This window comes from Lacrimispora sphenoides, assembly GCF_900105215.1.
GTDB classification, from domain to species: Bacteria; Bacillota; Clostridia; order Lachnospirales; family Lachnospiraceae; genus Lacrimispora; species Lacrimispora sphenoides_A.
The window spans coordinates 1776715-1833982 of record NZ_FOIP01000001.1; the positions used below are offsets into that span (position 1 = coordinate 1776715).

Sequence of the window (57268 nt, forward strand, 5' to 3'; positions counted from 1 at the left end):
GTCTGCAAAAACCAGTCAAGCTGCCTATGGAGAGATTGCAAAGCTGGAAGCTGCAATGGTAAACGGTGAAACCGGCTTTGGATTCTATCGTTGGAATGGGGAAAATCGGTTCGGTTCCTATACCCCTGTGGGTAACACCAATGGATGGTCCGTAAATGTGACAGCTTCAGAATCTGAATTTATGTCCGGTGTTGCAACCTCTATGTTAAATGCTGTTATTTTAGGAGTTGTCTCTCTGATACTTGCGGTTTTCGTTATGCTTCGGATCACGGACCGGATAACAAAACCCATTGGGCAGGTGGTAAATTCCATTGACCAGTTATCCGCCGGGGATTTGAGCATTGACCTTAATATGGAACGCCGCGATGAAATAGGGGAAATCGGGGAAAAAGTCAATGAAATGGCAGGGAAATACAGAGATATTATCCACGATATATCCCGGTTTTTACATGAGGTTTCTTATGGGAACCTGACGGTTCAAAGTAATTGTGAGTATCCAGGGGAATTTAACGGCATACGAAGCTCCATGGAAATGATCGCTTCCCGTTTAAAAGATACCATATTAAATATCCGTTCCTCCGCCGAAGAGGTCAATTCTGGAGCCGGACAGGTTTCCGGTGCTTCCCAGGCACTAGCATCCGGAGCAGCCGTGCAGGCAGCAACGGTGGAGGAATTAAGTGCCTCCATTGCAGATGTTTCGGAAATGGCAGGTAAGAATTCAGAGCATGTACGGAAGGCTTCCGATTATGTAAAGCAATCTGGATTAAGGGTCAGCGCAGGGAACCGGCATATGCAGAGTCTTCATTCGGCTATGGAAGAGGTAAGCTTATCTTCTGAGAAAATATCCGGTATCACAAAAATAATTGAGGATATTGCATTTCAGACCAACATTCTGGCTTTAAACGCTGCAGTTGAAGCAGCCCGGGCCGGGAGTGCGGGTCAAGGGTTTGCGGTGGTAGCAGGAGAGGTCCGGAACCTCTCAGCCAGGTCTGCTGATGCGGCAAAACAGACTGCCCAGCTGATCGGGAATACGGTAAAAGCGGTTTCAGAGGGAAAAAGGCAGACGGCTGAGACGGCAGGAATCCTTAAGGAGATTGCCGATAAATCCATTCTTGTAGAACAGGTAATGGAGGAAATTGAATCAGCCTCATTGGAACAGGCCAAGGCTATGGAGCAGATCCTGGGAGGACTATCCCAGGTATCTGCCGTGGTGCAGTCCAATGCAGCAGCAGCGGAGGAAAGCTCGGCTTCCAGTGAAGAACTGGAGGCACAGGCCCAGGCTTTAAGGCAGGAGGTTGCAAAGTTCCAACTGTTTGAGGAAACTGTTTCTCACGAAGAAAATGAAAATTAAAAAAAAATAATCCTGGTTAAGGATCCTCCAGTAGGGATGTTTACAAAAAGGATAATTGTTAAGCATTAAAGCCTGACGATTACCGATGAATTGTAAATAATCTTTATTGGAGGATTTGTTTTATAGAAATTAAAACCGAATCACACCATTATCCTACTTGCTTAGTATCATGAGCGTTGTTAAATGATTCAAATCGTTGTATACTAAAGGCAATACATGACTGTAATGGCCATGCTTCATTTACCCGAAGAAGAGACTACGATTGTCAATATTGCCAATAAATTAGGGGCTACGAAGCAAAACGTTACGCAACTGATCGGAAGCCGGGCCGATGTTTTTAATGGATTTGGTAAGAAAGAGAAAAACGAGTTCCGTTGTATGCTTATGGGAAGAATGAGACATAGGAATCGCCGCAGGATTTTTAATCCTGCGGCGATATTGGAAACAGAGTATGCATCTTTCTTGGAGTGTGCTTCAGGGAATACTTTTTTCGTTACGCTTCTGTTTTCCAGAATCCATGAAGATTGCAGTAGGCGAAAGCGGCTTTTGGAGAATCGCCGTCCTCCAGAGTAAAGCAGGCCACCGGTTCACAGTCAGGGCTTAAGCTAACTCTCATGATACTTCCAGCTGTTGTCTGCAAGCAGACCCAGGAAATGCTGTGTTCCTCGGTCATGGGATGGAACGTACTGCCCACCTTTACGGTCACATGATTTCCTTCTGTCTCAATGACCGGAACATGTTTTTCCGTGGCACCGTCCGAAGTATTAGGCTCCAATATTTCAAAAGGCTTCAAGCTGTCCGGAAGCGCGGCATTTGGAGTACCGGAGATGGCTTCCAGAATGACGTTATGATTTTTGTCAGTTAAAAATACAGGTTCATTTTTCATGGGGATCCTCCAGTTGTTGATGATGATAGAAAGCGGCTTCATTTCATATATCAGAATTCCCAGTTAATAGGCAAAACATTATGCCAACTTATTCCAGATAGATGCATATTTGAAGTTCTTATAAAAGTTAAAGAGGTTGAAGAGGGCGCATGGAAGGCTTATAATGGTTTTACTAAGAAAAAACAGGAGAAAGAAATATGATACTCAGTGTCAGCAGGCGGACGGATATCCCACAATTTTATTCGGATTGGTTTTTTAACAGGCTGAAAGAAGGGTATCTTTATGTAAAAAATCCCATGAACAACCATCAGATCAGCCGGATCCATCTCTCTCCGGAGCAGGTGGAGCTTATGGTATTCTGGACGAAAAATCCGGAGCCTATGATGGAACGAATCCGGGAGCTTGGAAGCATCCCATTCTATATCCAGTTTACATTGACGGGATATGGAAATGATGTTGAGCCTGGACTGCCGGATAAAAGGCATTTGATTGATGTTTTCCGGGAAACGGCAGAAAAAGTGGGAAAAAGCCGTATGGTCTGGCGGTATGATCCCATATTCCTTAACGGCCGTTACAAAGAGGAATACCATTTGCGGGCCTTTGAAGAAATCGCCAGAGGTGTATGCGGTTCTGCGGAAAAAGTAGTGATCAGTTTTCTGGACAAGTATGGAAAGACGGAACGTAACATGAAGGGAATCCCGGTAGAAGAATTGGATGAAGAAGGGATGAAAAGGCTGGGCAAAGAACTGGCTGCGATTGCCGGTACTTACGGACTCAGGATTGAAGCATGTGCGGAAAAAGCTGATTTAAGTTCTGCCGGGATTTCACGAGGAAGCTGCATTGACCCTGCGATGGCGGAATACTTAATCGGCGGTCCGGTATGCCGGAGGAAGGATAAAAATCAAAGAACAGAATGTGGATGCATGGAAAGCGTTGAAGTGGGAACTTATGACACCTGCTTGGCCGGTTGTAAGTATTGCTATGCCAATGACAGTGTGGAGGCAGTGAAGAGGAGACGCACATTATACGATAAACATAGCCCGCTGCTTTGCGGAAGAGTGGAAGAAGGAGACAGGATTTCGGAGCGGAAAGGAAGGTCTGTCCGGAAAGATCCGACTCTTCCTTTCCTGTAAGATCATTATCATCATTAAAACTACAGTTTTCAAAGGATTTCTACTATATGGAGGTTTCCCAAATGTATGAGTTAAATCAGGTTAGCACAAATAGTTATTATGTTCAAAGCCCGGCAAAGATTGGCATTGTTAAGCTTAACGATACGGAAGTATGCCTTATTGACAGCGGAAGTGACAAGGATGCCGGGCGGAAAGTCAGGCAGATACTGGATGCCAATGGCTGGCGGCTGACGGCAATTTATAATACCCATTCAAATGCCGATCATATCGGAGGCAATAAGTATTTACAGAATCAAACCGGATGCAAAGTTTATGCTCCTGGCATTGAATGCGACTTTACGAACCATACCATCCTTGAGCCTTCTTTCCTGTATGGCGGGTTTCCTCCAAAGGACTTAAAGCACAAATTCCTGATGGCCCAGGAAAGCAGTGCAGAACACCTTACAGAGGGGGTTCTTCCGAAGGGTATGAGTGTGATTCCTCTTCCCGGTCATTTTTTTGATATGGTGGGTTTTAGAGATATGGATGACGTTGTTTATTTGGCAGACTGCCTGTCGAGCAAAGAAACACTGGAAAAATACCAGATCGGGTTTATTTATGATGTATCCGCTTACCTTGACACCTTGGAAATGGTAAAGACCATGAAAGCAAAGGTTTTCATCCCTGCTCACGCAGAAGCAACCGATGATATCGCCCCGCTCGCTCAGATTAATATTAATAAGGTACATGAAATAGCAGATAAGATACTTGAAATTTGTAAAGAGCCGATTATCTTTGAAAAGGTTTTACAGCAGCTTTTCAATGACTATGGTCTGATAATGAATTTTGAGCAATATGTACTCGTTGGCAGCACGATCCGCTCTTATCTTTCCTGGCTAAAGGATACCGGGCGAATGGAAGTGATTTTCGAAAATGGACAGCTGCTCTGGAAAACAATAGAATAAGGGGGTATTTAAATGGTACTGTTGGTAGTAGATACACAGGATATGATTGTTACAAATGAACTGTTTCAATATGAAACATTTGTAAATAACATGAAGCAATTAATCCATTTAGCAAGAACCAAGGGCATAGAGATTATTTATGTTCGTCACGATGATGGTTTTGAGCTGACTAAGGGCGTAAAAGGATTTGAATTATTTGAACAATTTGCTCCAATGAATGAGGAAAAGATATTTGATAAACATGTTAATAGTGCATTTAGGGATACTGGTTTATTAGAATACCTGCGCTCTAAAAACGAAGATACCATTATGATTACAGGTCTGCAGACCGATTACTGCATAGATGCAACAATAAAGTGCGGTTTTGAACATGGATTTGAAATTGTTGTTCCGGCTTATTGCAATACAACTGTTGATAATGAGTATATGACGGCGGAACAATCCTACAAATATTATAATGAGAAAATGTGGAGCTCCAGATATTCAAGGTGTGTAAGTTTTGACCAGGCATGCGATATGCTTTAAAGATTTTACTGAGAATTATGTTTTTTGACATAATTTAGAAAACTTGTCTTGACAAGATGGGAGAAATCTTGTAGAATTATTCGTGTTGCAGGTGGTTATGCCCAGATAGCTCAGTTGGTAGAGCAGAGGACTGAAAATCCTCGTGTCGCTGGTTCGATTCCGGCTTTGGGCATTGTGCTTTTCAAGGCACTTTTGAAAAACTTCAGAAATTCCGTGCGGGTGTAGTTCAATGGTAGAACACCAGCCTTCCAAGCTGGATACGTGGGTTCGATTCCCATCACCCGCTTTAGCAAAAGAAACCTATTTTTGGCATTAGTCAAGAATGGGTTTCTTTTCATTTCTTGATCGTTTCTTATTCCTTATTCCCTCCGTAATAAAATGACATAAATATTCATATTCGGATTTTTAATGATTTTGCAGTAATTGTATTTTATTTTATCACTTTGGAACATAAAAATGATATTTTGGAACATTGATAGATAATATAAAAGATTTTCTGTTATGCTAGCTTAATAGTGTACTGAAAAGATACATAATTTTCTTAAGGGAGTACAAGAGAAAGCAAACTTTACAACAAATTATTCAGAATGAGTAATAAGCGGACGTTAAATCATGACACATACGCGACCCCTCCATAGGGGGTTGAAAACAGACTTCGTTTTCAGCGCAAAGTAATTTAGCTAAGATACCAACACTAAAAATCTATATCAAAAAATATACAGACTTTATACTCTGCCATGAATTATTTAGGACATTAAAAAGGCAATTTGAAACAGATTGTTCATAATAGCAAAATAAATCTTGTACAATAAAATGAATATATATTTCTCCCTATGAATCGTAAGCCTTCTAAGTCTGTTGTAAGCCGGTAAAGAGTTATGAACTTTCTCTCGTATGCGATTGTCCAGAATCGGCGGGGGGCTTTGTTATCATTTTACAGTACATATTAAGGAGGAGTTTTTATGATTTATGAAAGCAAACCATCTCAGTTCACCTGGGAATCCCTTGGAAACATTAATGAGGGAAGAAAGAATATGGGCTCTGATGTACCGGTGCTTGTTTACCGTCTGCTGCAATACACCTTAAAGGATATCCTGGCCCGTGAATATGACGAGGAGACTTCCCGCCGCCTGTTTAAGGCTGCCGGGCACTTGGCTGGCAAAGAACTGGCAAAAAATGTACTGGATCTTTCGGGTGATTTTGATTTCTTCATCGCCAATTTAACGAATAAGCTGATGGAGCTGAAGATTGGTATCCTGCGTATGGAACGAATGGATATGGATTCCCTGTCATTTACACTGACCGTTTCAGAGGATCTGGATTGTTCCGGCCTTCCCATTTCAGGAAAGACGGTTTGTGATTATGATGAAGGCTTTATAGCGGGGATTCTGGAAGTTTACAGCGGTTGTAAGTTCCAAGTGAAAGAGATTGATTGCTGGTCTACCGGAGACCGAACCTGCCGGTTTGCGGCTGAGAGCCTGGGATAAGGGGCGGCAGGAGTAGAGGTGTGAGTCGTGATTAGGAGGCAGGAGATGAACCAGGAAGATCATACGATGCTTATAACAATACAAAATTTATTAGATAACCTGCTGACCGGGAAACAATGCGGCTTTTTGGAGGCAGAGGACTCTGCGCCGGAATGGCAGAAACTTATTGGACAGATCAATCAATTGACTCATGATATCAATGAAATGAACCATCTGGCGATTGACTTATCGGAAGGAAGGCTGAATGGACCGCTTCCTGCCAGGCACAATTATATGTCCGGTCCCCTTAAGCAGCTGCACTCGCGGCTCTCCGTTTTGACCCAGAGCGGGAAACTGCTGAAAGAAGGATATGTGGTCAGCAAGCTTGAGTGTACCGGAGAACTGTTTGATATGTTTAATGGATTGATTGACCTGGTTGCAGACGCATCGATAAGAGATAACGGGGAGGCAGCCGGGAAGATTCCGGCTCCTGTCAGCAGCTGGCGTTATCATCAAATCCTTCAGGCGCTTGATCTCCTCCATATTTCCGTGTTAGAGGTAGATTTTGGCGGACATGTCGTATATGCCAATCGCCCTGCGAAACGGATATTGAGGGATATTGAATATCTGACGATTCAGCAGGTTCAGGGCAATGCCCTGCTGACATTGATCGCAGAGCTCGGAGAGCAGGATAAATTTCCGGTTTTTCGTGAAGTATATGATGACAGCAATAACACATGGTATCGTATTATGTCAAACAGGTGCATGCTGCCCAATGGTCAGGTTCTGTACCTGTATGTTATCGAGGATGTCAGTGATTGGAAAACCAGAGAACACCGCTTGCAGATGACTGCATCGACAGATATCATGACAGGTGTATATAACCGGGAAGCAGGGCTGAAGGAACTGGAAAAGGCCCTGTTATTCGGCGATGTTCCAAGTTGCCTGGTCTTTATTGACATTGACAACTTAAAGGTAATTAATGACACATATGGACACGATGAGGGCGATTATACCATTAAGAGCATTGCGAAGGTGATTTTACACTCTGTTCGCAGTTCGGATGTTGTCTGCCGATATGGCGGCGATGAATTTTTCATCATCTTTAAAAACTGTATGGAGAATACTGCTGAAAAAATCATATCACGTATGCACTGTGTACTGAAAAAGCTGGAGTGCACAGCTTCAAAGCCCTATGGGATGTCGTTCAGCCACGGCATTTTGTCTTTTAACACAGAATCTGGATATACTACGTCAAATCTTTTGCAGGAAGTGGACCGGAGAATGTATGCATGCAAAAAAAGCAAAAAGAAAGAGCAGATTTAACCTCATCAAGCAGCGAAGGAGATTGCGAATATCCGATTGACTGGCCGGGATTGTAAATCAGGGCAAGGCAGGAAGCAGCTTGCCCCAATTCTTTTTCATTTTGTCAGGTTTTCGCTTAACCTGGGAATATGGACCCTGACCAGGAATTTCTTGTTTTTAAAATCCTCTTCATATATTACAAATCCACCTAAACCTTCTGCAATTTGTTCCACGATTACCAGCCCTAGTCCGTGACATTGCTTTTCTGGTTTGGTTGTAAGGAATTTTCCGTTATGTACGTGTGATTTGCCGTCATAGGAATTGACCACCTGAAGCGTGACCCACTTCATTTCGTTAGCACTGACAATTTCTATAAACCGATCTGAAACCGGGACCCTTTGGCATGCTTCCACTGCATTGTTGGTAAAATTCGAAAAAATACGGACTGCATCAATTGTCGACAATCCCGTGTTACGGGGAATAAAAACGTTTGATGAAAGAAGAATTTGATTCTCTTCACAAATATTGGTAAGATCCTGAAGCATGGCGTCCAGAACAACGCTGTCGGAATATTTTTTATGGACAACCACTTTTTTCTGCATCTCTTCAAACATGTCATCAATCAGAAGAAGAGCCTTTTCATTATCATTTGACCGGATCAATGATTTTAATACTACCATCATGGATCGGTAGTCATGCTTGAAAGCCCGGAAGCTTTCCGTGTATTTCTGATATGATTTGTAATGCCGCACCTGCCGTTCATACTGCTCCTCCAGCATTTCCATTCTCCATTGGTACTCCTGCAGTTCCGTGCTCCGGACCGATTGGTAAATGGCGTAGATGAGCATGCCAATGGTAAGGACATAAGCTCCTAAGCCTATTTTTACATACCACCAGCCGTAAGGAGATAAGAAGTTATCGGTTGAAAATATATCACAAGGAAATAAATCACGTCCTGAATTAATGACAACCAAATTTGCTGCGGCTGTAATTTCATATGTGACGACATATTTAAGCTGATTGCGGCTATGCAAAAAGAGCTTTACCTTGTCATCGGGGAGAATAGTCTTATTTAAGATTGTAAGGAATAATAGTACTAAAGGAAGGACGAAAACGGTACTTGCATAGTAAGTCTCTATATTAGAAAGATCGTGACCGCAGAAGATAATCGCGCTGATTACTGCAAGCATGCCGCGGAAGCAGTAAGCGTTTAACACTGAGAAGCTTCCGCCGTAGACTGCCTGCAGCAAGTCCATACCGGTGGAAAAGCGCAGCCCTATGGTCATGGCGATCATGATTATCGTAAGCCTTAGCCATCGTATACCTAATGGGGTTAGGAAGATATACGATGAAGCAATAATTGCCAGAATAAGCATAACTTGAATAGGCCTTCTCTTTTGCATAGGAAAAAGCTTACGGTAGTAAAGCAGAAAAAAATAATAATACAGGAGAACTACTGGGATAACAATATAGATCATAGCTTCTCCTTCTTCTAAGATAAATTTTTGGAAGCATAAATATGAAAACGTGAAATATAATCAGAAAATGCCTTTTTCAGGGATTGAACGTAAGTGACTCCTACTGGAACTGTTTCTCCGGTTTTTAACTGGACGATCTGCTGCCTGAATGTCACGATATAGGGCAGGTGAATCAGGTAAGAACGGTGTGACCGTACAAAGTCTTTTCCGGAAAGCCTTTTTTCTATGCGTTCCATGCTGCCATAGAATTTCGCAGTTTTTCCTTCGCTGTAATGTACCGTTACAATTCTTTGCCAAATTTCAAAATAAGATATTTGATGGATCGGGACCGCGCTTGTCTTGCCGTCAAATTCAAAAGTAAATAATTCATCCTCCTTTTTTGAGGCAAGCTCTGCTGCTTTCAGGAAAACTTCCTCAAACTTTTCTGAACTTGTATTATCTTTTAAAAGATATTGGAGAGCATTTACATCAAATGCTTCATAAACATAATCTTCATAACTGGTTAAAAAGACGATTTGAGCTTTGCAGTCGCAATCCCGCAGTTTACGGGCCGTCTCCAACCCATCTGTTTTGCCCATCATGACATCTAAAAATATAATATCTGTTTGTTCAGGGGCTTCGGAAAAATGAAAAAGCAAGGATTCTCCGCTAAGATAACTGGAAAGCTGGATCTTTATCTGATGCTTCTCCGCAATTTGGGAAATTAACTCCGCGTATTGATTAATCGAACACCGGTTGTCATCGCATAATGCTATTTTCAGCATATTTTGTTTAACTCCCTTCTTCATAATAACTAGTTTTATTAATTGTCTATTATGATTCTCTCTTCCTATTTCCCCGCTGATCAGCTCATTTCCTTTTATGTTGGGAAATGCCAGAATGTCTAAAGGGATTTATCATTCGTTTATACCTTACGGTTATATGATAATATTTAGGAATGGATACGTCAAGTAATTAATCATTAACAATTGCTTGTAACCAAAATTATAGCAATAATGTTATATTTTTTACTTATATGGTATAATAATAACTGGATGAATTTAGCTTTTTTGGATACATTTACTGGAGGGTTGAGCCATGAAGATTACCGTGATTTATGCAACGCAGAGAAAGTCAAAATCCAGTACTTACAACATTGCACAGAGATTTATTCGGAATCTTTCAGGAACAGACTCCGTAAAGGAATTTTTTCTCCCAAAAGATATGCCAAATTTTTGCATTGGGTGTTGGAACTGCTTTACCAATTATAGGAAATGTCCGGATTATGGTTATCTGAAGCCGATTTTAGAGTCTATGCTTGAAGCTGACTTACTGATTTTTACAGCACCAGTTTACGTCTATCATGTTCCGGGGCAGATGAAGGCGTTTCTTGACCATTTTGGATACCAATGGATGGCCCATCAGCCGAGAAAGGAAATGTTTCATAAGCAGGTTCTTCTCATTTCCACGGCTGCGGGTGCAGGTACCAGGTCTGCGCTTCGGGATTTAAAGGATAGCATGACCTTTTGGGGCATTTCGCATATTTATACATTTGGAAGGAATGTCTATGGAAGCGATTGGGATACTGTGGCCGGCAAAAGGAAGGCAAAGCTGCAAAAGGAAATTGACAGGCTTTCGGATATAATCAAGAGAAAAAATAAACCTGTAACATCTTCTTTAAAGGTTAAAACTCTATTTTATGCCATGAGGTTTATGCACAAACAGTTTCATTTTAACCCGGCGGATGTGAATTACTGGGAATCCATGGGGTGGTTAGATAAAAAGAGGCCATGGTGATGTAGTTATCAAGCAGCGAAGCGGATTGTGATTCTCCCGGTGACTTAAGCAGCCATGCTCTTTACTATGCTGAAAATAAGAATAATTCTCATTTGTGTAACAATGTCACTGAGACATCGCCTTATAACCATTATAATGAATTCATCGTTATAAGAATATTTTAAATGAGAAGGAGATGCTGAAATGAGCATATTTAACTTTTTTTATAATCATTCGGATTTTGCTTCAGGAATTGAGCAGGCAAACAACACGTCCAATGCAGTATTGCTTGATGTACGTACGGTACAGGAATATGCCAATGGCCATGTTCCCGGCAGTGTTAATATGCCGCTGGATCGTTTGGAATCCATTAAGTTTAACAAAAACAATCCGGTATTTGTTTATTGCCGTAGCGGATCCCGTAGCAGACAGGCTTGCCGTTACCTGCGGACCTATGGTTATTCTGTCACAGATATAGGCGGAATCGCGGATTACCGCGGCAAACTGGAAAAGGGAGTATAAGCATCGCAAAGAAATGGACGGTAATGGCAATGGATAAAATCGAAGAATTAGTAAATGGGTTAAGGAATCAAGATAATAATTATGCTTATCAATGCCTGAAACAGCTTGAGGAGGAATGCGGCAGTTCCGGTGCTGTTTACCCCAACAGCCAATCTGAAAAGATATAAAAGCAGTATGCAGCCACTGATTTGCAAGGACATTCAAAATGCACTGGAAAGCATCAATCGTGTTCAACGAGAACTATAAACAGGCCATCAAACCTGTAAACTTTTAAAATTTTTTAATATGGAGTTTCGCAAAATGACTGGATACCGGTCATGGAGCGAGGCTCCTTTTTCTTTATGAAAAGGGTTTGTTTATGGCCTTCTGCACTACAATAGAGGCGGATTTTTGAAGATTGCGAGTGAACTTGTATGCAATCTTTTTGCCGGAATATTTTTAGGGAAAAATGGCGTTTATTTGTGAAAAAAACCATAAGTACGCCAAAAGATAAAAAAATAATGTAGAAAATGCTAATAAAATGGTTGATTTTAAATATCGGATATGATATATTTTACAAAGTAAACAAATAGAAAATGAATGCAAAAACGCGTATTTCGAGTACTGATATGCATTTGGCGGGATACTGATGTGCAATCCTCACAAGTGCTTGTGTGCAATTAGATACAACAGTTTTCATAGGGAGGCAAAAGAGTGATGGAAGTGGAAGTAGGAAAAGGTGACCAGAGAAGCGACATCTATAATCAGCTGCGCATGCAGATATTGAATCTGGATATTCGGCCAGGTGAACGCCTGAGTGAAAATATTCTTTCCAGTCAGATGAATGCCGGCCGGACGATGGTGAGAGATGCACTTTCCCGTCTGGTAGAGGAAGGATATATCGTCGTTTATCCTCAGAGAGGAACTGAGGTCACGCTGCTTGACAGCGAACGAATCAGGCAGGCCGTTTTTTCTCATAATGTGCTGGAACAGGCAATCATTGAGGAGATCTGCCGCCAGGGTCTAACAAAATCTCAGCTTGAACAGCTGGAAGAGGTCCTTAGCTATCAGAAATTCGAGGTTGATAAAGAAAATCCCATTGATTTTCTGATTGTGGAGCAGCAGCTTCATTATCTGCTTTCTACCTTTTGCGGCCATGAGTATGTCTGGGAGGTTTTTAGGACTATGGATTGTGATTTGCTGCGTTTGAATTATCTTCAGTATACAACATTTAACTATAAGACAGACATGTCTTCCCTGACGAGCCTTGAGCATGTCCAGGTGGAAGGACGTCTTTTGCTTGATAATCTAAAGCGCCGGGATGCAGAAGCTGCATGCCTGATCTGCGCCAATCACTTTAATTCGGTTCTTTGGAATGCGGGAACGCTTCGGGGAATCTATCCGCAGTTCTTTTCCGGACAGGCGTAAAAACCGGTCCGGATAGAAATAAATATTTATTATTATGATGAAAGCCCTGCGGGCATACCTTTATGTCCAAAAGGCATGGGCAGAAAAGATGAAAGGAGTATGGGTAAAGATTTGAGAGAGACTGCCGCCTTAAGGGAGCGGCAAAAGAGTTTGCATTGTATGGAGAATAAAAAGTCATAGGAGGTATTATTTTGGAGTACATTATTGGAATCATTTTATTAATTTCGTTCTTTGGCCTGGCGTATTACTGCATCAAGGGTCATAACCTGATGATCGGCTTCCTGCTGATTACGCTTCTTTGGACTATCCTTCCAATTGGAGGAACATTTTTTGCAAGTGAGTCATTCCTGGCGTCTAATCCAATCCTGCAGTTTGGAAAAGACAACACACTGATCGCTGCCTTAAACAAGATTTACCAGTCAGCCCCTGAAGGTTGGGGAACCACTCTGGTAAACGTTTGCTGGGGTGCCTGGTTTGGCCGCGTGCTTATGGATACCGGAATTGCTTCCACTCTGATCCGTAAGACCGTTGAATTAGGCGGAGATAAGCCATTTGTTACAGTGGCTCTGCTAAACATTGTTACGGCTTTGATCTTCACTGCCATGACAGGAGCTGGCCCGGTTATCGCAATCGGCGTTATCGTGCTTCCAATTCTTATGTCTTTGGGAATTCCCAAGTCTGTTGCACTGTTTACTTTTATGGGTTCCGTTGCATCAGGTATTTACTTAAACCCGGTAAACTTTGCACAGTGCCGTGCATTCTTTATTAAACCAGAAGAGATGCCGGAGTTTACCCTTGGCTGGTATGCATCACACTGGGGTTATGCTGCCCTGGTTATCATGCTGGTTGCAACAACAGTGCTGGCAGCATTCTATTTAAAGCGTGCAAAAACCGTACATGCATGGGCTGCTCAGACCCGCAGTACAGCATCTGAACAGAAGAATGCTCCTTTCTACACACTGCTTCTTCCTGTTGTACCTGTTGTTCTTAAGATCTGGCTGGATTTCTCCGTAATCGGCGGCTTTGTAATCGCAGGTTTCCTGGCTCTGTTCCTTTGCGGAAGAATGAATGGAACGTTCAAAGAGAACTGCCAGCTTGTTAACAAGCTGTTCTATGATGGTGTGGTTGATACCGCTCCACTAGTAGGATTCCTTCTTACTCTGCCTATGTTTAACCAGGTAGCAGCTTATGCTTCTCCTTATTTCAAGGTGATTTTAGGCAACGTAATGCCAAAGAGCGAGATCGTAGTCTGTATCGTATTTGCTGTTCTGCTTTGCATGGGATTGTTCCGTGGACCGATGACTCTGGTTGGCTGTGGAGCCGCAACCCTTGGCGTGTTATCCAATGTTGCTTCCTTCTCTGTACCGTTCTTATATGCGGTATTCGCTATTCCGACAATTACAGTAAATATCGGAAGCTGTATCACCCAGTCATGGGTTGCATGGGGACTTGCTTATACAAAGGTTGAATCAAAAGATTTCCTAAAGCTATCCATCCCCAATGCATATCTTACCGGTGTGCTGCAGTATGTCGCAACCTTTATTATGCTAGGCGGACTTGGCGCCGCATGGTTCCTTTCATAGGAATATTTTCTTAATGATGGCAAGCGCAAGCACAGCCTTACTTTAGAAAAATAGCTGTTCGATAAGCAGCATGCGAACCGAGCTGCACAATAAATATGAAAACTCGAACTCTCCAAATCTAAGATAGATCCCTCATAGGTCCGGGCGCGCCTTTGCGCACCCGGACGCTTTTCACAATTCATCTGAATGAGAGAATAAATATTGTTAAAACTAAGGTGCAAGCACCTAACAAGTATACCTTTATGCCAGAATGCGTGGCTAGGAAATAGAAAGGAATGGAAAATTAATGGCAGAACGAATACACAGACCGGTTCGTATGGGAATTGACGTAGGCGGTACCTATACCAAATGCGTTGCAATGGATAACGATACCCATGATATTATCGGAAAAAACGAAGTAAAAACGACACATGACCATAAAGACGGCGTTGCTGCCGGTGTTGTGCAGAGCTTTAAGAACTGCATGAACGAAAATAATATTTCTCCGGAAGATGTGGTTTTCGTGGCTCACTCCACCACCCAGGCTACCAATGCCTTTATTGAGGGCGATGTGGCAAGCGTTGGAGTCGTAGGAGTAGCAGGGGGTGGTCTTGAGGGCTTTCTGGCAAAGCGCCAGTTGGCTTTAAAAGACATTATGCTGGATGAAAAAGTCGGCCGTATGATCAAGGTGTATAATACCTTTATTAAGAAAAAAATGCTGACAGAAGATATCATCAATAAGAACATAGATGATCTGCTTGCCCAAGGCTCTCAGGTAATGGTGGCATCCATGGCTTTTGGAGTGGACAGTATGGGGGAAGAGCAGATGATCCATGACTGCGCAAAGAAGAAAAATGAGCCTGTAACAATGGCTTCCGATATTACAAAACTTTACGGACTTACCCGCCGTACCCGTACGGCAGCAATCAATGCTTCCATTCTTCCGAAGATGATGATGACTGCAAATGCAACAGAAACCTCAGTAAAATCTGCAGGCGTCAACGTGCCCTTAATGATTATGAGAGGTGACGGCGGTGTTATGGAGATCGGCGAAATGAGAAAGCGTCCGATCTTAACGGCACTTTCCGGTCCGGCAGCATCAGTTATGGGCTCCCTCATGTATCTTCGCGCTTCCAATGCCATCTATTTTGAGGTTGGAGGTACTACCACTAACATCGGCGTGATTAAGAACGGCCGTCCTGGTGTGGATTATGCCAAAATCGGCGGTCACGACACCTATATCAACTCTCTGGATGTAAGGATCTTAGGCTGCGCAGGCGGTTCCATGGTCCGTGTCAATGATAAATGCGTGGTAGACGTAGGCCCCCGTTCCGCTCATATCGCCGGCTGTGAATATGCCTGCTTTATGCCGGAAGAAGAGATCGTTGATCCACAGATCGAAATGGTCAGTCCAAAGCCAGGAGATCCGGGCGACTATGTGACCCTGCGGTTAAAGAATGGAAAACGCATCTGCTTTACCAATACGGATGCTGCAAATGTCCTGGGACTTATTGATGAAAAATACTTTGCCCACGGCAATGCAAATTCCGCCAGAAAAGCTATGCAGCCTGTTGCTGATAAGCTTGGCATAACAGTAGAAGAACTGGCTACCCAGATTCTGGATAAGGACTTTGAAAAGATCAACGCCTGCATCAACTCTCTGGCTGAAAAGTACAAACTGGATCATGACAGCATGAAACTGGTTGGCTGCGGCGGCGGTGCTGCTTCCCTGGTTCCTTACTGCGCCGGCAAGATGGGACTGCAGTACAGCATCCCGGAAAATGCGGAAGTAATTTCTTCCATTGGCGTGGCACTGTCCATGGTTCGTGACGTGGTTGAGCGAGTCATACCAAACCCAACACAGGAAGACATCCGTGAGCTGAAAAAAGAGGCGGCAGATCTGGCAGTCAGTTCAGGCGCTTCTCCTGATTCAGTAGAAATCCATATAGAGATCGACAGCCAGACAGGAAAGGTGACGGCCATAGCCACAGGATCCACAGAGGTAAAGACTACAGATCTCTTAAAGGCCTGCGAGGAGCCAGAGGCTTGCGAGCTTGCATTACAGGATTTCGGTCCCAAGATTTGCAATGTGGAATTGGCTGAGATGACAGACAAGTTTTATGTTTATAAAGGAGAGAAAGACGGTAAAACGCCTCTTCGTATTGTAGACAGCAAGGGATTCATTAAAGTGCAGTGTTCCGACGGTGTTGTAGAGAAATGCAAGGCAAAGGATTACGAAGAGGTTGTAGAAAAGCTTTGGAAGGAAAATGCCGTGTTTAAGACGGATACCGTGCTGCGTCCGGATTTCTTTGTATGTTTCGGCCCCAGGGTATGCGACTACAGTGCAGTAGACTTGGAGCAGGTTATGCTTCTTATGAATCTGGACTTAGGTGACCGGGAGCCAGAGGAAGATGTTATGATCATAGCTTCCGTACAGGAGATTTAATCATTATGAAGAAGGAAGAGTTTCGAAATGCCCTAAAGCCCATTACAGATGGACTTTTCGGAAAGCAAAGGACAAGCGTGTATGAGCGCCCTCACTTTGACGTACGTCCAATCGAGGACATGGTAAATGACTTAGCGGAAATTGAGCCGGTGGATTGGTATTCCTATGCATTTTCCAGAGAACCTTTAAATGGAAGGTTTAACGAGGAGCAGCGAAAGGAATGGATGGAGAAAAGTCTGGCCTGCGGCAGAGAATATGCACAGAAGGTTCGTGAAAAGTACCAGACCAGGGATCCTAAGAAGCTGGCACAAGCCATGGGAATGGATATCTCCTTTCCGGAATTCCCGGAGAAAACCGACCGGGTGCTTTTCGCTGAATACAGGGTACCTAATAAAATCTGCATCTATATGGATGCGGTGAAAAAAGGGGAGAAGCTCTTTGAAAGGCCGGGGATCTCGGAGCTGTTAGCAGAGGGGCTTGATATCAGCCGCCTTCTGCTGGCCCACGAGCTTTTTCATTTCGTGGAAGAGCAGTACAAACATGAAATTTTCACGAAGACAGAAAAAGTCAGACTGTGGTCCCTTGGTTTTCTTCATAATGATTCCAACGTGATCGCCTTCAGCGAAATTGCGGCAATGGGGTTTGCCCAGGAGATCATGGGAATCACCTATTCCCCCTATATAATGGATGTATTTTTGGTCTATGGCTATTCACCGGAAGAAGCTAGCGGACTTTACGAGGAGATGATGGTCTGTGCGGGGAGAACGCCGCGGACCGCTTAAGAGAAAGCAGGAGAAGATATGAGTTTAAAAATTCCATTTGAGACAGTAAAAGAAACAATAAAAAAAGCGTTGTTAAATGCAGGGCTTACCATGGAACAGGCTGAGGCCTGCGCAACTATCCATGCCCAGTCCAGTGCCGATGGAGTAGAGAGCCATGGACTAAACCGTGTTCCGCGTTTTGTAGAATATGTGCAGAAGGGCTGGGTGGATCCAAAGGGTCAGCCGGAGCTTTTAGGGGCCAGGGGAGCCGTTGAAAATTACGACGGACATTTAGGAATCGGTATTACAAATGCAATGTTTTGTGCAGACCGGGCCATGGAGCTTGCCAAGGAACATGGGATCGGATGCGTTGCACTGAGAAATACGACTCACTGGATGCGTGGCGGCACCTATGCCTGGAGAATGGCGGAAGCAGGTTTCATGGGCATGAGCTGGATCAATACGGAAAGCTGTATGCCTCTGTGGGGCAGCGATGAGCCGGGTGTCGGAAATAACCCATTCTGCATTGCCATTCCAAGAGAGGATGGTCCGATTGTTCTTGATATGGCGATGAGCCAGTATGCTTATGGAAAGCTTGGAGTTTACCGTCTGGCGGACAAAAAGCTTCCATTCCCCGGAGGCTTTGATAAAGACGGAAACTTGACGGATGATCCGGGAGCCATCGAGGAGAGCAGAAGGATCCTTCCCACCGGATACTGGAAGGGAAGCGGCATGGCAATTGCGTTAGATTTGGCAGCTGCTCTTATGGCAAATGGAAACAGCGGTTTTGATATGGATGAGGAAGGAAGAGGAAGCTGCACTGGCTGCTGTCAGATTTTTATTGCTTATGATCCATATCTCTTCGGAACAAAGGAAGAAATCCAGGAAATGCTTAACCGGCGTGTTGCTGCAGCGGATGCAAGCCATCCGGAGCGGGAAGGTGGCCAGGTTACCTGTCCGGGAGAACGTACCATTACTACCAGGGAACGCAGCATGAAGGATGGCGTATCCGTGGATGAGACTGTCTGGGCCCAGGTGGTTGCCATTTCAGAAGGCAATCTGGATACAAAGGATATTGCAAGCAAATAAAAAGGAACTGCTCCTCATGGGGAGCAGAAGGGAGAAAACTTATGCTTTTTTCTAATATTTCAGTTGCAGAAACATACGATTATCTGGAAGATAAATTCCGGGCAGCCTATGAGTGGCTGAGAGAAACGGATATCCGTTCTTTACCGGCAGGAAGCTATCAGGTCATGGGAGACATCGTGGTGGCTAATGTACAGGAATACACCACATTTCCTGCAGAGCAGGGATCCTTTGAGACCCATGAGAAATATTTTGATATTCAGTACATGGTTTCCGGAAGGGAACAGTTCGGCATCTGCAAAAGAGACGGCTTAAAGGTGAAAGAACGGATCGAGGAAAACGATGTGATTTTCTATGAAGAACCAGAGTTTAGCGGAAGCGTTCTGCTGGAAGAAGGAGATTTAATCATTGTGGCCCCTGAAGATGCCCATAAGCCCCGCTGCGCGGCAGGAATGCCCTGTGATGTAAAGAAGGTCGTAGTAAAGATCGCTCTTTAAAAAATAAATCTGTCCGGCCTATTGTAATTCCAGGTCGGACAGAAAACGTTAAATGATATTCATGGTCAAAGGCATCATAAGGTGATTGATCAGGACCTGATAGGCCTGGATGCTATCCCCTTTTTTCAGATGCTGGTAAAAGGTTAAATGCTCTTCATAGGTAGCCTGTGCACGGCCGGCAACGGTCAGGGCATTGGCAGTGGTCAGATGTATGGTATAAAGAAGGCGCTGGAACAGATGATCAAATTCGCCGTTCTCAGCGAAATGGACTAAAAGCATATGAAACTGATGGTCCTCTTCGGTAAAGGACTCCGGGAAGTTCTTTGCGGAGAGAGCGGTTTTCTGCCTGGCAAGGGATTCTTCCATATCCTTTAAAAGCTTGTGAAGCCGTTTTTTATCCTCGCAGCCTGCGGCCAGATGGACACAAAAGCCTTCAATGGCGCAGCGGACCTGGATGGATTCCCGCATGGTCTCCTTATCCAGACGCCGGATCATGAATCCTCGGCTGGGAATGATGGTGATATAACCTTCCTGAGAGAGATACTGAAGTGCCTCACGCAGAGGGGTCCGGGAGATCCCCAGTTCCTTTGCCAGTCTGGTTTCCGAGTATAAAACCTCTGAGTCCAGGGATTTGGAAAGGATCTGTTCTTTAATTGTATGATAAGCCTGATATTGCAGGGAACCGGTATCGTTCATGAAAGACTCCTGTCGTTTTTGGAAATACCAGACAACCTTGTCTGGCTATAAGTGTTACGGAAATTATCATACCTGAAAAGAACCATGAAGTCAATAAAAAAAGATTGACCGGTATACCGGTATACTGGTATAATAAATAGAGAAAGAAAAAACTATTTTTTAACACAGGAGGTACAAACAATGAGCGCATATGAACTGGGAAATGGGTTAAGAGTCATTGATTTAACAAAGCAGCTGGATCCGGAAACTGAGACAAGAAGGTGTCATTTATTCCGTTTTAACACAGGTGGTCCAATCCCGGATTTCCACACCATTATGGACTTAACCAGCCATTTAGGCACTCATGTGGAATGTCCATATCACCACAATGATAACTGGACAGACGTACAGGGTCTGCCGATCAGCACCTTCATGGGCCGTGCGATCTATGTAAACATCACTCATATGGAGCCTAACGGCAAGATTAAGGGAGAAGATTTAGAAAAAGCCTGCGGCGGCCGCATCAAAGAAGGAGATATCGTTATCCTGGATTCCCCGCGCAAGCTTCCTCCATTCACTCCTGCTTCCAACACGAAAGAGGATGAGCGCCTTTTCATCTGCCGTGAGACTGCAGAGTGGTTAAAGGAGAAGAAAGTAAAATGCGTTGGCTTTGGCGACGGCGTTTCCATTGAGAGCAACAACGAGGATGTGTGCGCATTCCACGACGTTCTGATGGAGGTTGATGTGGTATTCTTAGAGGTATTAAAGAATTTAGAAGAGCTGACCACTGACACATTCTTCATGTCCTACGCTCCAATGCCGATCAAAGGTCTGGATTCCTGCCCGATCCGCGCATATGCCATCGAAGGAATTGCGGAATTTTCGAAATAATAGAGGGTGAAATTAATGAAGATTGCTGTTATAGGGGCAGGGGCCATGGGTTCCATCTATGGTTCCCATTTGTCCCTGAACAATGAAGTATATATGGTAGATACGGCTCCTGCAGTTGTGGAGCACATTAAAAAGGAAGGGATCAAGCTTCTGGAAGATAACGAGGAGCATGTTTACCGTCCCAATGCTGTTGCTTCCACAGAGGGTATGGAGCCTATGGATCTTGTCATTCTGTTCGTTAAATCCTTATATTCCAAAGCAGCACTGGATACAAACAGAAGCCTGATCGGTCCTGGGACCTACGTGATGACCCTGCAGAATGGTTCCGGCCACGAGGATATCCTGGAGGAGTTTGTTTCCAGGGATCATATGGTCATCGGTACCACAGAAGACAATGGCGCAGTTTTGGGCCTTGGCTATGTGAAACGAGGCGGTACAGGCAATACCAACGTAGGCATGCTGGCAGAAGATAAAGAGCAGTTCCTTCCAAGGCTGAAAGAAGCTTTCGAATGCTGCAGCTTTCGGGTAAATGTCCATTCCAATATCCAGCAGCTTATCTGGAACAAGCTTTTCACTAATGTATCATTAAGTGCGGTCACAGGCATCCTTCAGGTGGATATTGGGTATATCGCATCCAATGAACATGCCTGGAATATGACGGTCCGCCTGATTAAAGAGGCGGCTTCCGTGGCCCGCGGTCTGGGCCTCCATGCGGATGACGATGAGATCATAGAAAAGGTGAAGAAGACATCGGAGATGTCTCCTAACGGCTGCACTTCCATCCGTGCAGATCTTCAAAATGGACGGAAAACAGAAGTAGATACGATCAGCGGCTCCGTAGTAAGGGCTGCAAAGAAATGCGGCATTCCGGTACCGATCCATGAGTTCCTGGTGGAAATGGTACACGCTATGGAAGACAAAAGCCGGTAACAGGATATAGAAAGAGGCTGGTTTTTTGCCGCAGGGTGTATGCGCTGCCGGATACCGGCCTCTTTATCATTTATTCTCGTGAAGCTGGACCCAGAGAAGGGGTCTTATACATGTACAGGGGAAAAAGTCAAATGATAAGGGGGATTACAAACCATGAAGAAATTATATGTTGCTTCCATCACTCCGTTTCAAGAGAATGGAGAAATCAATGAATCCGCTGCAAGGCAGCTGTGGGAGAGAAATATTTCAGAGGGAGCGGATGGATTCTTTATCGGAGGAAGCTCGGGAGAGTGCTTTCTGCTGACCAGAGAGGAGAGGGTCCGTTCCTTTGAACTTGCTTCAGAATATGCAGACCGTGCGGATATATTCGCTCATGTAGGATCCATTAGTACGGAGGAGGCTGTATTCTATGCGAAAAAGGCAAAGGATATGGGCATTCGGAATATTGCAGCGACTCCTCCGCTTTACTTTGGATTCTCGGAGAAGGAGATCGCAGGATATTACTACGATATTGCTGAGGCAATCGGCCAGCCGGTTCTTTATTATAACATCCCATCCAGCACCCACAGAGAGCTGGAAGTTTCCCATCCGGATATACAGGTGCTTTTAAAATCCGGTGCAATAGGATCTGTAAAGCATACCAATCTTAATCTGCTTCAGATGGAGCGGATGAGGAATATAAATCCGGATATTAAGTGCTTTGGAGGCTTTGAAAGCTGTATGGTGGCTTTCCTTGCCTTTGGCTGTGACGGCTTTATCGGAAGCAGCTTCAATTTTATGCTGCCCCAGTTTAAGCGTTTGATGGAGCAGTATCTGGAAGGAAAGGAGGAGGAAGCCAGAATCCTCCAGACCAAATGCAACAACATCCTGGATGTACTTTTAAAGAACGGATTGTGCGCGAACTTAAAGTATATCGTTTCCAGCCAGGGAATTCCGGCCGGAGAAGTGAGAAAGCCCATGCTGCCTTTGACACAAGAGAAGAAAGCTGAGATGGATCAGGTGCTTAAGCAGTATCTGGAAATCCGTTAATGCTTTTTGGATACAAGCTACAGGATCAGGCTTAAAATTATAAAGGAGATTTAAAGACTTATGAAAGCGGTACAGATTGTAAAACCATATGAGTTAAAAGTCATCGATGTAGAAATGCCGGTAATGGACGAAAAAAATAACGTGCTGATTAAAATGACTGCTGCGGGAATTTGTGGCTCTGATGTAGGTATTTATCATGGAACCAATGCTGCGGCTACCTATCCCAGGATCATTGGACATGAAATGGTGGGAAAAGTGGCGGAAACCGGCTCCTCAGTCACGAACTTAAAGGTGGGTGACCGTGTGATCATCAACCAGGTGACAAGCTGCGGCCATTGTTATCCCTGCCGGATCGGAAGAGGGAATGTATGCGACCATCTGGCTGTACGCGGCGTTCACATTGACGGAGGCTATCGTGAATACATGGCCGTACCGGAATCAGACTGTTATGTACTTCCGGATTCCCTTTCTGATGAAGACGCTGTTATGATCGAGCCTGCCACCATTGGCATCCAGTCCTGCACCCGTGCAGAGTTAGACAAGGATGACATGCTTTTAATTTACGGTTCCGGCGCTCTTGGAAGCTCCATATTAAAGACCGCCCGTTTGATCTGTGACCATATCATTGTTGCGGACATCCAGGCTGATAAGCTGGAAACAGCTAAAAAGAACGGGGCTGCTTATACGATCAATACCTTGAAGGAGGACCTTCAGGAAAAGGTTAAGGAGTATACTCACATGAGGGGCGCCACGGTTTCCATAGATGCCGTTTGCAGCAAGGATTCCCTGACCCAGCTTCTCCAGGCTACCGGAAATGCCGGCCGGGTCATGACCATGGGATTTTCTACGTCGCCTACGGAGATCACTCAGTTTGCCGTCACCTCTAAGGAGCTTGATGTAAGAGGTTCCCGTCTGCAGAATAAGATGTTTGGAAAGGCCATTGAACTGATCAATGAGGGAAAACTGGATCTTAGCGGTTCTGTTTCTCATACCTTCCCCCTGATTCGCGCTCAGGAGGCGTTTGACCTTGTGGACAGCCATGATCCGTCCATTCGTAAGATCGTTCTGACCTTTGATTTTTAATCAATTATTTTGATAAAGTAAGCGGTTCCTTCTGCTTTTAAAACAGAAGGAACCGCTTTTTCTTATCTGCCGGCGCGTGCAGCGCATCCATAAGATAATCATATATACGTATCATGGCTTCCGGCTCAACCCATTCAGGAGAGTCCCGATAGCCGCCGTGCATGGTGCTTGAGACATCCATCTGACTGAGGATCATATCAAACTCCGGGGGATGGCCTAAAAATCCACTGCCCAGATTGGAAAGGGCATTTAGATATTGGATATCCCAACGGGGAATTGAGGCTATGCTGATTGCAGGAATTCGAAGGCCGGTGAAAGAGGCTTCGTCGCTCTTAGGCAAAAATTTCACCAGGAGGCCGTTGTGGGTCGCCAGGATTTCCTTGCTGCAGAAAGTGCGTACAGACTCTTTTTTTGCATTCCCCCGGTCATAGACTGCAATGGTATCACCGTAACCGCATACATCCAGATTAATCACACCGGTAATGGCCTGGCGGTCCATTTGGCTGACATAATGACGGCTTCCCGTATTGCCTGTTTCTTCTCCGTCAAAAAATGCGAAACGTGCAGGAAAGTTTTCGGCGCGCAGGGCTTTGGCAAGAGCGATCAGGATGCAAAGGGCAGCAGCGTTGTCATTGGCTCCAAAGCTTCCGTAAACCGCATCGTAATGGGCGCAGAACAAGAGGCTGGGCCTGCTGTCTTCCGGAGAAATCAGATAATTGATGATTCCTCTGGGAGCATTGGGTGAGGGCGCTTCTTCCTGGCGTTCAAAGGGCAGGTGTTCCTGCTCCAGAACCCTTTCCAGAGCCATACGGCGCAGGTCAGGATCCTTCATGGAAAGTTCAGTCAGATATTTGTTCAGGCTCATGATTATTCCCCCTGCCGGACGTCACCGGGCAGGCAGCTTTCAAGAGGTACTTTTATAACGATCTTGCGGATCGCCGTAGGACAGTCTCCGGCCTGGATAGCGGGGATATGGACATCCCAAGGGAAATAAATGGCATAGGAGCCTGGAACCAGGCGGATGCGTCCCTCCAGAACCTCTGGATCATTGCAAAAGAAAAGAATGTCTCTGGGAGTGTCAAGAAGATCCTCGTCAACATGCCCTGTTTCGTCCTTGCTGTAAAAACCGGCCTCTTCCGGACCGCCCTTGGCAAGAAACTGTACGTCAATATTTTTTCTATGAATTTCCGGACGAAGGTCCTCCCGGTCTTTTGTTTCTAAATCAAGGACCTGCAGAATAACGGGCAGGCCGTCCAGTTCTATGTTAAATACCCCTGGTTCATGAGCTGCCATATCGTTGTCCTTTAAAAAGCGGATGGCATTGCGCAGGGGAGCCGGAAGCACGGCAAGCTGTTCCTCCAGCATGGGTTTATATATGTTTCCGAAAATCATGGGTGGTTCCTCCTGTTTTATGGATTAATGGATTCTTTCATCTGCAGGCGCCTGTTACTGCATGGCCGTTAAGCCACCGTCCACACCAAGGATCTGGCCGGTCACAAAGGAGGCGGCATCACTGCATAAATAGAGTGCGGCGGCAGCAATATCCTCTTCACGGCCGATGCGCCCAAGAGGGATGCGGTCCGTCAGCTTTTCTAAAAATGCAGGATCATCCAGCTGGAATGAGTTAATAGGCGTCCGCACAAAGGTGGGTGCGATGGCATTGCAGGTAATGCCGTATTTTCCCCATTCACAGGCTAATTGCTTTGTGTACATATTGGCTGCGCCTTTGCTGGTGCAATAAGCGATATAATCCTGTTTTGCGCCGATAAAGCCCTTTACGGAAGAGAGATTGACGATACGCCCATACCGGTTGGGGATCATGAAACGCTTTCCTACCGCACGGGTTACTGTGTGAATGCCTTTTACATTTAAGTCCATTACCTGATCAAAGGTATCTTCGTCGTAATCCTCCGCCGGAAGCAGCCTGTTCATCCCGGCGCTGTTAACCAGGATATCGATTCGGCCAAATGCCTTGTCCACCTGATCAAGCATATCTGACACATCATCCCGGTCACGAATGTCGCAGCGCAGGGAAAGAAAACTGCGGCCGGCCTGCTTTGCCTCTTCCTCAAGATGGGCAGCCTTTTCCGGATGCCCGCCGCATACAGCCACATCAGCTCCGTTTTGCAGGAAGGCTCTGGCAATGGCGCTTCCCAGACCTCCGGTTCCTCCCGGGATCAGGGCCTTCTTTCCGGCCAGTGTGAACATATTTTGATAGATCTCATTTTTCATAAAGAAGCCCTTTCTGTTCCTGTAAACTGGTATCTGTCTGTTCTTTATTACTTTCAATAAAATAGTCCGGATAGCGTTCCTTCAAAGGGGATATTAACAAAAGGATCCGGGCCAAATGATGATGGTAAATGGTGCATGCCCGGTCTGTATCCCGTTCTGCAAGCGCATCAGTAAGAGCAGTTAAATCCCTGAGAAAGTCTTCCATTACGGAAGCGTCGGAGGCAGATAAGTAGAAAAGTCTTTGCAAGTCCATTCCGGCTTTCTGGACGGGTTCCCAGATAAAGTCCATCTTGCCCGCCAGATCATAAAGCAGATGATAATATTCGGTGATCAGCCGGACGGACTGGGATAAGTCCTTTTGGGCCAGATAGTCCTCCTGCTGCATCAGGTTATGATAAAGAATATCAAACTGAGGCCGTTTCACTTTTCGGATGAAGATGTTTTGAAGCATGGCTGTCCCAAGCTGCTTGTTAATCCATAAGGTTTGCTCAATTCGGTTAATGTCAATTCTGGATACAAAGGCTCCCTTTTGTGGGATGACGTCCACCAGATTTTTACGGGAAAGCTTGTAGAGCGTATCATGGACCGGCGTCCGGCTTATGCTCAGCGCATCTGCAAGTTCTACCTCGTTCATCTTACGGCCTGGGGGCAGATGAAGGCTCAAAATGAAATGCCGGATAATCCGGTATGCATATTGGCGTGCATCTTCCGTATGTCTCCGGGGCGGCAATTTTTGAAACGGTATGAGTGACATGTAAAACTCCGTTCTGCCGCCTTGACTGGCGGCACAAATCAAATAAATAACGCCAGGGGCGTTGGTAGCTGTCCTGTTTGCCATCAAAGATTAACATAAGGCTTTTCTGGTACATGGTTTTATATGAGTACCAGGTATGGACAGGACAGGAATGAATTGAAACTTGTATGCAATATCTTTCTATATTTTATCATTCTTTGCTGAAAAAAGCTACTGAATTTGAACTGCAGGTGCCGGGAGCGAACAAGCGATTATGCCCGTAATCTGCGGGCTACCTGCTCCATATGTCTGCCATCTGTACCGCAGCAGCCGCCAAATATATTCATGCTGCTTATGCGTCGCAGCTTCATCATTTCTTCTGCAAATTGTACTGGGTCTGAACATTTTAAATCCAAAGAGCCATCCAGTTCTGCGTAGGATAATGGCGAAGTATTAGCCTGAATTCCCCTAAAACGGCTGTGTACAAGGGCATTCTGGTTAAAGGGCTGTGACAGCGCCTGATATACAATTCCCGGGTGGACGCAATTGGTCATATAGCAGACCGGTTTCGGCTGGACCAGACCGTCAATATAGGCGATGGCATCAGCAATTGCCGTTCCGTCAATTAGTTTTCCATCTTTTTGAATGGTAAAACTGATGATATAAGGTAAGTCGGTATCTGCCATAGCCTGAGCAATCCCTGCTGCTTCCGGCAGCGCAGGTATAATTCCGGCATAAAGGAAGTCAGCCTTCGCCTTAAGGAATAAGCCAGCCTGCCATTGGTGAAATGACCGTGCCTCCTCTTGTGACAATGCCGGTTTTCCTGTATAAGCATCCCCTTTAGCGCCCATCAACCCGCCGACATACATCTCTATGCCGCTTTTTTGCTGCATACCGCGGAGAAATTTCACATTATCGGTGATAATGGAGGAGGAATATCCAGCTAAGGCCACCCGTTCTTTGTTTGCCCGGCGGGTTGGCGTGGTAGCCAAAAAAGGCAGGCCATGGCATCCTGCTATATGGATGTATTCCTGCCATAGACTGGCGAGAGCAGATTGTCCTTTGGCATCGTATATAAGATCTGCCATAGCCACTTGGTCATTAAACTGCAAATGGTATTCTCTCTTGAGCCGCTCTCCCAGAGCGCCTTCCATTAAAATACTATGCTCTTTATCAATACAAGACTTAAAATCCATGATCCCTCCGAAACAGGCGTGAACGATTTATGTGTGTGGATTATGAGTAATAGTATATAACAAATAATGGTAGAAGTCGACCTTTGAAATAGTCCCTGGGTATAAAGAAATAGAAGGGGAAGAACAAATTCATCGGCTATGTTCGGGCTGAGAAGTGTATGTCCAAAAGAGTTGAAATTAGAAGGAATTTATGGAAATATATAGTACAAAACAACAAAAAAATGATATTAACCTCTTGCATTTAATAAAAACGTATGATATAATTCCAGTGTTGTAGCAAATGAATAAAATTTATAATTTGTATGCGCGAGTGGCTCAGTTGGTGGAGTACGACCTTGCCAAGGTCGGGGTCGCGGGTTCGAGTCCCGTCTCGCGCTCTATAGAATAAGCAGTATTTATGAAGGTTTCCGAGTTTCGGGAACCTTCTTTTTGTTTGCATCAACAAAAGTAATCAAGTTTATAGTTAAAGCTTTTGAGTGACCACGAAACACAAGCATACATTCCAGTTGTTCCTCTTCAGAGGCATATCAGTGTCCGGCTTTATGTCCGTAACCCTCAACTCGTGATTGTCTATACGAAATAATCACCTATATTCATGTAACTCATTAGTGCTGCTGTTACAATTACAAGTGCAAGACTTTCCGCAATAGCCACAGATGATAACTGCAGATACTGTTAATTCAAAATTTATAAGCTTTACTGCTATAAAAGGCTCTGATAATTATCCGGGCCTTTTATTTTGGCTGCAAGTCATCCTCAATTTCTACCAATATTAACGTAACATAGTCGTCTCTGTTTTTAGTGCCTATCTCAAATATAAGATACTCCTCATAAGCATTTTTACCGAGGTTTATCTGATGTTCCTTTGCGTGCTGCATAATCTCTGTATACATTTCACTGATCCTTGGATAACTTCCCTTATAATAAACCTGGAGATACCAACCCTCTTTTCGCACCAGAGTGTTGTTTTTTTTATCAGCATTATTCGTTTTTGTATACAAATAGGAAAAGCTGTCGAATCTTTTATCACGGATATTATCAATGGTAAGCGATGCTCCCAGAAAATCTATCATACTTGCATTGCTGTTATTACGGAATGCGATCAGCTCTGTTAAAAAGTTCGGATAAGAGTTGTCATTGTCATTATCCATTAAGGTACTGCATAGCGCTTTCATGCTTTTATGATAAGCCGTTCCTATGGTATTATATTCCACGGATAAGGCCTTTTCTGTTAATTCCTTAAGGGAGTCAATTTCACGTTTCGTGTTTTTTAACTTTTTAATTTCCTTAGACACTTCATTTGACTTTTGTTCCAGTAAATCTACTAGCTTTACAGGATTTCTTTCATCCATATACTTTTTAATTTCTTTTAATGGCATTCCCAGCCTTTTTAATGCGGAGATAATAGAAAACGTATCGAATTGGCGGAAAGAGTAATAACGATAACCATTTTCTTTTATGATCTCAGGCTGAAAAAGCTTTATCTGATCGTAATGAAATAAAATATGCTTAGGAATTCCGCAGATTTTTGCAAACTCTCCTGTTGTTAAGTATTCATTTTTATCTTTAGACATAAAATTACCTCAGTTCTATGCTGCATATTACGAATTTCATGTTTGCAGCCGCAGCATTGACACAAACTTTTTCATAACATATATGTTTTATATTAACAAAGCAGGTATTAAAAAAACAGGAAATATCAAACAATAATGATAAGAAATATTTTAGAGTTTTTTTTTCTTGACTATAAGACAACCTTATAGTTTATAATAGTCAAACAGCCTTTTTCTGTCAAGGTTTGCGGCTGAATTTATATATGTATTTATACAGTAAAGCGAAAGGAGTCATGTTATGAGATTAATGTTAAAATATCTGAAAGGATATCCGAAGCTAATTCTGTTAAACATCATAGGAATCTTTAGTTTCGTTGCAGTACAGCTGGGAATTCCCACGGTTATGGCGTGGATGATTGATAACGGAATAGGCAATGGTGATATAGCTTATATTAAGAAAATGGGAGGAATCATGCTGATTATCTGCATTCTTGGAGGTGCAGGAACCATTTTATTAACTTTCGCTTCATCAAGAATTTCAACCTATATGATTCGGGATATAAGAAATGATGTTTTTGCACAATCGCAGAAATTTTCCCACACAGAATATAATAAATTTGGTGTGTCTTCCATGATTACACGAACAACGAATGATGCATTTCAGTTAATGTTGTTCTCCAATTTGTTGTTTCGAACTGCACTTTTGGCACCAGTCATGATTATTATCAGTGTTTTTATGACGATCAAGACCAGTATTAATCTCTCTATGGTTATCGGAGGAAGCTTTCCATTTATAGTGGCGGGAGTCATTATCATTGCGAAGTTAACCAATCCGCTTTCTGAGAAACAGCAAAAAGGGATGGACCGGCTGAATCGGATTTCAAGAGAAAACTTAACTGGGGTACGTGTAATCAGAGCTTTTCGAAAAAGTGAATATGAATCAGAACGTTTCGCAGAGACCAATGACGACTATGCCACTAATTCGAAGAAATTATTTAAAATCATGTCATTTACGCAGCCGGCCTTTTTCTTCTTATTACACCTTGCAATGATGGCCGTATTTTGGATATCCAGTTTAATGATTGATAAAGGAACTTTACAGGTTGGACAGTTAGTTGCTTTCTTAGAGTATCAGTTTCATGCAATGTTCTCTATCATGCTATTTTCCATGGTATTTGTCATGTATCCAAGGGCGCAGGTTTCTGCAAACCGCATTCAGGAATTATTAGATGAGGAACCGTTAGTAAATAATCCTTCTGAGGGCATTACAGCAGATAACAAAGGTGTGGTTGAATTTGACCATGTTACGTTCCAGTATCCGGATGGTGAGCTTCCGGTCATAAAGGATGTATCTTTTACTGCGAACAAAGGGGAGACCGTAGCATTTATCGGCAGTACGGGCAGCGGAAAGAGCACATTGATTAATTTAATTCCAAGATTTTATGATGTGACAGGCGGTTCTATCAAAATTGATGGTGTGGATACACGTGACTATGACTTAAAGGCACTCCGTCAAAAAATTGGTTTTATCCCTCAAAAAGCTTTTTTATTTAAAGGAACCATAGAAGACAATCTTAAATTCGGCAATCCCAATGCGACGCCGGAAGAAATAGATCATGCAATTGAAATAGCGCAGGCTAAAGAGTTTATTCAGAATAAGCCGGACAAATTACAGGAATTTATAAGTGAAGGTGCAAAAAATGTATCAGGAGGCCAAAAACAAAGGATCTCGATTGCGAGAGCATTGGTTAGAAAGCCTGAAATATACATTTTTGATGACAGCTTTTCTGCGCTTGACTATAAAACAGATGCTACCTTGCGGACTGCCCTTAAGGAAGAAACAAAAGAATCCATTGTATTCATTGTGGCACAAAGAATTAGTACCATCATGAATTCGGATAAAATAATCGTTCTGAATGAGGGTGAAGTGGTAGGTATGGGGACCCATAAAGAATTATTAAAGTCATGCAATATATATTATGAAATTGCAGATTCACAATTAACAAAGGAGGAATTGGAGCGATGAGAAAATTATATCCATATATAAAACCATACTTGAAATTTTTTATCGTGGCGATTCTTCTTACGATAGCATACTCCAGTTTCTTATCAGCAGCGCCAATGGTGGAAGGTTTAATTACAACTAGACTAAAAGATGATGTTGTAGATATCGTGAACAAAGTTCCTGGAGCAGCCATCAGTTTTTCCTACGTTATTAAAATCTTAAAGCTGTTGCTTGCTATTTATATTGGAAACGTACTTAGCAGCTTTGGTTCACAGTATTTTTTGACCAATGGTATACAAAATACAATGCGTGATTTAAGAAACGATGTCCAAAGAAAGATTGCAAAGCTGCCAATCAGCTATTTTGATAAACGTTCCGTCGGTGATATTCTCAGTATCATTTCAAATGATATCGATACCATGTCAAATGCGCTGCAGCAGAGTTTATCAAGGATATTGAGTGCTTTCTTATCCATTATTTTAGCTATAGTACTAATGTTTTATATTAATCCGACGATGGGTACTGTTGCTGTCTTGCTGATACCGGGAAGTGCCCTGATCATGAAATTTATTATGAAGCGTTCTTCCGTTATGTTTAGCAGACAGCAGGCTGCACTTGGTGACTTAAATGGTTACATTCAGGAACGATATACCGGGCTAACCGAAATCAAACTTTATGGAAAGCAGGAAGATTCCATAGAACAGTTTAAGAAGATTAACAACAATCTTTGTGAAAATGGATTTATGGCACAATTTATATCCGGATTGATGTCGCCGTTAATCTCCTTCATTACGTATCTTGCAATTGTCGCTGTTTGTATATTAGGTGCGACATTTGCAATAACAGGCGCCATTACGGTTGGACAGCTTCAGGCATTTATCCGATATATGTGGCAGTTAAATGAGCCGCTGGAGCAGGTGTCACAATTGTCTGCTTCCATTCAGTCTGCGATTGCAGCTTCGGAAAGAGTATTTGAGTTCCTTACTGAAACAGAAGAGGTCCCGGAGGCTTCTGATCCGGTAAAAATTGAGAACTTAAAGGGAAATGTTACCTTTGAAGATGTCTCTTTTGGTTATAACAAAGATAAAATGCTCATTGAGCATCTGGATATTAACGTAAAGAGCGGTCAGATGGTAGCAATCGTAGGCCCGACTGGCGCCGGAAAAACCACGCTTATTAACCTCTTAATGCGTTTTTATGACGTAAATAAAGGTGCAATTAAGGTTGACGGTGTGAAAATTAAGGATATGAAACGGGATGATCTTCGTTCTATCTTTGGTATGGTGTTACAGGACACCTGGCTATTTAACGGAACGATCGCCGATAATATAAAATACGGAAAAGAGGATGCAACGCAGCAGGAGATTGAAAACGCTGCAAAAACAGCAAATGTAAATCATTTTATCAAAACACAGCCAGATGGCTATCATATGATATTAAATGAAGAATCCTCAAACGTATCAGTCGGTGAGAAACAGCTTTTAACAATAGCGAGAGCGTTCCTGGCAGATCCGGCTATTTTAATCCTTGATGAGGCGACAAGTTCTGTTGATACAAGACTTGAATTAATGCTTCAGACAGCTATGAAAAATATCATGAAGGGCAGAACAAGCTTTGTTATTGCACACCGCCTTTCTACGATTAGAAATGCGGATTTAATCCTTGTTATGAATAACGGATCAATAATTGAACAGGGAACCCATGATGAACTAATAGCAAGGAAAGGATTTTATGAAAAACTGTATATGAGTCAGTTCCAAAATCAAGCTTAAATATATTTTGTGTTTTTAAAAGCAGGCTCCCGTAATTGGGAGCCTGCTTTTAGTTTATCTGTTATTCAACTCATTCAATAAATCCAATACCTCAAAAAGCCCGTTTATGGAATAATCCGCAAGACTACGGTCAAAACCAAACCTGTTATCAATGATGGAGGCAACGGTCATTCCTGCACCATGACCTGCCATGATCCCATAGGTAGAATCTTCCACCACCAGGCATTCCTTTGGCTCGCGCTTTAAGGTATCTGCCGTATGGAGATATATTTCCGGATTAGGCTTACTTTCCTTAAATTCCTCGCCGCTTACAATGTAGTCAAAGTCACCTTTCAGTCCGCAGGACGTGAGCACATCTTCAATCCCTGCCCTGCTGGTAGAAGATGCCAGTGCCACCTGATAACCTCTGCGGTGAAGCTCCTTTAAAATCTCCGGGACTTCCTTTCTCAAAATAGAAGGATAATCCGGGCGGCAATCGGCCCAAAGTCCTGCATATAACTCTTGGAACGTGTGGGAATTCACATCCTCTCCGATCACGTCGCTTATAATCTCCATCGTCCTTTTTGTGGTGGATCCCACCACGGCAAACAGCGCTTCTCTGTTGATCTGGGGGTACTTAAGCTTCAGCTTTTCATACATATGGTCCAAATATATGATTTCACTGTCGATCAGAACCCCATCCATGTCAAATATAACTGCTTTTATCATTGGTCAAATTCCTTCCTCAAAGTCCTCAGACGCTTCTACCGGCTCATATTTGTATTTTCCGATCTGCGTTTTTCCTATTTCAATAATTTCATCTGCCAGCGTATCTGCTTCCGGTATCTGGCCCATCATGCAGCGCATTGCCAGCTCTACGGTCATGCCCAGGTTCGTTCCGTAAAGGACCTTTATCCGTTCATCTCCAATGCTTAACATCACTGCATTTTTAAAAGGGGAGCCTCCCAGAATATCACATAGAACAAGAACTTGTTCGCAGTCCTGTAAGCGGTCGAAGGCTGCCTTTAGATTCTCCTTTAGCTGTTCCTCGCTATGCTCCTCCCTAAAATCCACCGGTATAATAAAATCCTGATGGCCAGTGAGAAGTTCCACTGCGCTTGAGATTCCAGTTGCAAATGTTCCATGGCCTGAAATAATGATTCCGATCATATTTTCCTCTTTCCTGCCCTCGTTTTATGGGCATATAGGTATGAGCTCCGGGCATTTCACGATTTATTTCTAATCCCTGTATACGACAAAGTCAAATCGGTGTGTGTTGCCCGGATAAGTTTCAATGCTGTAGTCGATAGGACGTTCATATTGGTCGTAGGCGATGCTTTCCAGCATGTGCACCGGAGAGCCTTTCTCTATATGAAACAGGTGAGCCTGTGCCGGGTTGATGATTTCCGCCCGTATGGATCTGACCGCCTTGGCCGGATAGATGCCATACACATCTCTCATGATGCGGTAAAGAGAGTCTGTTCCGTAATCATAGGCTTCAATTCCTGGAAATAGATCCATGGGAACAAAGTTTTCAATAAAAGTAAAAGGACGTTTGTCCGCATAGCGCATGCGCTCCAGATGAAGGCAGTGCTGTTTGGGATCCAAACGCAGTTTTTCGTAAACCGGGACATGGTAAGAGATGATTTCCTTCTTTTTTAAATCGGTTCCAGGTACCATGCCGATCATGGCCAGTTCTTCACGGTAGCTGACAAGCTGCATCAAATAGATTCCCCGGTCTGTATTTGATCTTACAAAGCTTCCGGAGCCACGCTTCCTCACCAGCATACCAAGTTTGTTTAAATCCCCGTAGGCTTGCCGGACGACAGGGCGGGAGATGCCGAATTTGCGGCATAGTTCATCCTCTGTGGGCAGTTTTTGTCCCGGAATCAGGTTTCCGCTCCGGATTGCCGTAATCAGGCAGCCCTTTAACTGCTCATACAATGGAACCGGACTATATTTATCAATTTGTATAAATTCAAACTTCATGCATACACCTCCATAGCAGGGAAATCCCATTAGTACAGTATATCATTGAGGAATTTTACCTGCAATGTTATTTTAACGGATATCCATATAGATGTCCACTTGGTGCTTTAAACGATATCAGAAGCCGCCTCTTACCATGTAGTTTTTGCCGCATAACGGAAGGGGCCATACAGGAGACGGTAAATTCTTCCAGCTCTTCCTGTACGGCCCCCGGCAGAATTCTATCTGATTCCTTCCGTTGGTTACATGATTTTAAAGAAAGACAATACGATTGATACAAGGATGATAAGTATAATCAGCATCAGCGTATTAACATGTTTTTTCTTAAACAGCCAGTAAAGGGTAAATACAAACCCTAAAGGCAGTATGTTCGGCATAATGGAATCGAAGATTGCCTGTATGGATACGCCGCCGGGAGCTACCAGCGTTTCAGCAAAATGAAGGGATACGTAGCTTGGAATCAGCCCGCCAACCACCATCATGCCCAGGATGCCTGCTGCCTTTGTAATGGCACTGGCATTGGAACTGATTAAATCAACGGCTCCCACACCCATGTTATATCCCATACGGCCAAACCACAATCTTGATATGGCGCCTAAAAACCAGATAGCGATATAAAGGATAGGACCCAGTACAGACCCGCCGCTTGCAAGGGAACAGCAGATGGCTGCTGATATTGGAAGCAGGGTGAACCAGAAGATTGCGTCTCCCAGACCCGCCAGAGGGCCGAATAGACCGGTTTTTATGCTCTTAATCAGAGCCCTGTCCTGACCGTTTTCTTCCAGGGAAAGGACAAGACCCTGAAGAAAGGTTGCCATGTGGGGTTCGGTATTGATAAAGTCCATGTTATTTTTCATGGCATCTGAGATTTCTTCCTTCTGGTCACCGTAAATCTTCTTTAATCCGGGAAGCAATCCGAGACAGAAACCGGGAGCCTGCATGCGCTCAAAGCTGAAACAGGACTGTTCTAATATAGAAAGCATGCTCATCTTATTGATATCTTTTTTGTCCAATTTATTTCTAGATACCGTCATCGTCAGCACCTCCTTCTACAGTTATGGCATTCTTTTTGATAGTTTCATCATTGAGATAACCAATGAATGCAACGGCGATTCCAGCGATAGCAACCGGAAGGATATTGTCCAGCTTTAAGAATGTCATCATTAAGAAGCCAATAAAAAGATATGCCACGTTCTGCTTCTTAAGCATGACAACAAGGAGCAGGGTAAGACCGACTGCAGGAAGCAGACCGCCGGATATTTCGAATCCGTGGATCAGCCATTCCGGGAACATGTTTACAAATCCTGCGATCTGGTTCTGTAATGCATAGGCAGACAGGAACGTGATCAAAGCGTAGATTCCCGCTTTAATTACAAGTCCAAGAAGAACGATCTGTGTAAATTTCTTTGTGTCTGCGTTCTCGCATGCGTGATCCAGGGGACGTAAGAAACCTGCAAAAGTGGTATTGCAGACAATTCCGACCCACTGTGCCAGCAAAGCGAAGGGCAATGAGAGTCCCAGAGCTGTTTCTGTGCTCTGGCCAGTCGTGAATGCGATGACTGTTGTCATCATGCCTGCCATCAGAGGATCAGGCGGAACGGTACCGCCTACGGTCAGCAGTCCCAGATAAGAAAGCTCTGCAACGGCGCCCGCAGCCAGGCCTACCTGAACATCACCCAGGATTATTCCGGCGAAGAAGGCGACAACGATGGGACGGAACCAGAAAAAGGCTTCCCAGCAGGCGTCACAGGCACAAATAAAGGCCAGTAAAGCCAGCAAAATCCCTTGGATTAAAGTAATTTGCATAAAAAACCCTCCTTTTATTGAACCGCAGGTTTCTTCCTGCGGTTTTCATCATTATTGCTTATTCGGTTCCAGGCATAAATGTATGCCTGCAGGGTATTTCATCTCATTCTTCCTAAACTGTCTATATTTTTACTTCACCTCAAAATCATGCTTCTTATCTCCGGGAGCGATCTGGATATACACATCAATGCCTTTTCCCCGAATCATTCTCAAGTCTTCTAAATCCTGTTCATCCAGATATACATGAGGCTCATTGGATACTTTCTTTCCCGGAGCTACATGCATGTTGCCGATGCAGAGCTTATCAATGGGAACTCCTCCCTCAGCCAGGGCTCTTGCAGACTGCGGATTTCTTACTACTATAAATATCTTCTGGCTTGGCGCTGCTTTATGGATGACTTCAATTGTTTTTTGAAGTGTAAAGAATCGGATCCCCACGCCGGTGGAATCAGCAGTCATCTTCATCAGAGATTGTTGGACCGGATCACCAGCAGCCTCATCGTCTGCGACTACGATCAGATTACATCCAATGGCTCCCACCCAGGAGCATCCAACCTGACCATGTACCAGCCGGTTATCGATCCTTGTTAATAGAATGTTGGGCATATGTTTGTCACTCCTTTTGAAATTTTGTATCCCTCTGATATTTTGTACTATTTTTCATATTTTCACTCTTTTCTATTAAAAAAGTATAAATAATGTATAAATAAATAATAGTATCATGGGGAAAGTTTGTCAATATGTAATTACAATTATTTGTATGTTTTCGATACATTATTGACTATACTTAGGGATATGATATAATTATTGCACAAAATACTTTCTGACTCATTTTTACCAAAACGAAAAAAGGAGCGGTAACAAAATGAATGAAAAAATAAAAGAAACAATGATGACGTATGTGGAAGAGTCTCCTGAGGTAATGATTAATAATATTAAAAACCGGAAGGAGCTGACAGCTCCGCTGATCGCAGAATATGAAAAGGGAGATTACAAAACCGTCTGGATCGTGGCTTCCGGATCCTCCTATAACGGTTCGTACTGCGCCCGCCAGTTTATGAGGTATTATTTAAAGTCTGAAGTAAAGATCGTATCTCCCTTCACTTTTCTTAGCAGTGAACATGATTTTACGGACGGTGATTTTGTTTTTGTTGTTTCCCAGAGCGGTTACAGCACCAATTCCATTGATGCGCTGAAGATGATCCGTGAGCAAGGGCGCACCTCAATCGGAATTACAGGAAGTATCTCCAGTGATATGAAAGATTATGCGGATGTGCTGATCGATTATGGGGTTGGAGTGGAAACCGTAGGTTATGTGACAAAAGGTGTGACCTCGTTTGCCTTGTTTCTGATGCTGTTTACCCTTGAAGCTGCCGTAAGAAAAGGACTGATGACGGAGGAAGAGGCAGAATCGGTATGCCGGGATATGGAGAAGGCGGCCCGGATTCATGAAACAGTGCAAAAGGAAACCATGAAATTCTATGAAGATCATTATAAGGAATTTACCTCCATGGTAAATGCTTATGTGTGCGGATTAGGCGCTAATTACGGCACGGCACTGGAAGGTGCTTTAAAGTTGGGTGAGACGGTAAAGATCCCTTCTGTAGCTTATGAGTCTGAGGAATTCCTTCATGGACCCAATCTTCAGATGACTCCCGGCTATACGGTATTTCTCATTGATGGAGGAAATAGCAGCAGCCGGATCCAGACCATTTTTAAAGCCTGCAGGGAGGTAACTGACAGGGCGTTTTTAATAACCAATCAGCCTGGATACACCGGAGAAGGGATTTTAAATCTTCCGGTGGAGCTGCCGGAGCTTTTAACCCCCTTATGCTTCCTGCCGTTTTTCCAGATCCTTGCATATCAGGCAACGACAGCACTAAACCGCTGGAAGCAGCATCCTCTGTTAAAGAAGATGAAAGATACTGCTGCATGCAAGACGGAAAATTATGAGAATCAGGATGATGATGATTGATTCTTAAAGGAGACTATTTATGGGGAATATTAAGATCAGCCAGAAAGAACTGGCCGCTTATTTTGACCACACTCAATTAAGAGCCTGGGCATCCCATCAGGATTTTGTAATGCTTTGTAAGGAGAGCATGGAATATGGCTTTAAGATGGTAGCCATCAACCCTGCGCAGGTGGTCCGCTGCCGGAAGCTTTTGGAAGGCAGCCCTGTCCATGTGGGTGCTGCGGTGGGATTTCCGTTAGGGCAGACAACCATAGAAGATAAGCTGAATGAAACAAAGACCGCCATTTTAAACGGATCTGATGAGATCGATTACGTGATTAATATTACTGAGCTAAAAGAGAAAAATTATAGTTTCATAGAAAAGGAAATGGCAGAGATAACGGAAATCTGCAGAAATAATAAGGTGATTTCAAAGGTGATTTTTGAAAACTGCTATCTTACAGACCAGGAGAAAGAGGAATTGTGCCGGATCGCACTGAACGTTCATCCGGATTATATTAAGACCTCCACCGGTTTTGGAACCGGAGGGGCGACCTTTGAAGATGTGGCACTGATGAAGCGCATGGTAGGAGATGAAATTAAGATCAAGGCGGCAGGAGGTGTAAGGAACCTGGATACTGCCCTTCAGATGATAGAGCTTGGAGTCAGCAGAATCGGTTCTACGGCAAGTGTTTTTATCGTGGAAGAGCTTAAGAAACGAATGCAGGCTGGAATGTCCCTTTAGAAGTATTTTGTATTACCTGAAGTGAAAAGCTGTTAAATGACCGATTGTGTTCTGCTCATTCGGTCATTTAGCAGCTTTTTAACACCTTTCTTAACACCTTTTAATAAGATAATGGGAAACAGGCATTGCTTTTGTTGCAGGAAAATATTATAATACGGAAATGCTAAATTTCTTAACTGATATACCAAGGAGGCACACATGGTTCATGTTAAAAACATATTTAAAATTTTTGCCGGTGATGTAAAACGCATTGCACTTAATCCGGTAGCAGTCATTATTGCGCTGGGACTTACACTGATTCCAGCCTTATACGCATGGTTTAACATCGCTGCAAGCTGGGACCCTTATGCGAATACAAAGGGACTTAAGGTTGCGGTTGTCAACCTGGATAAGGGGGCTTCTATTGACGATATATTTGACACGGATATTGATGATTCTTCCATTAATATTGGTGAAATGATTCTTGATGAACTTAGAAAGAATGAACAGATAGGATGGCAGTTCGTCAATAAGGAAGAAGCAATCGATGGAGTGGAATCCGGGAAATATTATGCGGCAGTTATCGTCCCCGAGGATTTCAGCCAGAAAATATCAAGCGTCCTTACCTCTAACATTGAGCGCCCGGTGCTTGAATACTATGTAAATGAGAAGAAAAACGCCATTGCCACAAAGATCACCGGCAAAGGGGTGGAGAGCGTACAGCAGCAAATTAATGAAACCTTTATTAATTCTACCTCAAAGGTGGCTGGGAAGGCCTTAAACAAATATTCGACAGACTGGAACACTGACAAGGAAACGGACAGAGACGATGCCGTCAGCACACTTACGGATGTAAAAACAGATTTGAGTCAGCTGGTGGATACCATTACCATGCTTCAGTCCACGCTCCGCTCCGTCAACAGCTTAAATGGCGGTATGAAGGGAACTCTCCCGGATGTGAGCAAAATGATCGATTCCGGCGGACAAACGGCTGAAAGCGCAAAAACCCTGATCGATTCCTCCAGAGGATTCTCTGACACAATGACAGAAGGTATTAGAGATACCCTGGATAATATCAGCAAGGTAGAGGAATCCGTGTATGAATCCTTTCAGGTAATCGGCAAGCTGACGGACACATCCGCTGACGGAGCTATTGATGCATTAAAAGCCACGGAAAATCTGGTCACAGGAAGCATCAACCAGTGCAATAGCGTAAACAAGGTTTTAGGGACAATTAACCAGAAGCTGCCCATTCCCTTAAAAGATATAACAACTCTTCAGCAAAAGCTTACAGATACCGTTAAGCAGCAGCAGGAACTGGTCAGGAAGCTGCAGGCTGCACAGCAGACCGTAAAACAGACAAAACGGCTGCCGGATACCATGGAGAAGGATATCGGAGACTCTCTTGACGGGGTCACCAACTCCATATCAGACGTTCTGAATTTTTATACCGGCAAGGTGGAGATTCCTTTAAAAGACAGCCTTGATAAGACCTATGATGCCCTGGGCACTACTGCGGGAGCTTTAGACAGCATTGGAAACATGATAGGGCAGATCGATACCACCCTTGATAGTGTAACAGACTCATCCCAGAGCCTGATCGAAGCGTTAGACAGCGCCGTCGGCCTGATGAACAGGAGCCAGGAGCGTGTGGATGATATGATCGACAGCGTGAACAAGCTGGCGGATAATGAGAAGTTAAATAAGATCATGGACATCATGAAGAACGACCCGGATCAGCTCAGTGATTTTATGAAAATGCCTACGGATATGGTTACCAACAAAATCTACCCGGTAGAAACTTATGGTTCCGCCATGGCTCCGTTTTATACCATTCTGGCCATCTGGGTGGGAGGACTCATTTTGGCGGCTTTGGTAAAGACTAAGGTGGAAGAGAACAGATCGGAAGGGCTTAAGCTGTATGAAACCTATTTTGGAAGGTATCTCACCTTCATGCTGTTTGGAATCGCCCAGGCACTTGTGGTGGCTTTGGGAGATTTGTATATGTTAAAGATCCAGTGCCTTTATCCGGGGAAATTTGTGCTGGCAGCTGTGGCAGCCAGTATTATATTCACCAATATCATTTATTCCATGACGGTTTCCTTTGGGGACGTGGGCAAAGCGATTGTAGTAGTCTTTATGGTCATTCAGGTGGCAGGCTCCGGCGGTACGTTTCCCATACAGGTAACTCCCCGGTTTTTCCAGATGGTGAACCCATTGCTTCCATTTACTCATCTCATCAATGCAATGAGAGAGTGTGTGGGAGGTACTTATGGGAATGATTATTGGAAAGATATACGAAATGTGCTGGTCTATATTCCTATATCACTGTTGGTTGGAATCGTATTGCGGAAGAAGGTGTTAAAACTGAATGAATTTTTTGAAGAAAAACTCAGCCAAACAGGGATCATGTAAGATGGGAAAGGAAAAAAAGCCGCCGGGAATCAGACGGCGGCTGGCCTGGGCCGGCGGGGTGGTACTGCTTTTAATTGTTATTGGTGTTTGGGTATGGAACTATCTTCCGATCCATTATGCAAGATTTTACCTGACCCGATCGGCATTGCAAACCAGGGGGCGGTTAATGGATCTATGGGGCAAAGACAAAGAAGGAGAAGGGGCAGAGGAAGATTCCCTGAAGCTCATAGCGGATGAAGTGGATTGGAATGGCCACTCTGTGCTGATACTTCCGGGAGGGTTTGGCATCAACTGGAAGGAGCAAAGGGATGAAAAACATACCTTTTCCCAGGGAAGCCTTGACGTGTATTTTCTTGGGGCCATAAGGGACGGAGTCCATTATTGGGCTGACAGAGATAATGCCTTAATATCCATACCTGGGATTAAAGGACCGACCATAAGAACCAGCCAGGATACATTAAAAGAGGTTATTGGTTTTTCAATTGTCCCGGAAGAGAGAGACCATTTAAGAGATCAGCTTGAAACCTTAAAAAAGGATACCGTTTACATGATGAACCAGAGCCATATGGAATTTGTCAGTAGGGATAAGAGTGGCGTAATCATTAAGGCATCAGTCCCTTCCGGTCTCTTTGACACCTATTTGAGTAAGGTAGGAGAACTGCTTAAGGAGGGGCCCGGAAAGGATATGAAAGAATGGGGACAGATGTTAGAGGAACGGAAGACCCAGGGAGAGACTCAGGACATATTCTTTACCATTGACAAGGGGCTGCATATCACGGATATTAAAGTGGAGGGTCTGACTGATATGAGCCTTTTACTGGAGTCTAATGGAGGGCTGTCAGTGGCAGGAAATGTAATGCTCCGTGAACGGAAGCTTGATATGAGCGCAAAGGTCTATTTTGGCAATGGGCAGGAAGGGAAAAGGGCATTCCAGATCCCTGAGTTTAATATTACATATCATAATGAAAGATTTGAGCTTGGACTGAAGCTGAGCGGAGGATATGAAGGCGGTAAGATCTCTTCTGATGCTCTGGAATATGGGAAACTGTCTGAGACAGGTGAGGAATCCTCCGGTGACGGATTGCAGAAGGTCAAGGAAGAGTTTCTGAAAAGAACCGGGCAATTAGGCCTTGATTTTTATAAGTAAATAAAAAAATCTATTGACAAATACAACTGTAACTTTTATAATAACAGTAAAGATACTGAAACTCACAAAGTTACAGTTATCCCAGGCAATAATCCAAAAAGCGGGGATATTTAAGATAATTATGATAAAACTATAAAAAGAGCACCGCCGGTTGGAAAACATTGCAAAGGATGTACTGTTCATTATATGATCGGCGCATTCCCGGATTCGGAGTAATGTAGATAATTATGAATAAAAGGCGCTTTTCGTGAATACACAAAAAGCAAGTCAAGAAGGAGGAACATGATATGGCAGTTTTAACATTAACACAGGAGAATTTTCAAACAGAAGTGGCAGATAACAGCGGCATTGTGCTGGTGGACTTTTGGGCGACCTGGTGCGGACCCTGTAAGATGTTTGCACCGGTGATAGACGAAATTGCTGAAGGGAATCTTCCCGGCGTTAAGGTAGGCAAGGTGGATGTTGACCAGCAGCCGGACTTAGCAGGACAGTTTAGGGTTATGAGCATTCCTACCCTTGTACTCTTTAAGGATGGTAAGGCGGCAGTCACTTCCGTAGGAGTGAAATCCAAGAAAGAAGTCCTTGAAATGATCGAGAAATTAAGATAAATACAGCAAAGGCCACGGGTCTTCCGGTTAACCGGAACGTCTGGTGGTCTTTTTTTACAGTTTTTTACTGCTTCCGGTTGACATCTTTTTCGTATAAAATAGATAACATAAGTAGTTATTGACATTCCCCTATACAGGAAGGATTATACTAAGTTAATCAGTACAAATAAACTCGTAATTGAAGAGGGAAACTATTAATGGATACATAGACAAGGCATATGCTTATGGGGGTTTCAATGAAAGAAAAAAAATTGTACTCAATTGGGGAAGTGAGTAAGATCTGCAACATTTCTATAAAAGCTTTGAGGTTTTATGATAAGATCGGGATCATATCTCCGGATATGATCTGCAAGGAAAACAGCTACCGGTATTATAACAAAGAGTCGCTTTTGACTGTTCCGGTGGTGAAATACTACAAGCAAATGGGATTTAAACTGGAAGAGATGCAGGGGTTGGTCGAAGGAAATACTTATTATTACCTGGAACAGAATTTCCGGAACAAGATTGATCAGTTATGCCTTCAGGAGCAGCAGATCCATAACAGCTATATTGCGGTTAAGGACTGGTATGAGCTGATACAGGAAGCCAAACTGGTGCTCCAGAATGATGTTCATGATGTTGCCGTAAAATATATACAACCGGCGACCTATTGCGGCATGGAGCAGGACTTTGACTACAATTACATGGAATCCATTATCAATATAGAATGGACCAATCACTTAGAGCAAGAAGAGAATGAGATCACAGGACCGGTAATTTTAAAATTTGATTCATTTGAGGAAAAGATGGCAGGCAAATGCAGCCGCACCAGAATCATGCAGCAGGCCATTCATCCATGCAGGAACTGTTTGAACCGGCAGGTCTTTGGAGGTTTTATGGCTGCGTCGGTTTATCATATCGGAAAGCATGAAACGATTGATGAAGAATATGAGAAAATACTTAAATGGGCAGCTAAAAGGGGCTATAAGTGCGGGAAGGAAAGCTTCGAACGGTATGTGGTGGATTACTGGACCACCAGAAGCCGGGAGCAGTTTGTTTCAGAGATCATTGTTCCGATATACAGGGAATAAGGGAGCATGTTTTAGCGGTTGGCTTCCCTGGATACAGTATTCAGAAAGATGCTGTACCAGGGGGGCCCTTTTTTGTTTTCCGGGCTGGTAGCGTTTCTCCCAATATTTGGAGCATAAAAAAGTTTAAAAACCTGTTGACATTTCCCCTAGGGGGAAGATTTATACTAAATGCATAGAAAAACACAAAGCGACTCCGTAAAATTAGTAACATTAACAGGCGTGATGTGTTTTCTAAACGTTTTCAGCTGAACGTGAAGAAAAAAGCAGAGAAACATGCTAACTTGAATTTTGTGCAGCACCAATTGGGGAAGGAAAACTTAAATGACGGAAGCACGAAAAAAATTTAAATCAATTGGCGTTACAACAGGCTTGATATCCGGTCTTATGTATGGGTTATATACCACATTCGTTTTGATCGCCGGTTATTACAAGCCTCTTGCCGGAGCGGTTGGGTTGTTTGCTGCTCCCTATGTAACCTCGGGCCTGAATGATTTGTTTGCAGGCATCTGGCTGACCGCTTATAACGTAAAGACCGGAAGAATCCGGGAAATCGGAAGAAGCTTACGCCTGTTCCCGGGAAAAATCATTCTTATAGGCTCTCTGGTTGGCGGACCCATAGCAAGTGGAGCATACCTCATGGGACTTGCCATGGCAGGAGCTTACGCAATACCGATTTCCGCTATGTACATACTCTTTGGAGCATTGTTTGCAAGGATTTTCCTAAAGCAGAAAATCGTGCCGAGAGTAGGCATTGGAATGGTGATCTGTGTGGTTGGAGCGATTGTCATCAACTGGGTAAAGCCGGAAGGCAGCACTAATTTTACCCTTGGGATCATCTGCGCGTTTGTTGCGGCCATCGGCTGGGCTTTGGAAGGTGTATTCGCGGCTTACGGAAGTGCCATGCTGGATACCGATGTGGTAATCAACATACGCCAGCTATTATCCGGTATTGTGGATCTGATTGTTATTTTGCCGATGGTGGGAGGCATGGGACTTTTAAAAGGCACCCTGTTCTCATTACCGCCGGTTATGTGGCTGCTGGTTTCCGGACTTTGCGCTGCAATATCCTATTTGTGCTGGTATAAATCCAACAGTACAATAGGCTGCGCCATGGGAATGTCACTGAATATTACCTACGCGTTCTGGGGTGTGCTGTTTTGTATCCTGTTTTTAAAACAGCCATTAACCCCGACTATTATCATTGGTTCCATTATTATCATTTTGGGCGCGGTTTTAGTATCCGTAGACCCATTTGAATTGCTCATGAAAAAGGAGGAAGTAAACAATGAAATTTGATGCATTAGGAATGATTGAGACAAAGGGCCTGATCGGTTCTATCGAAGCTGCAGATGCAATGGTAAAGGCAGCAAATGTTACTCTGGTTGGAAAAGAATTTGTCGGCGGCGGTCTTGTTACCATTATGGTAAGAGGTGATGTCGGTGCGGTAAAGGCAGCGACCGATGCAGGTGCGGCTGCAGCCCAGAGAGTTGGAGAACTGGTTTCCGTTCACGTAATTCCTCGTCCTCACGCTGAGGTTGAAACCATTCTTCCGAAAGAGAAAAAGGAGTGTAAATAATGAGTAACCAAGGAATGACATCTGCATCCGCGGATGCAAAAATGGCGGCAGTCAATAAAAAATTCAGGACAACCGGTATGACAACCGGTGCATTATCCGGACTGACATACGGGATCTATACCGTACTTGTACTGGTGGCCGGATATTATGAACCTCTTGTCAGTGCGGCAGGACTTTTAGCAGGACCATATGTGTGCTCCGGCTTAAACGATCTTTTCGCAGGAATCTGGCTGACTGCTTATAATGCAAAAAGCGGCCGTATCCGCGAGATGGGAAGGAGCCTTAATACATTCCCTGGCAAAATGATTGTCATCGGATCCATTCTCGGAGGCCCCATTGCCAATGGCGCTTATCTGGTAGGTCTTGCCATGGCCGGTGCCTATGCGATTCCGATTTCCGCATTATGCAGTTTATTCGGAGCAATTTTTGCATGGATCTTCTTAAAACAGAAAATCACCAAGAGAGTTATGCTGGGTATGCTGGTATGTGTGGCCGGTGCCATCATCATCAACTGGACGAAGCCGGAAGGCAGCGATAACTTTACACTGGGAATTATCTTCTCCTTTGTCGCAGCAATCTGCTGGGCCCTGGAAGGTGTATTTGCCACTTACGGCGGAGCCATGATCGATACCGATGTTGCAGTAAACTTACGCCAGCTGATTTCCGGTGTTTTGGATTTATTCGTGATCCTTCCTATCGTTGGAGGCCTGGGACTTCTTGGCGGAACACTTATGGCAGGAATACCAGCCATCTGGCTTGTAGTATCCGGTTTAAGTGCCGCAGTGTCTTTCCTTTGCTGGTATAAGAGTAATTCCACCGTTGGATGTGCTGTGGGAATGTCCTTAAATGTAACCTATGCGTTCTGGGGAGTTTTCTTCTGTATCCTGTTTTTGGGACAGGCAGTGACACCTACGATTGTAATCGGTTCTTTTGTAATCGTATTTGGTGCGATTCTGGTAACCATGAATCCACTGGATTTATTCAGGAAAGGGGAATAAGGAAATGTTATTACCTGCAAGAACAGCGGTTTTAAATTATTTATATGGAGTAGAAAATGCGGATATTGCCCAGATCATGGAGGCTTTAAAACCGCTTTACGGCGGAGAGCGCCAGTTTACCAAAGATCGTTACATGGATCATGTCATGTCTTTGGAAGCAAACGGTATGGTCAATTTATGCAGCTATGACCTGGATCAGAACGGGGAGCTGCGCATGCGCTACGAAATCAATGATGACGGAAGAAGCGCAGTTGACAAATATGTGGATAAGAAATACCGCAAATAGCATAGAGGAGGTTTACAAAGGTGAGATATTACGGCGAAGAAGCTTTAGGCCTGGTAGAGACCGTCGGACTGGTTCCTGCACTGGAAGCAGCAGACAAGATGCTTAAGGCAGCAGATGTAGAATTGATTTCTTATGAAAACGTAGGTTCCACCCTGGTGACCATTATGGTAAAGGGTGATGTGGCAGCGGTACGTTCCTCCGTGGAGGCAGGTGCAGAAGCGGCAGCAGCAATCGGCAAGCTGACAGCAAAGAACGTAATGCCAAGGCCGATTAAAGAGGTCGGAGACATTGTATCCGTACACGATATAGACGCATAGAGAAAGGAAAACAGTATATGGAAAGATATGAAGCCATAGGCTCAATAGAAACATTTGGTCTGGTATTTGTTCTCGAAGCGGCGGATGCAATGTGCAAGGCGGCAGATGTGGAACTCATCGGCTATGAAAATGTAGCTTCCGGTTATATTTCTGTTTTAGTACGGGGAGATGTGGGAGCCTGCAAGACGGCTGTAGAAGCTGGAATTAAGGCAGTAAAGGATATGGGAGCGGATGTTTACAGTTCTGTAGTCATTCCAAGACCTCATCCCCATCTTGAAAAAATCATCAGACGATATGCCTTAAGTGTTGCTCCTGAACAGGAATAGCAGGCATCCCGGATGAAGGGAGAATCGAAAATGAATTTTGTAGATAAAGACCTGCTCTCCATACAGGAGGCAAGGATTTTAATGGAAAGTGCACGGGAAGCCAGAGAGACCATGCTTACCTTCCCCCAGGAAAAGCTTGATCTCATTACGGGCACCCTGGCTGCGGCAGCAAAGGAACTGGCGGAGGAACTGGCGGTCATGTCCGCGGAAGAAACCGGATATGGACGTTTCCAGGATAAGTACGTGAAGAACACCTTTGTCTGCAATTTCCTGCCGGAACGTCTAAAAGATATGAGGTGTGTCGGCATCTTAGAACAAGACCCAAGGCTTAAAACCATGGCAGTTGGCGTTCCGGTGGGTGTAATTGCCGCCCTGACGCCGGCAGTGAGCCCGGTTTCTACCGCGATTTATAACATTATAATTGCTGTTAAGTCCGGCAATCCCATCGTGATCGCACCTCATGAAAGGGCAAGGAAGGTAACAGGCAGGCTGATTGACAGGCTGATGGAAGCAGGAAAATGCTGCGGGCTTCCGGAAGGAGCCATCGGGTATCTAAAGACAGTGACAAGGGCAGGGACTCTGGAGCTGATCCGCCACCCGGCAGCAGCCATGGTAGTCAACACCGGAGTGCCGGAGCTGTGCCGCGAGGCAGCAGAAAGCGGAAAACCTTATATCTACGGCGGTACTGGAAACGGACCGGTCTTTGTGGAACGGACTGCCGATGTAAGACAGGCGGTAGAGGATATCATTACAAGCCGTACCTTTGATTACGGGATCGTGTCTGCAGCCGAGCAGTATATGGTGGTAGACAGCCTCATCGCAGCAGAAGTAAAAGCCGAAATGATTAAGAACGGCGCCTACTTTATGAATGGGGAAGAGGAGAAAAAGTTAATTGACCTCCTTTGCCTGGAAAGCGGGAAGGCGGATACGGAAACCATGGGAAGACCTGCAGTAGAACTTGCGGTCAGAGCGGGATTTACGGTGCCTGATTCCACAACAGTACTGGTTTCCGAACAGAAGTATATTTCTGACAGGAATCCGTTTGCAAAAGAGCTTCTGTGTCCTGTACTGGCTTATTACATCGAAAATGACTGGATGCACGCCTGCGAGAAATGCATGAGTCTTCTGGTTAACGAGAGCCATGGACACACCCTGGTAATCCACTCCAGGGATGAAGAAGTAATACGCCAGTTCGCCTTAAAGAAGCCGGTAGGCAGAATCCTTGTCAATACACCTGCCACTCTGGGCAGCATGGGAGCGACCACGAACCTGTTTCCGGCCATGACCCTTGGAAGTATTACGACAGGCGCCGGAATTACGGCTGACAACGTTTCACCCATGAATTTCATCTATATCCGGAACGTGGGATATGGAGTCCGGGATGCGAAAGAATTCCTTGGGGTTACAGGAAACGTTTCGGGCGGACATGAAAAAGCTCCTGAGACAAAAGGAGGAAGCGAAGATGCAAAAGCGCTCCTGAAACAGATTTTAGAAACCTTGTCCAGGGAGCTTGATGATAAGTGTTGAAAGAAAAGCGTCTTTCAACCTTGAATTTGTGAATCAACTGGATATGCAAGCATATCCGCTTGATTCATTAGGTGGCAAATAATTGAAAGAGAGGGAAACCAGATTGGATATTCGTGAATTTTCAAATAAATTTGTAGAAGCAACGAAGAACATGACACCAGAAGAAAGAGCTTCTCTGATGAAAATGTTTGAAACTGTTTCCGATGAAATCAACAAAAAAGAGCCTGCTTCCCAGGCGGCAGTAAGCTTTGAGGGAGGAACGGAGTTACCGGATGGCATTACTCCCAGACTCCAGAATTTAAAGGAAAATTATTTAAAGCATAAACCATCAATTACAACATACCGTGCACGGGCCATTACCAAGATCGCTAAAGAAAACCCTGGTATGCCAAAGATCATGCTTCGTGCAAAATGTTTCCGTTACTGCTGCGAGACAGCTCCCCTTGTTATTCAGGACAACGAGCTCATCGTAGGTGCTCCCTGCGGCGCTCCCCGTGCAGGTGCATTCTCTCCGGATATCGCATGGAGATGGATGGTAGATGAGATCGATACCATCGGAACACGTCCTCAGGATCCATTCTATATTTCCGAAGAAGACAAGAAAATCATGAAAGAAGAGCTGTTCCCATACTGGTCCGGCAAATCGGTTGATGAGTATTGTGAAGATCAGTACCGTGAAGCAGGCGTTTGGGAATTATCCGGAGAATCCTTTGTATCCGACTGCTCCTACCATGCCATCAACGGCGGCGGAGACTCAAACCCCGGCTATGATGTAATCCTTATGAAGAAGGGCATGCTGGATATTCAGCAGGAAGCCAAGGATCATTTAAAAGAACTGGATTATGAGAATCCTGATGATATTGAGAAGATTTATTTCTACAAATCCATTATCGATACTACAGAAGGCGTTATGATCTACGCAAAGAGACTTTCTGAGTATGCAGCAGAGCTTGCAGCCAAGGAAACCAATCCAAAGCGTAAGGAAGAACTGTTAAAGATCTCTGAAGTAAATGCTTACGTTCCTGCTCACAAGCCAAGAACCTTCTGGGAGGCAATCCAGGCAGTATGGACCATCGAATCCCTGCTCGTAGTGGAAGAGAACCAGACCGGTATGTCCATTGGACGTGTGGATCAGTATATGTATCCATTCTACAAAGATGATATCGAATCCGGACGTATGAATGATTACCAGGCATTTGAGCTTGCCGGCTGCATGCTGATCAAGATGTCTGAGATGATGTGGATCACCAGCGAAGGCGGTTCCAAATTCTTTGCAGGCTACCAGCCATTCGTAAACATGTGCGTAGGCGGTGTGACCCGCAGCGGACACGATGCCACCAATGATTTAACTTACTTACTTATGGATGCAGTTCGTCATGTAAAGATTTACCAGCCATCACTTGCATGCCGTATCCACAACAAGTCCCCGAAAAAGTACATGAAAAAGATCGTAGATGTGGTTCGTTCCGGTATGGGATTCCCAGCCTGCCATTTTGACGATGCCCACATCAAGATGATGCTTGCAAAAGGCGTATCCATTGAGGATGCACGTGATTACTGCCTGATGGGCTGTGTAGAGCCTCAGAAGTCAGGACGTCTTTATCAGTGGACATCCACTGCTTATACCCAGTGGCCGATCTGTATCGAGCTTGTCTTAAACAACGGAGCTCCTTTATGGTATGGCAAGCAGGTTTGCCCGGATATGGGTGACTTAAGCAACTTCAAAACTTACGAAGAGTTTGAAGCAGCTGTAAAAGAAGAAATCAAATATATTACAAAGTGGACCGATGTTGCTACTGTAATTTCCCAGCGCGTTCACAGAGACTTAGCTCCAAAGCCGCTCATGTCCATCATGTACGAAGGCTGTATGGAAAAAGCAAAGGATGTATCCGCAGGCGGTGCGATGTACAACTTCGGACCTGGTGTGGTATGGTCCGGACTTGCTACCTATGCAGACTCCATGGCGGCGATCAAGAAGCTTGTATTCGAAGAGAAAAAATATACATTAGAGCAGATAAACGAAGCGTTAAAGGCTGACTTTGTGGGATATGACCAGATTCGTACCGATTGCCTTAATGCTCCAAAATACGGAAATGATGATGATTATGCAGATTTAATTGCAGCTGACCTGGTTGACTTTACAGAGCATGAACACAGAAAATATAAGACCTTATACTCTGTTTTAAGCCATGGTACCTTATCCATTTCCAATAATACCCCATTTGGACAGCTGACAGGCGCTTCTGCCAACGGCCGTAATGCATGGCTGCCTCTTTCCGACGGAATCAGCCCAACCCAGGGTGCAGACTTCAAGGGCCCGACTGCAATCATCAAGTCCGTATCCAAGATGTCCAATGACAGCATGAACATCGGTATGGTTCATAACTTTAAGATCATGGCCGGTCTTTTGGATACTCAGGAAGGCGAAGAAAGCCTTATCACCCTTCTTCGTACGGCCTGTATGTTAGGAAACGGCGAGATGCAGTTCAACTACCTGGATAACAATACCTTAATTGAGGCTCAGAAGCATCCGGAGCTGTACCGCGACTTAATCGTCCGCGTTGCCGGCTATAGCGCATTCTTCGTAGAGTTATGCAAGGATGTACAGGATGAAATCATAAGCAGAACCATGCTGACACATTTCTAAAAGAAAGTTGAGATCAATCACAATGGACCATGGAACGACAGGAGAGATTGAGCGTAAAGCGTTTATCTTTAACGTGCAGAAGTACAACATGTATGACGGGCCGGGAATCAGAACCCTGGTATTCTTTAAAGGCTGTCCGCTCCGGTGTAAATGGTGCTCCAATCCAGAAGGAATGGTGCGGAAATTCCAGGTGATGTATAAGCAAAATTCTTGTGTAAACTGCGGGGCGTGCGCTGATGTGTGCCCCGTAGGAATCCATGTGATATCCAAAGAGACGGGAAAACATGAAATCCAGCGGGAAAAGGATTGCATCGGATGCATGAAATGCAAGAATGTCTGCCCCAATGCAGCGCTTACCATTGCCGGAGAAGTTAAAACCATTTCAGAACTGCTTAAAATCGTGGAAGAGGATTCTGCCTTTTATGATATTTCAGGCGGCGGCGTAACTCTTGGCGGCGGTGAAGTGACTGCCCAGCCGGAAGCAGCTTTAAATCTGTTAATGGCCTGTAAGCAGGAAGGGATCAATACAGCAATTGAGACCTGCGGTTATACAAGTACGGAAACGATTTTAAAAATTGCGGAGTATGTGGACTTATTCCTGTTTGATATCAAACATATGGATCCTGTCCGCCACAATGAACTGGTAGGTGTGAACAACGAACAGATCCTTACCAATTTAAAGGAACTGCTCCACCACCGTTTCAATGTGAAAGTCCGCATGCCTATGTTAAAGGGGATCAATGACAGCCGGGAAGAGATCGATGAAGTCATTAAATTCTTAATGCCCTTCCGTGACTATAAAAATTTTAAGGGAATTGATTTACTTCCGTATCATAAGCTGGGCGTTAACAAATACAATCAGCTTGATATGAAATATCCCATTGAAGGGGATCCAAGCTTAAGCCCGGAGGATTTAGACCGGATTGAAGACTGGATGAAGGAATATCAATTTCCGGTTACTGTAGTAAAGCACTAAGAAAGGGGAAAAGGCCATGATTGAGATGCAGCGTGTCATAGAGGAATCCGTTCCTGGTAAACAGGTGACCATCGCCCATGTGATCGCATCTCCCATTCCGGAGGTATATGAGTGCCTTGGCATCGATGAAATGGGAGCCATCGGAATTCTCACCCTGTCCCCTTTTGAAACCTCTATCATTGCGGCGGATATTGCAGCAAAGGCAGCAGATGTGCAGGTGGGCTTCTTAGACCGCTTCACAGGCTCTGTGATCATTGCCGGCGATGTGGACAGTGTGGAAACCGCTTTGACTGCGGTATGCGATACCTTAAAACGCGGGCTGGGTTATATGGTGCCTGCGGTAACCAAAACATGAGAAAGAAAAGAATCATGATCATCGGCCCCGGCGGCAGCGGAAAGACTTCCCTGGCTCATGTCATAAACGGTTTTATCGGTCCGGCCAGAAGAACCCAGAACATGGTGTATGGGGAAAAAACCTTAGATGTGCCGGGGGTTTACTTAGAAAGTCCCTGGATGCATAAGCATATCATTGCGGCGGCACAGGATGCCTCCCATGTACTGATGCTGGTAGACCAGTCCTCATGCAGGGAAAGTTACCCGCCTGGATTTGCAAAAGCGTTCCGGGTTCCCGTCATCGGTGTGATTACGGGAAGCGGAGAAAAACCGGAACATGACGGCTGGTGTATCCGTCAGTTAAAAAAGGCAGGGGTTCGGGAGCCCTATTATCATATTAATCTGTCTGAACGGACAGGCCTTCAGGAATTAATGGAGGCGTTAAAATAAAAGGAAAGGAGGGAAATGTAACGTGGAGCAATTTGTAATGAACACAAAAGTATATATGGGATCTTCCTGTCTGGATAAGTTAAAGGATCTTCCTGTAACAAAGGCTTATATTATCTGTGACCCCTTTATGGCCCAGTCCGGAAAGGTGAACTGGATTACAGAGCTTTTGCAGGAGAAGGGGAGCAGCTATGAAGTATTTTCTGAGGTAGTACCCGATCCGACCATTGAAGTCGTTTCAAAAGCCATAGGCGGAATGAAGTGTTTTGGTCCGGATGCAGTAATCGCCCTTGGCGGCGGCTCTGCCATTGATACGGCAAAGGCGTCTAGCCACATCTACAGTCAGATGGGAAATGAAAGACTGTACTTAATCGCGGTTCCAACAACCAGCGGCACCGGTAGTGAAGTAACTAATTTTTCTGTTATATCCGACCCACAGGCCCAGGCGAAATATCCGCTGCGTTCCGATAGTATGGTGCCGGATGCAGCATTTCTTGATCCCCGCTTTACGGTGTCGGTTCCGCCTCACATTACGGCAGATACGGGAATGGATGTGTTAACCCATGCCCTGGAAGCCTATGTTTCAACCAATGCAGGTGATTTTACTGATGCCTGCGCGGAAAAAGCGGTGAGACTGGTGTGGAACTACCTGACACGTACCGTAGAAGAAGGAAGCGACATGGAAGCCAGAACTCACATGCACAATGCTTCCTGTCTGGCTGGAGTTGCGTTTAACGGAGCTTCCTTAGGGCTTTGCCACAGCATGGCTCATGCCCTGGGAGCGCGCTTTCACATTCCGCACGGAAGAAGCAATGCGATCCTGCTTCCTCATGTCATCAGCTACAACGCCGGTCTGGAAGACGCTGGCGAACAGAAAGCCTGCGGCAGGTATGTGGCAATTGCCAATATGCTTGGAATCGCAGCCGGAACAGATAAGGCCACGGTACACGGCCTGGTGCGTCACATCAAAAATCTGATGAACAAGATCAAAATACCGCAGCAGATTACAGACTTAAAGATTGATAAAGACGAATTTGAGCAGGCCATACGGGAAATGGCGGAAAAAGCCCTGGCTGATAACTGCACATTGACCAACCCAAGGGTGCCTACGGTAGAAGAGATTGAAACCATCTATCGGAAACTGTGTAAGGGGGGCTATTAATGAAATTCATCACAGAAGATGATTTGAGGATTTTATTCAGAAGAGAACCCTTTACTTCTTATGATCTCCCTGCGGGAACCAGACTGACACCCGGAGCGCGCCAATTCCTGGTGGATAAGAAGATTCCCATAAGTGACGATCCCATGATGGTAAAACGAAAAAATGAGAAACCTGCAGAGAAAAAAGAAGAAGCACCGGAAAAAGAGATCTGCCGGGATCGTTTCTTGTTAAAAAAGAAAACGCTTCAGGCTCAGTTTCTGGAAACAGGTCTTGAACTGTTAAATCGGGATGTATTGCTAGCAGAGCAGATATTTGCCCTGGAGCGTAAACTTTCTGATCTGGGGAAAGACGGCCGGGAAGTGGAATTTGGATTTGAGCCCTGCACCGGATTTCATAAGGAAAACTTTAACAAGCCTTCCGACGATTGCTTTGAGATCACAGGTTTTCATGCACAGTCAGAAAAGGGAAAGGAAATCGTTCTTCTGCACCGCCTGCGCTGCAGCGTAAGAGAGCTGGCAGCGGAAACAGAGAATGCAGGTCTTAACCCGTTCATCAACCGCTTATCACAGATGATATGTCTGGAATATGGAGGAAAAACATGTCAAAGGAAGTAATAACATTTGATGGCTGCAATGAGCTGGTGAGCCAGTTTGAAGCAGTTGTTAAGCAGCCCGTTAAGGGAAGCTCCTCTGTTTACTATACCGGAGTCGATCTGGGAACGGCGTGTGTGGTACTGGCTGTTTTAGATGAGAACTACAAACCTGTGGCAGGCGCTTACCGGTATGCGGATGTGGTCCGGGATGGAATGGTCGTGGATTACATCGGTGCGATCCGGATTGTTCGGGAGCTTAAGGAAGAACTGGAGGAAAAGCTGGGCACAGAATTGATTTATTCGGCTGCAGCCATTCCTCCGGGCACCGATTCCCTGGATGGCGGAGCGATTAAAAACGTGGTTCAGGGAGCTGGATTTGAAATAACGGCCCTTCTCGATGAGCCTACGGCGGCAAACGCAGTTTTAAAAATTAAGAATGGTGCAGTCGTGGATATCGGAGGCGGCACCACCGGAATCTCCATTTTAAAAGATGGAAAGGTGGTGTATGTAGCGGATGAACCAACAGGAGGAACTCATTTTTCCCTGGTGGTCTCCGGTGCTTATCAAATGTCCTTTCAGGAGGCAGAGGTTTATAAGAGGAAAGAAGAACACCATAAAGAACTGCTGCCGGTTTTAAAGCCGGTTGTGGAGAAGGTGGCTTCCATCATAAAACGCCATATTGAAGGACACGATGTTCAGGAAATCTACTTGGTAGGCGGAACCTGCTGCCTGACTGGGATTGAAGCAATCATTGAAAAACAGACGGGAATCAGGACGAGAAAGCCTGAGAACCCAATGTTTGTAACTCCTCTTGGAATCGCATTTTCCTGTACGCAGGAAGAGCTGGCATAAAGGATGTGGACAATATGGAATACCGTATAATTAAATCACCGTCACAGGGAACCATGGATATCTTAAACCGCAGGAAGGGCTCCGGCACTTCCTCGCCCATAGGACCAGTGGATGCAGTGGGGCTGGTACAGGGCAGAATCATCGAAATGGTTTGCGCCGCAGATGTGGCAGAAAAAGCAGTAGGTGTTACGGTAGAAGACATCAGAGGAAGCTGCCCGCAGAACATGATCATGCTTGCGATTTTTGGAGATACGGCATCGGTAGAGGCAGCTATGGATGAAATTAAGCAAAGAGAGAAGAGAGGGGTGGAAGAA

59 protein-coding genes and 3 tRNA genes (3 of these 62 only partly in view) are annotated in these 57268 nt (G+C 44.5%); 46 read left to right on the forward strand and 16 right to left on the reverse strand.

Annotated elements, in window-relative coordinates; genetic code table 11:
• Positions 1–1351, forward strand: partial view of a methyl-accepting chemotaxis protein gene (locus BMW45_RS08120; protein WP_092242069.1) — the 3' portion only. Its footprint begins 620 nt before the window's first position; 1351 of the gene's 1971 nt are visible here — the last part of the coding sequence; the start codon falls outside the window, past its left edge; its stop codon occupies positions 1349–1351.
• Positions 1352–1844: 493 nt separating this feature from the next.
• Here the strand turns inward: BMW45_RS08120 and BMW45_RS08130 are convergent, their stop codons facing one another.
• Positions 1845–2237 (reverse strand): desulfoferrodoxin family protein, encoded by a 393-nt coding sequence (locus BMW45_RS08130; RefSeq protein ID WP_092242072.1) that lies wholly within the window; start codon positions 2235–2237, stop codon positions 1845–1847.
• 197 nt (positions 2238–2434) lie between these two features.
• Between BMW45_RS08130 and BMW45_RS08135 the strand changes: the two genes are divergently transcribed.
• The 7 genes from BMW45_RS08135 (at position 2435) to BMW45_RS08165 (ending at position 7631) form a co-directional block, all read left to right on the forward strand.
• Positions 2435–3370, forward strand: a complete 936-nt coding sequence (locus BMW45_RS08135) for a DUF1848 domain-containing protein (protein WP_092242075.1) — start codon at positions 2435–2437, stop codon at positions 3368–3370.
• A 62-nt stretch (positions 3371–3432) separates the two neighbouring features.
• Positions 3433–4314: an MBL fold metallo-hydrolase gene (locus BMW45_RS08140; RefSeq protein WP_092242081.1), complete on the forward strand. Its 882-nt coding sequence runs from the start codon at positions 3433–3435 to the stop codon at positions 4312–4314.
• Positions 4315–4326: 12 nt separating this feature from the next.
• Entirely contained in the window at positions 4327–4839 is a 513-nt protein-coding gene (locus tag BMW45_RS08145; RefSeq protein ID WP_092242084.1) for a cysteine hydrolase family protein, read from the forward strand.
• Between the two features lie 99 nt (positions 4840–4938).
• Positions 4939–5011, forward strand: a tRNA-Phe gene (locus tag BMW45_RS08150).
• Positions 5012–5054: 43 nt separating this feature from the next.
• Positions 5055–5125 (forward strand) — tRNA-Gly (locus tag BMW45_RS08155).
• A 676-nt stretch (positions 5126–5801) separates the two neighbouring features.
• Positions 5802–6326, forward strand: coding sequence for a V4R domain-containing protein (locus BMW45_RS08160; RefSeq protein WP_092242087.1), 525 nt, complete (start codon positions 5802–5804; stop codon positions 6324–6326).
• Positions 6327–6371: 45 nt separating this feature from the next.
• Positions 6372–7631, forward strand: coding sequence for a GGDEF domain-containing protein (locus BMW45_RS08165; protein ID WP_092242090.1), 1260 nt, complete (start codon positions 6372–6374; stop codon positions 7629–7631).
• Between the two features lie 95 nt (positions 7632–7726).
• Here BMW45_RS08165 and BMW45_RS08170 read toward each other — a convergent pair whose 3' ends face one another.
• The gene (locus BMW45_RS08170) at positions 7727–9088 is read right to left on the reverse strand and encodes a sensor histidine kinase (RefSeq protein ID WP_092242093.1); all 1362 of its coding nucleotides are present in this window, start codon (positions 9086–9088) and stop codon (positions 7727–7729) included.
• 14 nt (positions 9089–9102) lie between these two features.
• Complete coding sequence (locus BMW45_RS08175; RefSeq protein ID WP_092242096.1) at positions 9103–9852, reverse strand: LytR/AlgR family response regulator transcription factor; 750 nt, start codon at positions 9850–9852, stop codon at positions 9103–9105.
• Positions 9853–10165: 313 nt separating this feature from the next.
• On the opposite strand from BMW45_RS08175, the gene BMW45_RS08180 reads away from it, so the two are divergent.
• From BMW45_RS08180 to BMW45_RS08215, 9 genes are all read left to right on the forward strand, one after another.
• Entirely contained in the window at positions 10166–10864 is a 699-nt protein-coding gene (locus BMW45_RS08180) for a flavodoxin family protein (RefSeq protein WP_092242098.1), read from the forward strand.
• A 183-nt stretch (positions 10865–11047) separates the two neighbouring features.
• Complete coding sequence (locus BMW45_RS08185; RefSeq protein ID WP_092242100.1) at positions 11048–11365, forward strand: rhodanese-like domain-containing protein; 318 nt, start codon at positions 11048–11050, stop codon at positions 11363–11365.
• Between the two features lie 29 nt (positions 11366–11394).
• Complete coding sequence (locus tag BMW45_RS27775) at positions 11395–11532, forward strand: hypothetical protein (protein ID WP_166433302.1); 138 nt, start codon at positions 11395–11397, stop codon at positions 11530–11532.
• Positions 11533–12061: 529 nt separating this feature from the next.
• Positions 12062–12772, forward strand: coding sequence for a GntR family transcriptional regulator (locus BMW45_RS08190; RefSeq protein ID WP_092242110.1), 711 nt, complete (start codon positions 12062–12064; stop codon positions 12770–12772).
• 191 nt (positions 12773–12963) lie between these two features.
• Complete coding sequence (locus BMW45_RS08195; protein ID WP_092242113.1) at positions 12964–14355, forward strand: citrate transporter; 1392 nt, start codon at positions 12964–12966, stop codon at positions 14353–14355.
• A gap of 286 nt (positions 14356–14641) precedes the next feature.
• Positions 14642–16780 carry a hydantoinase/oxoprolinase family protein gene (locus tag BMW45_RS08200; protein ID WP_092242116.1) on the forward strand — a complete coding sequence of 713 codons (2139 nt, stop codon included), beginning with the start codon at positions 14642–14644 and terminating at the stop codon, positions 16778–16780.
• A gap of 5 nt (positions 16781–16785) precedes the next feature.
• Positions 16786–17562: a hypothetical protein gene (locus BMW45_RS08205; RefSeq protein ID WP_092242117.1), complete on the forward strand. Its 777-nt coding sequence runs from the start codon at positions 16786–16788 to the stop codon at positions 17560–17562.
• An 18-nt stretch (positions 17563–17580) separates the two neighbouring features.
• Positions 17581–18630: a 3-dehydro-L-gulonate 2-dehydrogenase gene (yiaK, locus tag BMW45_RS08210; RefSeq protein WP_025230317.1), complete on the forward strand. Its 1050-nt coding sequence runs from the start codon at positions 17581–17583 to the stop codon at positions 18628–18630.
• Positions 18631–18671: 41 nt separating this feature from the next.
• The gene (locus BMW45_RS08215; protein ID WP_092242118.1) at positions 18672–19124 is read left to right on the forward strand and encodes a NanQ anomerase/TabA/YiaL family protein; all 453 of its coding nucleotides are present in this window, start codon (positions 18672–18674) and stop codon (positions 19122–19124) included.
• A 48-nt stretch (positions 19125–19172) separates the two neighbouring features.
• Here the strand turns inward: BMW45_RS08215 and BMW45_RS08220 are convergent, their stop codons facing one another.
• Positions 19173–19820, reverse strand: coding sequence for a GntR family transcriptional regulator (locus BMW45_RS08220; protein ID WP_092242121.1), 648 nt, complete (start codon positions 19818–19820; stop codon positions 19173–19175).
• 180 nt (positions 19821–20000) lie between these two features.
• On the opposite strand from BMW45_RS08220, the gene BMW45_RS08225 reads away from it, so the two are divergent.
• The 4 genes from BMW45_RS08225 (at position 20001) to BMW45_RS08240 (ending at position 23732) form a co-directional block, all read left to right on the forward strand.
• On the forward strand, positions 20001–20690 hold the full coding sequence (locus tag BMW45_RS08225) for a cyclase family protein (protein ID WP_092242124.1): 690 nt from the start codon (positions 20001–20003) through the stop codon (positions 20688–20690).
• 15 nt (positions 20691–20705) lie between these two features.
• Positions 20706–21620, forward strand: coding sequence for a ketopantoate reductase family protein (locus tag BMW45_RS08230; protein ID WP_092242130.1), 915 nt, complete (start codon positions 20706–20708; stop codon positions 21618–21620).
• A 153-nt stretch (positions 21621–21773) separates the two neighbouring features.
• On the forward strand, positions 21774–22649 hold the full coding sequence (locus BMW45_RS08235; RefSeq protein ID WP_092242132.1) for a dihydrodipicolinate synthase family protein: 876 nt from the start codon (positions 21774–21776) through the stop codon (positions 22647–22649).
• 60 nt (positions 22650–22709) lie between these two features.
• A complete protein-coding gene (locus BMW45_RS08240) occupies positions 22710–23732 on the forward strand; it encodes a zinc-binding alcohol dehydrogenase family protein (protein ID WP_092242134.1) in 1023 nt (340 codons plus the stop codon).
• A gap of 37 nt (positions 23733–23769) precedes the next feature.
• Here BMW45_RS08240 and BMW45_RS08245 read toward each other — a convergent pair whose 3' ends face one another.
• The 5 genes from BMW45_RS08245 to BMW45_RS08265 form a co-directional block, all read right to left on the reverse strand.
• Positions 23770–24597 (reverse strand): M28 family peptidase, encoded by an 828-nt coding sequence (locus BMW45_RS08245; RefSeq protein WP_092242136.1) that lies wholly within the window; start codon positions 24595–24597, stop codon positions 23770–23772.
• 2 nt (positions 24598–24599) lie between these two features.
• A complete protein-coding gene (locus tag BMW45_RS08250; protein WP_092242139.1) occupies positions 24600–25124 on the reverse strand; it encodes a NanQ anomerase/TabA/YiaL family protein in 525 nt (174 codons plus the stop codon).
• Positions 25125–25178: 54 nt separating this feature from the next.
• Entirely contained in the window at positions 25179–25964 is a 786-nt protein-coding gene (locus BMW45_RS08255; RefSeq protein WP_092242142.1) for an SDR family NAD(P)-dependent oxidoreductase, read from the reverse strand.
• Positions 25954–26802, reverse strand: a complete 849-nt coding sequence (locus tag BMW45_RS08260) for a GntR family transcriptional regulator (protein ID WP_242882955.1) — start codon at positions 26800–26802, stop codon at positions 25954–25956. Before BMW45_RS08260 ends, BMW45_RS08255 begins: the two co-directional genes overlap by 11 nt.
• A 167-nt stretch (positions 26803–26969) precedes the next feature.
• On the reverse strand, positions 26970–27893 hold the full coding sequence (locus BMW45_RS08265; RefSeq protein ID WP_092242152.1) for a homocysteine S-methyltransferase family protein: 924 nt from the start codon (positions 27891–27893) through the stop codon (positions 26970–26972).
• Positions 27894–28197: 304 nt separating this feature from the next.
• Between BMW45_RS08265 and BMW45_RS08270 the strand changes: the two genes are divergently transcribed.
• Positions 28198–28270, forward strand: a tRNA-Gly gene (locus BMW45_RS08270).
• A gap of 357 nt (positions 28271–28627) precedes the next feature.
• On the opposite strand, the gene BMW45_RS08275 is transcribed toward BMW45_RS08270, so the two are convergent.
• Complete coding sequence (locus tag BMW45_RS08275) at positions 28628–29467, reverse strand: MerR family transcriptional regulator (RefSeq protein ID WP_092242155.1); 840 nt, start codon at positions 29465–29467, stop codon at positions 28628–28630.
• A 277-nt stretch (positions 29468–29744) separates the two neighbouring features.
• On the opposite strand from BMW45_RS08275, the gene BMW45_RS08280 reads away from it, so the two are divergent.
• Together BMW45_RS08280 and BMW45_RS08285 are read left to right on the forward strand one after the other, a co-directional pair.
• Complete coding sequence (locus BMW45_RS08280; RefSeq protein ID WP_092242159.1) at positions 29745–31472, forward strand: ABC transporter ATP-binding protein; 1728 nt, start codon at positions 29745–29747, stop codon at positions 31470–31472.
• On the forward strand, positions 31469–33223 hold the full coding sequence (locus BMW45_RS08285) for an ABC transporter ATP-binding protein (RefSeq protein ID WP_092242162.1): 1755 nt from the start codon (positions 31469–31471) through the stop codon (positions 33221–33223). The genes BMW45_RS08280 and BMW45_RS08285 overlap by 4 nt, the downstream gene beginning before the upstream one ends.
• A gap of 54 nt (positions 33224–33277) precedes the next feature.
• On the opposite strand, the gene BMW45_RS08290 is transcribed toward BMW45_RS08285, so the two are convergent.
• The 6 genes from BMW45_RS08290 to agaB form a co-directional block, all read right to left on the reverse strand.
• Complete coding sequence (locus tag BMW45_RS08290) at positions 33278–33931, reverse strand: HAD family hydrolase (protein WP_092242164.1); 654 nt, start codon at positions 33929–33931, stop codon at positions 33278–33280.
• Between the two features lie 3 nt (positions 33932–33934).
• Positions 33935–34372: a PTS sugar transporter subunit IIA gene (locus BMW45_RS08295; RefSeq protein ID WP_025230301.1), complete on the reverse strand. Its 438-nt coding sequence runs from the start codon at positions 34370–34372 to the stop codon at positions 33935–33937.
• Between the two features lie 69 nt (positions 34373–34441).
• Positions 34442–35191, reverse strand: coding sequence for a GntR family transcriptional regulator (locus BMW45_RS08300; RefSeq protein WP_025230300.1), 750 nt, complete (start codon positions 35189–35191; stop codon positions 34442–34444).
• Between the two features lie 242 nt (positions 35192–35433).
• Positions 35434–36225 (reverse strand): PTS system mannose/fructose/sorbose family transporter subunit IID, encoded by a 792-nt coding sequence (locus BMW45_RS08305; RefSeq protein ID WP_025230299.1) that lies wholly within the window; start codon positions 36223–36225, stop codon positions 35434–35436.
• Positions 36212–36997 (reverse strand): PTS mannose/fructose/sorbose/N-acetylgalactosamine transporter subunit IIC, encoded by a 786-nt coding sequence (locus tag BMW45_RS08310; RefSeq protein WP_025230298.1) that lies wholly within the window; start codon positions 36995–36997, stop codon positions 36212–36214. Before BMW45_RS08310 ends, BMW45_RS08305 begins: the two co-directional genes overlap by 14 nt.
• A 129-nt stretch (positions 36998–37126) precedes the next feature.
• Complete coding sequence (agaB, locus tag BMW45_RS08315; protein ID WP_092242167.1) at positions 37127–37603, reverse strand: PTS galactosamine transporter subunit IIB; 477 nt, start codon at positions 37601–37603, stop codon at positions 37127–37129.
• A gap of 259 nt (positions 37604–37862) precedes the next feature.
• Between agaB and BMW45_RS08320 the strand changes: the two genes are divergently transcribed.
• Complete coding sequence (locus BMW45_RS08320) at positions 37863–38972, forward strand: SIS domain-containing protein (protein WP_092242170.1); 1110 nt, start codon at positions 37863–37865, stop codon at positions 38970–38972.
• 19 nt (positions 38973–38991) lie between these two features.
• Positions 38992–39696: a deoxyribose-phosphate aldolase gene (gene deoC, locus BMW45_RS08325; protein WP_092242173.1), complete on the forward strand. Its 705-nt coding sequence runs from the start codon at positions 38992–38994 to the stop codon at positions 39694–39696.
• Between the two features lie 198 nt (positions 39697–39894).
• Complete coding sequence (locus BMW45_RS08330; protein ID WP_092242176.1) at positions 39895–42090, forward strand: YhgE/Pip domain-containing protein; 2196 nt, start codon at positions 39895–39897, stop codon at positions 42088–42090.
• A gap of 1 nt (position 42091) precedes the next feature.
• Complete coding sequence (locus tag BMW45_RS08335; protein ID WP_143057018.1) at positions 42092–43237, forward strand: hypothetical protein; 1146 nt, start codon at positions 42092–42094, stop codon at positions 43235–43237.
• Between the two features lie 287 nt (positions 43238–43524).
• Positions 43525–43845 carry a thioredoxin gene (trxA, locus tag BMW45_RS08340; RefSeq protein WP_025230293.1) on the forward strand — a complete coding sequence of 107 codons (321 nt, stop codon included), beginning with the start codon at positions 43525–43527 and terminating at the stop codon, positions 43843–43845.
• 236 nt (positions 43846–44081) lie between these two features.
• Positions 44082–44915: a MerR family transcriptional regulator gene (locus BMW45_RS08345; RefSeq protein ID WP_092242182.1), complete on the forward strand. Its 834-nt coding sequence runs from the start codon at positions 44082–44084 to the stop codon at positions 44913–44915.
• 321 nt (positions 44916–45236) lie between these two features.
• On the forward strand, positions 45237–46211 hold the full coding sequence (locus BMW45_RS08350; RefSeq protein ID WP_092242185.1) for a DMT family transporter: 975 nt from the start codon (positions 45237–45239) through the stop codon (positions 46209–46211).
• Positions 46201–46491, forward strand: a complete 291-nt coding sequence (eutM, locus tag BMW45_RS08355; RefSeq protein WP_025230290.1) for an ethanolamine utilization microcompartment protein EutM — start codon at positions 46201–46203, stop codon at positions 46489–46491. The genes BMW45_RS08350 and eutM overlap by 11 nt, the downstream gene beginning before the upstream one ends.
• Positions 46491–47489, forward strand: coding sequence for a DMT family transporter (locus BMW45_RS08360; protein WP_092242188.1), 999 nt, complete (start codon positions 46491–46493; stop codon positions 47487–47489). The genes eutM and BMW45_RS08360 overlap by 1 nt, the downstream gene beginning before the upstream one ends.
• Positions 47490–47493: 4 nt before the next feature.
• Positions 47494–47775, forward strand: a complete 282-nt coding sequence (locus BMW45_RS08365; RefSeq protein ID WP_054790482.1) for a hypothetical protein — start codon at positions 47494–47496, stop codon at positions 47773–47775.
• Between the two features lie 20 nt (positions 47776–47795).
• A complete protein-coding gene (locus tag BMW45_RS08370; RefSeq protein WP_025230287.1) occupies positions 47796–48092 on the forward strand; it encodes a BMC domain-containing protein in 297 nt (98 codons plus the stop codon).
• Between the two features lie 17 nt (positions 48093–48109).
• The gene (locus BMW45_RS08375) at positions 48110–48418 is read left to right on the forward strand and encodes a BMC domain-containing protein (protein ID WP_092242191.1); all 309 of its coding nucleotides are present in this window, start codon (positions 48110–48112) and stop codon (positions 48416–48418) included.
• A gap of 30 nt (positions 48419–48448) precedes the next feature.
• Entirely contained in the window at positions 48449–49945 is a 1497-nt protein-coding gene (locus BMW45_RS08380; protein ID WP_092242197.1) for an aldehyde dehydrogenase family protein, read from the forward strand.
• Between the two features lie 103 nt (positions 49946–50048).
• Positions 50049–52592 (forward strand): choline trimethylamine-lyase, encoded by a 2544-nt coding sequence (gene cutC / locus BMW45_RS08385; protein WP_092246288.1) that lies wholly within the window; start codon positions 50049–50051, stop codon positions 52590–52592.
• A gap of 22 nt (positions 52593–52614) precedes the next feature.
• Complete coding sequence (cutD, locus tag BMW45_RS08390; RefSeq protein WP_092242200.1) at positions 52615–53568, forward strand: choline TMA-lyase-activating enzyme; 954 nt, start codon at positions 52615–52617, stop codon at positions 53566–53568.
• Positions 53569–53584: 16 nt separating this feature from the next.
• A complete protein-coding gene (locus tag BMW45_RS08395; protein ID WP_025230282.1) occupies positions 53585–53923 on the forward strand; it encodes a BMC domain-containing protein in 339 nt (112 codons plus the stop codon).
• On the forward strand, positions 53920–54351 hold the full coding sequence (locus tag BMW45_RS08400; RefSeq protein ID WP_092242203.1) for a EutP/PduV family microcompartment system protein: 432 nt from the start codon (positions 53920–53922) through the stop codon (positions 54349–54351). The genes BMW45_RS08395 and BMW45_RS08400 overlap by 4 nt, the downstream gene beginning before the upstream one ends.
• 22 nt (positions 54352–54373) lie before the next feature.
• Positions 54374–55510: a 1-propanol dehydrogenase PduQ gene (locus tag BMW45_RS08405; protein WP_166433303.1), complete on the forward strand. Its 1137-nt coding sequence runs from the start codon at positions 54374–54376 to the stop codon at positions 55508–55510.
• Positions 55510–56124, forward strand: a complete 615-nt coding sequence (locus tag BMW45_RS08410; protein ID WP_092242206.1) for a hypothetical protein — start codon at positions 55510–55512, stop codon at positions 56122–56124. The genes BMW45_RS08405 and BMW45_RS08410 overlap by 1 nt, the downstream gene beginning before the upstream one ends.
• Positions 56109–56954, forward strand: a complete 846-nt coding sequence (eutJ, locus tag BMW45_RS08415; protein ID WP_038284022.1) for an ethanolamine utilization protein EutJ — start codon at positions 56109–56111, stop codon at positions 56952–56954. The genes BMW45_RS08410 and eutJ overlap by 16 nt, the downstream gene beginning before the upstream one ends.
• 14 nt (positions 56955–56968) lie before the next feature.
• A protein-coding gene (locus tag BMW45_RS08420) for a BMC domain-containing protein (RefSeq protein WP_025230277.1) crosses the window boundary here: on the forward strand, positions 56969–57268 show its 5' portion. It continues 6 nt past the right edge of the window; only the first 300 of its 306 coding nucleotides appear in the window; the start codon lies at positions 56969–56971; its stop codon lies beyond the right edge, outside the window.
• On the forward strand, position 57268 holds a 1-nt sliver of the coding sequence (locus BMW45_RS08425; protein ID WP_025230276.1) for a EutN/CcmL family microcompartment protein. Its footprint extends 263 nt past the window's final position; just 1 of its 264 coding nucleotides falls inside the window; the start codon is cut by the window's right edge — 1 of its three bases falls inside, at position 57268; its stop codon lies beyond the right edge, outside the window. The genes BMW45_RS08420 and BMW45_RS08425 overlap by 7 nt, the downstream gene beginning before the upstream one ends.

What these genes read in the sequence shown, in the direction of transcription:
- BMW45_RS08130 (WP_092242072.1), bottom strand. Translation starts at nt 2,237, where the DNA reads ATGAAAAATGAACCTGTATTTTTAACTGACAAAAATCATAACGTCATT.
- BMW45_RS08135 (WP_092242075.1), top strand. Translation starts at nt 2,435, where the DNA reads ATGATACTCAGTGTCAGCAGGCGGACGGATATCCCACAATTTTATTCG.
- BMW45_RS08140 (WP_092242081.1), top strand. Translation starts at nt 3,433, where the DNA reads ATGTATGAGTTAAATCAGGTTAGCACAAATAGTTATTATGTTCAAAGC.
- BMW45_RS08145 (WP_092242084.1), top strand. Translation starts at nt 4,327, where the DNA reads ATGGTACTGTTGGTAGTAGATACACAGGATATGATTGTTACAAATGAA.
- BMW45_RS08160 (WP_092242087.1), top strand. Translation starts at nt 5,802, where the DNA reads ATGATTTATGAAAGCAAACCATCTCAGTTCACCTGGGAATCCCTTGGA.
- BMW45_RS08165 (WP_092242090.1), top strand. Translation starts at nt 6,372, where the DNA reads ATGAACCAGGAAGATCATACGATGCTTATAACAATACAAAATTTATTA.
- BMW45_RS08170 (WP_092242093.1), bottom strand. Translation starts at nt 9,088, where the DNA reads ATGATCTATATTGTTATCCCAGTAGTTCTCCTGTATTATTATTTTTTT.
- BMW45_RS08175 (WP_092242096.1), bottom strand. Translation starts at nt 9,852, where the DNA reads ATGCTGAAAATAGCATTATGCGATGACAACCGGTGTTCGATTAATCAA.
- BMW45_RS08180 (WP_092242098.1), top strand. Translation starts at nt 10,166, where the DNA reads ATGAAGATTACCGTGATTTATGCAACGCAGAGAAAGTCAAAATCCAGT.
- BMW45_RS08185 (WP_092242100.1), top strand. Translation starts at nt 11,048, where the DNA reads ATGAGCATATTTAACTTTTTTTATAATCATTCGGATTTTGCTTCAGGA.
- BMW45_RS27775 (WP_166433302.1), top strand. Translation starts at nt 11,395, where the DNA reads ATGGATAAAATCGAAGAATTAGTAAATGGGTTAAGGAATCAAGATAAT.
- BMW45_RS08190 (WP_092242110.1), top strand. Translation starts at nt 12,062, where the DNA reads ATGGAAGTGGAAGTAGGAAAAGGTGACCAGAGAAGCGACATCTATAAT.
- BMW45_RS08200 (WP_092242116.1), top strand. Translation starts at nt 14,642, where the DNA reads ATGGCAGAACGAATACACAGACCGGTTCGTATGGGAATTGACGTAGGC.
- BMW45_RS08205 (WP_092242117.1), top strand. Translation starts at nt 16,786, where the DNA reads ATGAAGAAGGAAGAGTTTCGAAATGCCCTAAAGCCCATTACAGATGGA.
- yiaK (WP_025230317.1), top strand. Translation starts at nt 17,581, where the DNA reads ATGAGTTTAAAAATTCCATTTGAGACAGTAAAAGAAACAATAAAAAAA.
- BMW45_RS08215 (WP_092242118.1), top strand. Translation starts at nt 18,672, where the DNA reads ATGCTTTTTTCTAATATTTCAGTTGCAGAAACATACGATTATCTGGAA.
- BMW45_RS08220 (WP_092242121.1), bottom strand. Translation starts at nt 19,820, where the DNA reads ATGAACGATACCGGTTCCCTGCAATATCAGGCTTATCATACAATTAAA.
- BMW45_RS08225 (WP_092242124.1), top strand. Translation starts at nt 20,001, where the DNA reads ATGAGCGCATATGAACTGGGAAATGGGTTAAGAGTCATTGATTTAACA.
- BMW45_RS08230 (WP_092242130.1), top strand. Translation starts at nt 20,706, where the DNA reads ATGAAGATTGCTGTTATAGGGGCAGGGGCCATGGGTTCCATCTATGGT.
- BMW45_RS08235 (WP_092242132.1), top strand. Translation starts at nt 21,774, where the DNA reads ATGAAGAAATTATATGTTGCTTCCATCACTCCGTTTCAAGAGAATGGA.
- BMW45_RS08240 (WP_092242134.1), top strand. Translation starts at nt 22,710, where the DNA reads ATGAAAGCGGTACAGATTGTAAAACCATATGAGTTAAAAGTCATCGAT.
- BMW45_RS08245 (WP_092242136.1), bottom strand. Translation starts at nt 24,597, where the DNA reads ATGAGCCTGAACAAATATCTGACTGAACTTTCCATGAAGGATCCTGAC.
- BMW45_RS08250 (WP_092242139.1), bottom strand. Translation starts at nt 25,124, where the DNA reads ATGATTTTCGGAAACATATATAAACCCATGCTGGAGGAACAGCTTGCC.
- BMW45_RS08255 (WP_092242142.1), bottom strand. Translation starts at nt 25,964, where the DNA reads ATGAAAAATGAGATCTATCAAAATATGTTCACACTGGCCGGAAAGAAG.
- BMW45_RS08260 (WP_242882955.1), bottom strand. Translation starts at nt 26,802, where the DNA reads ATGGCAAACAGGACAGCTACCAACGCCCCTGGCGTTATTTATTTGATT.
- BMW45_RS08265 (WP_092242152.1), bottom strand. Translation starts at nt 27,893, where the DNA reads ATGGATTTTAAGTCTTGTATTGATAAAGAGCATAGTATTTTAATGGAA.
- BMW45_RS08275 (WP_092242155.1), bottom strand. Translation starts at nt 29,467, where the DNA reads ATGTCTAAAGATAAAAATGAATACTTAACAACAGGAGAGTTTGCAAAA.
- BMW45_RS08280 (WP_092242159.1), top strand. Translation starts at nt 29,745, where the DNA reads ATGAGATTAATGTTAAAATATCTGAAAGGATATCCGAAGCTAATTCTG.
- BMW45_RS08285 (WP_092242162.1), top strand. Translation starts at nt 31,469, where the DNA reads ATGAGAAAATTATATCCATATATAAAACCATACTTGAAATTTTTTATC.
- BMW45_RS08290 (WP_092242164.1), bottom strand. Translation starts at nt 33,931, where the DNA reads ATGATAAAAGCAGTTATATTTGACATGGATGGGGTTCTGATCGACAGT.
- BMW45_RS08295 (WP_025230301.1), bottom strand. Translation starts at nt 34,372, where the DNA reads ATGATCGGAATCATTATTTCAGGCCATGGAACATTTGCAACTGGAATC.
- BMW45_RS08300 (WP_025230300.1), bottom strand. Translation starts at nt 35,191, where the DNA reads ATGAAGTTTGAATTTATACAAATTGATAAATATAGTCCGGTTCCATTG.
- BMW45_RS08305 (WP_025230299.1), bottom strand. Translation starts at nt 36,225, where the DNA reads ATGACGGTATCTAGAAATAAATTGGACAAAAAAGATATCAATAAGATG.
- BMW45_RS08310 (WP_025230298.1), bottom strand. Translation starts at nt 36,997, where the DNA reads ATGCAAATTACTTTAATCCAAGGGATTTTGCTGGCTTTACTGGCCTTT.
- agaB (WP_092242167.1), bottom strand. Translation starts at nt 37,603, where the DNA reads ATGCCCAACATTCTATTAACAAGGATCGATAACCGGCTGGTACATGGT.
- BMW45_RS08320 (WP_092242170.1), top strand. Translation starts at nt 37,863, where the DNA reads ATGAATGAAAAAATAAAAGAAACAATGATGACGTATGTGGAAGAGTCT.
- deoC (WP_092242173.1), top strand. Translation starts at nt 38,992, where the DNA reads ATGGGGAATATTAAGATCAGCCAGAAAGAACTGGCCGCTTATTTTGAC.
- BMW45_RS08330 (WP_092242176.1), top strand. Translation starts at nt 39,895, where the DNA reads ATGGTTCATGTTAAAAACATATTTAAAATTTTTGCCGGTGATGTAAAA.
- BMW45_RS08335 (WP_143057018.1), top strand. Translation starts at nt 42,092, where the DNA reads ATGGGAAAGGAAAAAAAGCCGCCGGGAATCAGACGGCGGCTGGCCTGG.
- trxA (WP_025230293.1), top strand. Translation starts at nt 43,525, where the DNA reads ATGGCAGTTTTAACATTAACACAGGAGAATTTTCAAACAGAAGTGGCA.
- BMW45_RS08345 (WP_092242182.1), top strand. Translation starts at nt 44,082, where the DNA reads ATGAAAGAAAAAAAATTGTACTCAATTGGGGAAGTGAGTAAGATCTGC.
- BMW45_RS08350 (WP_092242185.1), top strand. Translation starts at nt 45,237, where the DNA reads ATGACGGAAGCACGAAAAAAATTTAAATCAATTGGCGTTACAACAGGC.
- eutM (WP_025230290.1), top strand. Translation starts at nt 46,201, where the DNA reads ATGAAATTTGATGCATTAGGAATGATTGAGACAAAGGGCCTGATCGGT.
- BMW45_RS08360 (WP_092242188.1), top strand. Translation starts at nt 46,491, where the DNA reads ATGAGTAACCAAGGAATGACATCTGCATCCGCGGATGCAAAAATGGCG.
- BMW45_RS08365 (WP_054790482.1), top strand. Translation starts at nt 47,494, where the DNA reads ATGTTATTACCTGCAAGAACAGCGGTTTTAAATTATTTATATGGAGTA.
- BMW45_RS08375 (WP_092242191.1), top strand. Translation starts at nt 48,110, where the DNA reads ATGGAAAGATATGAAGCCATAGGCTCAATAGAAACATTTGGTCTGGTA.
- BMW45_RS08380 (WP_092242197.1), top strand. Translation starts at nt 48,449, where the DNA reads ATGAATTTTGTAGATAAAGACCTGCTCTCCATACAGGAGGCAAGGATT.
- cutD (WP_092242200.1), top strand. Translation starts at nt 52,615, where the DNA reads ATGGACCATGGAACGACAGGAGAGATTGAGCGTAAAGCGTTTATCTTT.
- BMW45_RS08395 (WP_025230282.1), top strand. Translation starts at nt 53,585, where the DNA reads ATGATTGAGATGCAGCGTGTCATAGAGGAATCCGTTCCTGGTAAACAG.
- BMW45_RS08400 (WP_092242203.1), top strand. Translation starts at nt 53,920, where the DNA reads ATGAGAAAGAAAAGAATCATGATCATCGGCCCCGGCGGCAGCGGAAAG.
- BMW45_RS08410 (WP_092242206.1), top strand. Translation starts at nt 55,510, where the DNA reads ATGAAATTCATCACAGAAGATGATTTGAGGATTTTATTCAGAAGAGAA.
- eutJ (WP_038284022.1), top strand. Translation starts at nt 56,109, where the DNA reads ATGTCAAAGGAAGTAATAACATTTGATGGCTGCAATGAGCTGGTGAGC.